The sequence below is a fragment of the Bacillus sp. 0909A genome, assembly GCF_036765115.1.
In the GTDB taxonomy this organism is placed as follows: Bacteria; Bacillota; Bacilli; order Bacillales; family Bacillaceae; genus Bacillus; species Bacillus mojavensis.
The window spans coordinates 1-57671 of record NZ_JBAIZU010000004.1; the positions used below are offsets into that span (position 1 = coordinate 1).

A 57671-nucleotide genomic window follows, 5' to 3' on the forward strand; every position below is an offset into this window, starting at 1 on the left:
ACAGATTAAGTTCGCCACATCCTGTGGCAACATCTGCGTGACCTGCATCGTGCAGGCCTTAGTTTGACTGACTACGCACATCGCTGTGCGATTTATTTGAAACTTGAATTAACAGGTACGTTTTGTCTTGTTTAGTTTTCAAAGATCATCAGCACTTCTTGTAGAAGTGACTTTATCAGTATAACATTTCGACTTTGTTTTGTCAAATGTTTTTTATTTTATTTCTCCGCCGCTGTGAGCTTATTTTTTCAGAAGCGCATCAGCGACGTTTAATAATATACCATGCTCACGAATCAGAGTCAACATCTTTTTTAAAAGAATATCCTCGATGAAAGACAGACTGTCCTTTGGTTTCCATTCGGCACACGCTGATAAGACCTTTTTCCGTCAGGTAATCAAGCATGACGCCAAGGTCTTGAGTGAAATGGATTAAGTCAGGATGCTGAAGAAGCTCGCTAAATTGCCATATGTCCTTTTCTTTCATGACTTCGAAAAGATGTGCTGAACCAATCTCAGCTTTAGAATGAATCAGAAAATCATTTGCTAAGAATAATAATTCAAGCCTTTTTTCCAAGCTTTCGTGACTTTCAATCAGCTCGGAATATAATTTGTACACTTGAGGCTCGATTTGACGCACTTGACTCCACACAGTGGTTTCAGGGTGGAATCCTCTGTCGATTACTTCAATACGTGCTAGATGATGCAGGGCATGAACTACCGCATTGTAGGCATCTAAAAATTGATTGGCTTCAAAGAAAGCTTTTCCTTCAACGTATCTTCTAATTAACTTGCCGTATTCAAGGCCGATCTTCAGTTTGCGTTCTGCAAACGGAAAAGTATTAAGCCTGTCGATAAGCTCAGCAATATACTCATTGCGGTCAAACATGACTCTTCCGTTTACAATCCAATCTATCATTCTTCTATTTGTGCCTAGCAAAATCCATTCTTGAACCTGAGCATCAGTTATCACATGTAAAGAGGCTGTTTTGTGATCAAATTCATAATGCTTTATAAAAACAGGTTTATCAGACTGCTTTACAATGACAAGCAAAGCGGCATCAAAGTTATCTGTCAGGGAAGATGTTTTGTTTCTTCTCTCAATCATAATAACAGCCAATGTATTCGGATGGCTTGCTCTTTCTTGATAAATTGGACGGAGAAGATTTTCCATCACTATTCCTCCAATGCAATTGTTCAATTTTTTCATTCTCTATTTGATTCAATTCTATGGTTAAATCGAAATTCCTTTTTTCTAAACACATTGAACTATTATAAACAATTTCAAAGCAAGTCTCCATATTTAAATTCCATTTCAAACGAAAACATGAAGAAAATCCCATCGGGTTTGTGCTATATTTAATTCAGAGGGGGATGGACATGGCGAAATACTCCAGCAAAATTAATAAGATCAGAACGTTTGCGTTAAGTTTGGTTTTCGTTGGGTTTATCATTATGTACATCGGGATTTTTTTTAAGGAGTCCGTTTTGCTTTCGAGTTTGTTTATGATACTTGGGCTTTTATCCATCGGGCTCAGTACGGTTGTTTATTTTTGGATCGGCATGCTCTCGACCAAAGCGGTTCGTGTCATTTGCCCTGGCTGTGAAAAAGAGACCAAGGTTTTAGGCAGAGTAGATATGTGTATGCATTGCAGGGAGCCGCTGACTTTAGATCAAAGCTTAGAAGGAAAAGAATTTGACGAGTCATATAATAAGAAGAAAATGACGAAATAAATAAGCTGACCGTTTTGCGGTCAGCTTATTTTAATGGTTTTCTTTTTTTGAACACTCTTGGCAGACGCCGTAAATTTCTAAACGGTGGTGGCTTACTTTAAAGCCGGTCACATGTGCAGCGAGCTGCTCCACTTCGTCAAGGCCGGGATAGTGGAAGTCCACAATTTTACCGCAGCTTTCACAAATGGCGTGATAGTGATCGGATGTAACAAAATCAAATCTGCTAGAAGCATCGCCATATGTGAGCTCTTTTACCAGGCCGGATTCCCGGAACACACGCAAGTTGTTATATACCGTCGCTACGCTCATATTAGGAAATTTTCCTTCCAGAGCTTTATATATATCGTCCGCTGTTGGATGAGCCATAGAGTTAACGAGATATTCCAGAATCGCATGACGTTGAGGAGTAATGCGAACTCCGGTTTCCTTCAACGTTTCTAAGGCTTCTTTTAGTTCATGTGCAGCCATCCGTCATGCACCTCTCTTCTAAAAAAGATTCTTACATTATAATGTTTATAATTAGTGTACCTCTTTTTACGATAATTTGTCAATTGATATTAGGGTAAAAGTTGCAGCATCTATTATGAAGCTGACTGACAATTTTACTTTTCCGACATATCTTTCAGCGTCTGGAGCGCTTCGGCTACATGGTCTTTCACTTTTACCTTTCTCCATTCTTTAATGAGCCGGCCATCTTTGTCAATTAAAAAAGTGGAGCGTTCAATTCCCATATATTCTTTTCCGAAGTTTTTCTTCAGTTTCCACACATCAAATGCCTCCGCCAGCTTGTGTTCGTCATCGACAAGCAGCAAAAACGGCAGATTGTGCTTCTCTTTAAATTTCCCGTGTTTTTCCTCGCTGTCCGGGCTAACGCCGATAATCACAGCATCCAGCTCAGCGAAGTTTTCATGGCTGTCACGAAAATCGCAGGCTTCAGTTGTGCATCCCGGTGTCATGTCTTTTGGATAAAAGTAAAGGACGATATACTGCCCTTCATAATCCGATAATTTTACTATCTCCCCATGATCACCTTTCAACTCAATATCAGGCACTTTTTGTCCGATTTCAATAGTCATTTCTTTACCTCCGAATGTTTTTGTATTAAGCGTATCCAATTCTTGTCCAGATTACAACCATGGCCCCTGATCTTGAGTCTGAATCCGTTGTTCTTGTCTCGAAGCATGCTACAATAGAGGGGACGCATGGAGATATAGGAGGTTATTATTTTTGTATACAAAATCAGTTGAACTTCACCGTGAAGCATTAGAGCATATTGTCGGCGGTGTAAACAGCCCTTCAAGATCATATAAAGCAGTTGGCGGGGGTTCTCCTGTTGCAATGGAGAAAGCAAACGGCGCTTATTTTTGGGACGTCGACGGAAACAAATACATTGATTATTTGGCGGCTTACGGCCCAATCATCACCGGACATGCCCACCCGCATATTACAGAGGCGATTAAAAAAGCCGCAGAAAACGGTGTATTATATGGAACACCGACAAAACATGAGGTTACTTTTGCAAAGATGCTGAAGGAAGCCATTCCTGCTATGGATAAAGTAAGATTCGTCAATTCAGGGACAGAAGCTGTGATGACGACCATCCGAGTGGCTCGTGCTTACACAGGCCGAACCAAAATCATTAAATTTGCAGGCTGTTATCACGGCCATTCAGATCTTGTGCTCGTAGCGGCAGGCTCCGGTCCGTCTACTCTGGGCACACCTGACTCAGCCGGTGTACCGAAAAGCATTGCAAACGAGGTCATTACAGTTCCATTTAATGATATTGACAGCTACAAAGCAGCCTTAGATAAATGGGGCAGTGAAATCGCAGCGGTTCTCGTTGAACCGATTGTCGGCAACTTCGGTATCGTTGAGCCAAAAGAAGGTTTCTTAGAACAAGTAAACGAACTGACACACAATGCGGGCGCCCTCGTTATTTATGATGAAGTCATTACTGCTTTCCGCTTTATGTATGGCGGTGCTCAGGATCTTTTACAGGTTAAACCGGATTTAACTGCACTCGGAAAAATTATTGGCGGCGGACTTCCAATTGGAGCCTATGGCGGGAAACAAGAAATTATGGAGCAAGTCGCACCGCTCGGCCCTGCATATCAGGCAGGAACAATGGCCGGAAACCCCGCTTCTATTTTATCTGGCATTGCTTGCCTGGAAGTGCTGAAAGAAGAAGGCGTGTATGAAAAGCTTGACCGTCTTGGCGCTATGCTTGAGGAAGGCATTTTGGCACACGCAGAAACCCATGGCATCACAATAACAGTCAATCGCTTAAAGGGTGCACTGACGGTTTACTTCTCTGATGAGAAAGTAGAGAATTACGATCAGGCAGAACGCAGTGACGGTGAAACATTCGCTACGTTTTTCAAGCTGATGCTGGAGCGCGGCATTAATCTCGCACCTTCTAAATATGAAGCGTGGTTTATTACAACAGCACATACAGAGCAGGACATTAAAGATACGCTTGCTGCTGTTGAGGATGCTTTTAAACATCTTAAAAAGTAATATTGCACATTCGTCGGACAGGAGCTTAAAGCTCCTGTTTTTGTGTACTTTTAAAAAGCGTGTAAGATTTTGGTCTTTTTCTTGAGAAATAGCTTGAATAATTGTATTGATCCCTGTATATTACTTAATTGTTTAGCAAATAAACTCACAGGGAATTTTAATGATTAGCCATTTGCTAGGTCAAACAATTTATTATAGAAAGGAATGCACGCACAAACCAATGAAACTTGGTGCCCGCATTTTCAAAACAGGGATCGCGATTACGCTGGCTCTTTATTTAGCTTCGTGGATCGGACTTCCCGCACCGATTTTTGCTGGGATTGCAGCAATATTTGCGATCCAGCCATCAATTTACCGCTCTTTTCTTATTATTATTGATCAGGTTCAGGCAAATATTATCGGAGCTGTCATTGCCACAGTATTCGGTCTTATTTTCGGACCCAGTCCGATTATGATCGGATTGACAGCAGTGATTGTTATTACCATAATGCTGAAGCTTAAAATTGAACATACGATTTCCATTGCTCTTGTTACAGTTATTGCGATTTTAGAATCTGCCGGTGACGACTTTTTAATGTTTGCGCTGATCAGAACAAGCACAGTCATTTTAGGGGTGCTTTCTTCCTTTATCGTCAACCTGGTGTTCCTGCCGCCTAAGTACGAGACAAAGCTGATTCATAATACGGTCGAAAACACTGAAGAAATTATGAAATGGATCAGGCTGATTATGCGCCAGTCAACAGAGCATTCGATTTTGAAAGAGGATATTGAAAAATTGAAAGAAAAAATGCTCAAGCTTGATCAGACATATCTTCTATATAAAGAAGAAAGAAGCTACTTTAAGAAAACGACTTACGTGAAATCAAGAAAACTTGTCCTGTTCAGACAGGCTATAATAACCGCAAACCGGGCGCTCGACACGCTGAAGAAGCTGCATCGCCTGGAAAACGAGATTTATCATATGCCTGAAGAGTTTCAGGAAACACTGACTGAAGAACTTGATTACCTGCTTTATTGGCACGAGCGGATTTTGATGAGGTTTGTCGGCAAAATTAAACCGCATGATGATACAGATGAAGAAGGCATCCAATACAAACAGCTGCTGACAAAGTCATTTCTTAAAAACCAGCGCAACTCAGATGATGAGCTTCTTGATTATAATATGCTTAATATTATGGCAAGCGCTGTGGAATACCGCGAGCAGCTTGAACATTTAGAAACACTTATTACAAGCTTTCAAACGTACCATCCGAAAGACTGCGAAATGGAAATAGAAGAGTAGCCCGGTTCATATGCCGGGTTTTTTTATACAAAAAAATCTTATATCCTTGATAAAAGGATATAAGATCGAAGTTTACTTCAAGTTTTGGATTGTGAATAAGTGCTTGTATTGACTGTCATAATCCATCAGTTCATCATGAGTTCCGGTTTCAATGATTGTTCCGTTTTCCATGACGACAATTTTATCCGCATGCGTAATTGTTGATAAGCGGTGAGCCACGACAAAAGTTGTTCTGTCCTTCGCCAGTTTAACCATCGCTTCTTGAATGTAGTGTTCACTTTCAAGATCCAAAGCTGAAGTGGCTTCATCCAAGATCAGCAGCGGCGGATTTTTCAGAAATACACGCGCAATGGAAATTCGCTGTTTTTGTCCCCCGGAGAGCTTAACGCCTCTTTCTCCTACACGGGTCTCATACCCTTCCGGAAAACTCATAATAAAATCATGTGCATTAGCTGCTTTTGCGGCTTCCATAATGTCTTCAAGCGTGGCGTTAGGTTTTCCGATCGCAATATTTTCTCTAATCGTTTCACTGAATAAAAAGGTATCCTGAAGCACCATGCCAACCTGATTGCGCAGGCTTCTTGCTTCATAATCCCGAATATCTGTCCCGTCAATCAATAGACTGCCGCTTGATACATCATAAAACCTTGGAATCAGGCTGACGAGCGTGGATTTCCCTCCGCCGCTCATTCCAACGAGAGCTACAGTTTCTCCTCTGATTACTTTTAATGACACGTCATGAAGGATGTTTTCTTTCTCCTTTTCATATTGAAACGATACATTTTGAAATTCGACTTCTCCGCGGATATGGTCAGCTTTGATGGCATTTGGTTTGTCAGTCAGTTCATACGGCTCGTCAATAAATTCAAACACCCTGTCCATTGAAGCGATTGACTGCGTCAAGGTTGTAGATGAATTAATCAGCCTTCTGACAGGGTTATACATTCTGTCGATATATCCGACAAATGCAACCATCGTTCCGACAGTCAGCGGTCCGTTGATGACAAAATAGCCGGCAAATGCAATCACGATGAGCGGTGCCAGATCTGTAATGGTGTTGACAACTGCAAAGGTCTTGGCATTCCAATTCGTATGACTGATTGCTTTATCTAAGAAATGGCTGTTTTTTTCGTTAAAGTTGGCCTGCTCATGGTCTTCTATCGCAAAGCTTCTGATCACCGGCATGCCTTGAATCCGTTCATGCAAATGCCCCTGCACCTGAGCAAGCGCCTGTGACCGCTCTCTTGTCAGCTTTCTTAAACGGCCGTAAAAATACTTCACCGATATACCGTATAACGGAAACAAAACGATGGAAATAAGCGTTAATTTCACGTCTAGCGTCAGCATGATAGAGATCACGATCAAAATCGTCAGCATATCAAGCCATATATTCATCAGACCTGTGATCACAAAGTCCTTTGTCTGTTCCACATCGTTGATCACTCGGGAAATGACTTCCCCTGTTCTAGTATTCGCATAAAAACGAAGACTCAGCTTCTGTATATGATCAAACAGCTTGGCTCTTATATCATAGAGTACCTTACTGGCTGTCCACTGGGCAAAATATTGCCGATAATATTCAACTGGCGGGCGCAAAATTAAAAATAAGGCGAACATGATCGCCATAATGGTGAACAATGACGTTGTTTTGTCACTGGCCGTGCCGCCTCCTTGAATAATGTCGTCAACTACGTACTTCAAAAGCAATGGGAGAGCAAGCGGAATGGAGAATTTTACGATCCCAATTAATACTGTAATAAAAATTTGCTTCTTATAAGGTTTGACGAATTGCATATAGCGTTTCATAACCCCCACGTTGATTCCCCCTCTCTATATCATGATGTGTGTGAGCCCATGTGAAAAACCTGTTGTACCCCGCAACAGGTTTTTACGTAACCATTATTTTGTATAGCGCAAATACCGTTCATACCACATATCGACAAACTCGGGCGCAAACGGTCCCTGCCGCTGATGAATCCAGTGAAGCAGCGTATTTAAGTAGTCTCTTAAAATACTGTCAATTTCTTTTGGATAATTCATGGCTTTCCGATGGTCATCATATTCATCTTCGTCGAGAATATTATAGGTCATGTCAGGAAATACCTTTACATCCAAGTCGTAATCAATATATTTAATTGCTTCGCCATCATAGGCAAACGGAGAACTGATGTTGCAGTAATAGTGAACCCCGTCTTCCCTCAGCATCCCGATGACATTAAACCATTGTCTTGCGTGAAAATAACAGATTGCGGGCTCTCTGGTTATCCATGTCCGGCCGTCTGATTCGGTTACCATCGTCCGGTCATTGGCTCCGATGACACACATTTCTGTACTTTTTAAGATAGTCGTTTCATTCCAAATTCTGTGGATCAGCCCGTTATGCTTATAGCTGTGAATTTGAATGGTTTCTCCTTCCTTGGGATAACCCATATTTCTCCCCTACTTTCTATAAAGCCCTACAGTTAGTATGTCCAAACTTGCTTACCGACAACGTCTTTTACCTATTATAACGTTACAAATTGAAAAATGAAAATAAAAGAGCCATTCCAGCTTGGGAATGGCACATTCCTGCTCTACACAAAGGAAGACGGCTTTTCTGAGCTGCGATATGAACGAATCACCTGCTCTGTCTGCTTTTGAAACATATCCTGTATATCAGCAAGATGTTTTCGTTTTACCGCAATTTCATCCTGAATACCGCGCAGGCTTGCATCCCTTTCCAAGTGCCGGAGTTCTGCTTCGATTTGTTTGCAGCGGTCGAGCTCTGATTGGAGATCGAGAAGCTTGTCCATCGTTTTCATCTGTTCTATTACCAGCTTTTCAAATTCCGTCATCGGTTCCTCCTTCAGCCCTGGTCAAAGTCTAAACGTTTCCACCATTAATCATTTCGATCCTGATCTGGCAAACCCTTTGACTCATTCTGTTGAGCTTTCACAAGTTTTGTCGTTTTTCAAACAGAAAAAAGCACTTCCACCCGAAGATGAAGTGCTTTTTTCTGTTTCAGTGATTAGCTGTTCTGTTGTTTGTTTTGTTCAGCAGATTGGTTTTGCTGTCTTACCTGCTGTGTGTTAGTTTCGCTTGCGAATTCAGTGCCGAATTGACCTTGTTGGCCAGCAGCTGATTGTTGGTTTTGTTTTCTGACTTGCTGAACGTTTGTTTCGCTAGCAAATTCAGTACCGAATTGACCTTGACCAGCAGCTGATTGTTGGTTTTGTTTTCTAACTTGTTGAGCGTTAGTTTTGCTGAAATTATTTGAGTTAGCCATTGTTATCACCTCCACGGTCATTAGAATGTGCAGGTAATCGATTGGCTATTCCTTTTTTCAAAAAAATTTTTTAAACGAGCAGTGAGCGCCCGCCGTCAACGATAATGGTCTGTCCGCGGATCATGTCAGCTTTTGAAGACACTAAAAATTCAACCGTATCGACCATGTCTTTAATCTCTACCATACGTCCCGCCGGGGTATTTTGACGCGCATCCTCCAAAAGATCTTCTCTGTTCGGGAAGTGTTTGAGCGCATCTGTGTCAATCGCTCCGCCTGATACTGCATTTACGATAATCTGTTTTGGTGAAAGCTCTACTGCGAGATAACGGGTTAAAGCCTCTAATGCAGCTTTTGACACACCAACTGTCGTATAGTTTTCAAGGTAGCGGATTGAACCTAATGAGCTGATGCTGACAATATGACCGCCGCCGTTCTTCTCCATCAGCTTTGCCGCTTCCTGAGCGCAGAACAGCAAGGCTTTTGCATTGATGTTCATCGTCCAGTCCCAATGTGTCTCCTCTAATTCCATAACCGGTCTCAGTACACCTGATGCCGCGTTATTAACAAAGACATCCAGCCTTCCAAAGGTTTCATCAATTTGCTGAAACATCTCTTTAATTTTTGCGGGCTGTCCCACGTTTGCTTTTACAATAAGCACTTTAACACCAAGTTTTTCGATTTCTTCCGCTGTTTCCAGAGCGGCTTTTTTGCTGCGTGCATAGTTAATGACAATATTATAGCCATTTTCGGCAAGTCTGATCGCCGCTGCTTTTCCGACGCCGCGGCTGCTTCCTGTTACGAGTGCGCATTTATTTTGTTCCATTTTTTCCTCAGCTCCTTGTAGCGTATAGTTCTCTTCATTCCACAAACAATAATGGCAAGAACTTTAAAGGGGGGTCTTCCGTTATGTATGTCGGACGAGATATGAGCGAATTGACCATGATTTCCAAAAAAGACTGGAAAAACAGTGAACTCGCCTATTTTCATCATGCCTTTCAGCAAATTATGCCTTATTTGAACGAAGAAGGCCAATCAAAATACCGTGAATTAACGCAAGAGATTGAAGCGCGCGGCGGAATGAAGCGCAATGAAGCAGACTACAGCCACGGCACGCGCGTCAGTTATGATTAAGGACTCTACCGAGCAGCCGAATTATATGACTCCGGCTGCTTCCACTGCCATCTTCCAAATTTTTTGATGTGACACTGGAAACGCGAATTCTTCGAGCTCTTCCTTCGTTACTAATTTCAGGTCTGCAGTATCCGACACTTGTTTTACTTTACCGAAAAACACAGAAATATTCCATACCAGGTGGGTGAAAACATGCTCCACTACACCTTGGAGGTCACTGATTTCAGCTTGTATGCCAAAATCACTTTCTAAAAATGCAGTGAGCTGCTCGCGCTCTGTTTTGATTCCTTTTTGTGTTTCAAGATTCGGGAATTCCCACAGATTGGCTAGCAGTCCCTTAGACGGGCGTTTATGAATATAGACTTGTCCGTCATCATCTGTCAGTACAATTGCAGCCATTGTTTTCATCCCGGGTTTTTTCTTTTTGCTTTTCACCGGGAGTTCTCGTTCAGTCCCTTCTGCAAATGCTGAGCAATGCCGCTGGACAGGACAAAGCAGGCAAGAAGGTGATTTCGGCGTACAGATGATGGCTCCAAGCTCCATTAAACCTTGATTGAATGCCGAGGGTTTATCTTTTGAAATAAACACACGGACCGCTTCTTCAAAAACGGTTCTTGTTTTTGGCTTAGCAATATCATCCCAGATGGACAGAATTCTCGACATAACACGCATTACATTTCCGTCAACCGCGGGAATCGGTTTGTTGTATGCAATGCTTAGCACCGCTCCTTTTGTGTAAGGGCCTACGCCTTTTAAGCCGCCAAACTCTTTTTCTTCTGACGGAACAACTCCTCCGTACTGCTGCTTCACTTCTTTTACAGCGCTTTGCAGGTTTCTGACCCGCGAGTAATAACCGAGACCTTCCCATGCTTTGAGCACTTTTTCTTCATCGGCATCAGCGAGTGCTTCTACTGTCGGGAATTGCTCCACAAACCGTAAAAAGTAAGGAATGACCGTCTCTACTCTCGTTTGCTGGAGCATCACTTCTGACACCCACACTTTATATGGATCTTGGTCCTCTCTCCACGGCAGAATGCGCTGTTCTCTTTCGAACCATGTAATTAAATCATTTTGAAATTGCTGTATATCTTTTTGTCTTACCTTATCTTCAAGTACATTCATATGTGTTTCTCCCCAGTCTCTCGCGCCCCACTTTTCTTTAGACTGTTTTTTGTTGTACACTAAGGGCACAGTACGATAATATGTTACATTAAATAGAAGTAAAGAAAAAGCGGAAACATATGAGAACGATTGAACAGTTTAAAAGATTGGGTATATAAAATGAGGGAATGTCTTACAAAGTGAATGTGCAGGATAAACCTGCAAGGAGGTCACCTATGGATACGGGCACACATGTTGTCATGGGCATCGCACTCGGCGGAATTGCGACACTGGATCCGGTTGTCGGAACAGATCCGGCAATGGCTCACGCAGTCATGATCGCTACGCTTGCGGGCTCACAGGCTCCTGATATCGATACTGTGTTAAAACTTAAAAATAATGCTGTTTATATAAGAAATCACAGAGGTTTTACCCATTCTATTCCCGCCGTTTTGTTTTGGTCTGTCATCATTCCGGCGATTTTGCATTTATTTTATCCTCAGGCTGATTTTCTGCATCTGTGGCTGTGGACATTGCTGGCAGTCGTGCTGCATGTTTTTGTGGACATTTTCAATGCGTACGGAACACAAGCCATCCGGCCGTTTTCGAAAAAATGGGTGGCACTCGGGCTGATTAACACATTTGATCCGTTTATTTTCATCAGCCATCTGGCTGCCATCGCGGTTTGGTATGTCGGCGGAAGCCCCGGTATCACATTTCTCACCTTATACGTCATACTGGCAGGCTATTATATCTTGCGCCTGATGATGCAGCTGCGAATCAAACGGCAGCTCCGTGAGCTAATTGATGAAGAGATCGAAAACATTATCATTTCACCGACGATGAAATTCCGGCAATGGCGAATTGCCGTTACGACCGCGCATGCTTTTTATGTAGGAAGGAGCATGGACGGGCATGTGGTGATACTTGATACGTTTAATCGGGTGCCGGTTCCTGAAACCGATGTTATGCAAGCTGCAAAGCAGGATGACAACATTGCGGCGTTTCTTTCATTCTCTCCGGTATACAGATGGGAAGTGGATACGTATAAAGACCATTATGAGGTCCGGTTTATTGACCTGCGTTATCGGAGTAAAGGGCACTATCCGTTTGTGGCAATCGTTCATATCAGCCATGATCTTGAAATACGCTCATCTTATACTGGCTGGATATTCAGCGAAGAAAAGCTTCAGAAAAAATTAAAGCTCGGCTCTATTTAGAGCCGGGCTTTTTTGCGTCTTGTATAAAAAACAGCTAGGAGCAGACTGATGAAAGAAATCACTGCCGATATTTTAAAATATGGCGGATAGTAGATCAGTTCAATTTGATTGTCTCCCTTTTGCGCCTTAAAACCAATAAAAGTGTAATCGGCTTTTTCAATTTTCTGCTGCTTACCGTTAATTTTCAGCTCCCAGCCTTTCTCATACGGAATCGGGAGCATGATGTACTGAGGTTTGGAATTGTGATATGTGAATGTCAGCTTGTTTTTATTCCATTTCAGGCTGTCTGTTTTCTCCGTTTTGTTTTGCGACGCAGCGTTTTTTAATGTTTGATAATTTTCTTCATAAAGCGCGATATGTGAAAGCTCGTACGTTCCTTTCGGAAGCCTGATTGAGATATGATCTGCTTTAGGCACTCTGATGGTCAAATCGTTTACTCCCGTTTTATAGATCGATTGATTTGATTTTCTTGTTGTGACATAATCATTTACCTTTAGCGTAAATCCTTTGTCTCTTGCTTTGCTTTTCAAATAAAAACTAACATAGTAATCGCCCGGACCGACTGGTGGCTTTTTCGGGGTGATGATCAATTCTCCTCCGTTTTCTCCAGTTACAGTCAGGAGTCCGTTTTGATATTGAGCTTGTTTTGCAGTGATGTCCGATTTGGAAATCAGATTCGTCAGATCAGGGGGCTGCTCTGTTTTTTCAGTTGGATCTGCTAATACAATTCCTTTGAGCATCGCTTGCTCTTTTGCAAGTGCCGGCAACTTTTTCAGGTCACTTTCTGCGTAAACCCTTTCGGCTGATTTGACGAAAGGAAGCATATATTGATTTTCATAAACGGTGTAGTGCTCTGATTCCTTATGTTTTGTGAAGCCGTATGGAACATTCGCTTCGTTTATTTTTTCCGTCATATAGTATCTGCCGTAAAGCAGGCTGTACAAATTCGCTCTGTCCCCCAATGAAGCGTAGCGGCTGACGCTTTCTCTTCCCATATCGATGCGAAGATCATTCCAATAAAAGGAGAGCAGATGGCTGTTTAAAATGCTCGAGTAGGCGCTGAATCCATTAAACCCGTAAATAATCGGAGTGTTATTGCGCACGCCATTCATCCAGTCGATTCTCACGAGCGGGTCATTGTCTTCCTTTTGCACACGTCTGATGAGCTTAGATTGTTCGTCTCCTTTGTATTCCTCGCTTGTAATATAGGATTTTGAAACACTGTCCAGCCCGCCTCCTTCTGAGAGCGCATATTTCTGATAGGTGTTAGCGACAAGCAGCGAAGACAAAATCACCACACCGTATACAGCAAGCTTTGCCCGTTTTTTCACAAAAACTGCGGCAAACAAAGCAGCGATTGTCAGGAACAAAAGCAATAAGATGCTTTCATTCGCTGGCTTCCATATATCAAGCTCATATCTTTGGACATGATACCAGTAAAGAAGCAGAACAACCGCTGCTGCTGGAAGCAGTTCTTTCCGCCTCAGCTCCTGCAGCTGTGATAAACCTGCCGCTGCTGCCCCGGCGATTGTAAAGGCCAAAATATATTCAAACCGGTTTTGCGGTGCGGAAAAGCCGTTAAAGACGCTTGCCGCATACGGACTGAAATGAAAGAGAATAAACAGAAGGCTCATTCCGGCAAAAAGGCGAAACACGCGGTGTTTATAAAAAGAAATGACAAACAAAAACAGTAAAAAGATGGCTGGCACCACGATAATCCTGCTCGAAAATAAAATATTATCATCGAAATTCAGCCACTCTATTTTTTCATTATACGGTGGACGCAGGTTATTTAAGTATCCGTAAACCACCGGCACAAATACCGCCGCACTGATACCAAAAGAAATGAGTCCCGAGACGATAAACATTCTGCATTGGACCCATTTTTTCACTTCATGTTCTTCCAGCTTGATCAGCCATCTGAACAAGATATAAATTCCAATGAAAATCAGATTTATGTATGCAAAGTAAAAATTGTTGATTAAGCTCAAGGAGCAAGAAATGATAAACCATTCCGGACGCCGCTCCCTGATGATTTTTTCTGCTCCGAGCACGAGAAGCGGGAGCCAAATCATAGCATCGGTGAAAAACTCCCAATACGCTTCATGGCGAAAGTAAATAATCGATACTCCGTATAGTACAGCACCCGTAAATGCCGCTGCTCTGCGTTTGAGTAAATAGCTGAAAACAGAGGCTGCTGTAAAAATTATCAGACTCAGCTTAAAAATGCTGATAAAAACGGCTGCCTGCGCCCAAAAAAGCGTGTCCGCCTCACCGATGAGATGAACGGATTGCAGCAGCCATACTGCGGCGGAAGTCGCAAGAAAAAGAAAAGAAGCAGAAAAATAATAGCCAAGCTGACTGAATGTGCCTCCGCCGAGTCCAAATGAATAATGATAGAAAAAGTTTCCTTGCGTGTATTGTTCATATAATAATTTCTTAAATACGATCATTTGCGCCAGTCCGTCACCGGGACCGGTCATATATCTGCCATCCGCCCATTCTTTCACAAAAAAAGCGTGTGCTAGAACCGCTATGAACAGACTGGCCGCATAAATGAAGACATGTTTTCTTTTTTTCATAAGGATTCTCCAGTCTTGCCGTTAACTTGTAAGCATGCAAAAAAGCACTGCCAATGGCAATTCATTCATTTCAGTGCAGTTTAGTCAGGCGCCGCATATTTTTCAATTCGTTCGTTTCAGGCAAATCTTTGCTTGGGATATTTGCTTCTTTGATCAAATAATGCGGACGTTTTTTTGTTTCGTAATAGATTCTGCCAATGTACTCTCCTATGATGCCAAGGCTCAACAGCTGAACCCCGCCAAGAAATAAGACCGCAGATATAATTGTGAAATATCCGGGTACAGAAATACCGTTTGTAAGAATTTTGACGAACGTGGCTATGATATAAATAAGAGAGAGCAGCAATACAAAAATGCCGGTGTAAAAGCATATTCTCAGCGGTTTATGGTTAAAGGAGACAACGCCATCCATTCCGTAATTAAAAAGGCTGCTGAATGACCATTTGGATGTGCCGTTTTTTCTTTCGACATTTTCGTAAAAAACAATTTTCTGTTCGAAACCGATCCAGCAAAACAGGCCTTTTGAAAAGCGGTTGCCTTCGCTCAATTTCAAAAGTGCATCTACAGCTTGGCGGCTTAACAGCCGAAAGTCTCCGACACCGTCACGCAAATCAACTTCCACCGCTTTATTAATGAACTTGTAGTAAAGGGACGAAAGAAGCGAACGCACGGGGTTATCCCCTTTCCTGTTCCTCTGGGCAATGACTTGATCATAGCCTTCCTCGTAGCCTTTGATAAAGTCCTTCAGCAAATAGGTCGGATGCTGCAAATCGGCGTCCATCACGACAACTGCCTCGCCTTGAACATGTTCAAATCCGGCCAAGATCGCGGCTTCTTTTCCAAAGTTTCGCGAAAATGATATGTATTTCACTCGGCTGCATTTGGATGCCAGGTCTTTGATCTGCTGAAGCGTGTCATCAATACTTCCGTCGTTAATGAAGAATATTTCATAATCATAATGAATGTTTTTGAATTCCTTTTTTAAAGATTCATGAATAAGTTTGACATTATAACCTTCATTGTAAGACGGGATAATAATCGAGATTAATCCTTGCTTCATTAAGGCACCTTCTTTTTATTATTCTTTTTAAGTATTGCCTTAGGGGAATTGTACACAAATCTTCAGTAAGGCTATTCCTTTTTTTAAAGTCGTTTAAACCTGTTTTTTGTTACATTTTTGGTATAACATTTGAGTATATGTAATGTTATTTTGTCAGGTTTAAAATAGAGTATGAAAAAAAAGCATAGAAAAAGTCTGCCATTTCGACAGACGGTGCAAAGAAAATCTGACTTATTGTTTTTCAAGATATTCTAAAATAAGCTGATTCACGATGGCCGGCTTTTCGTGGCTGATCCAATGGGACGCTTCATCCACAAATATTAAATGCCCGTTTGGACAGCGGCTTGCTGTTTCTTTTGCAAGCTTTCTGCTTAAAAAGCGGTCTTCCATTCCCCAGATCATCCGGTAAGGGGCTGTATGGTATTCGCGGGGGTTTTCTGCAAGGCTTCCTTTTCTGAGGGCCCTGTACCAGTTCAGCATTGACGTCAGGGCGCCAGGCTGCTTCCACGCTTCTTTGTACTTTTTGATATCCTCAGAAGAAAAAAGCTCCGGCCGATCAGATAGCCCGATGGCTTTATCTAATTTCTCATAATGATTTTCTTTTAACGCGGCCTCCGGTTTGTCCGGCAGCTGGAAGAAGGCAATGTACGAGCTTTTCAGCCATTGCGGAGGGTAGACTGGCGTTACGGTTTTCATGATGTGCGGATGCGGTATGTTAATGGCGATCAGCTTTTCAACATATTCCGGACGTGTTGATGCCAAGTGCCAGGCTACTGCTCCTCCCCAGTCATGCCCGATCACGATTGCTTTTTGATCAGTGAATTGCGAAATAAGCCCAATGATATCATCTCTTAATGTATCAATTCGATAGGCCTCAATTCCTTCGGGTTTATCACTGAGATTGTAACCGCGCTGATCAGGAGCAATCACCCGATACCCCGCATCGGCAAGCGGTTTGATTTGATTTTTCCAGCCATACCAAAATTCAGGGAACCCATGGAGCAGAACAATAAGCGGGCCGTCCTCCGGCCCTGCGGAAGCAACGTGGAGCGTGATCCCATTTGTTTTGATAAACTGACTGTTAACTCCTTCCACTCAACTCTCCTCCTTGACTTTTCGTCATATGTTTCAGCCGTTTCTCCGTCAGCATAAAAGTGATGATACAAGCAGCAATAAGCATGATCAGCTGAAGGATGATAAAGCTTGATCTCAGCAACACCCCGGCTCCCAAAACAATCAAACCTGACAGAATCATGAGTGCCGCACTGTAACGGTTGGCTTCATTCCATAATCTTTGATCTGACATTGAGCGTCTCGTTCTGAATCCATATACACTGTTAATGGATTTTGGAGGGAACAATTTGATGAAAAGACCTGCAATGATCATGAGCCCTCCGCCGACTAAACAAGCCATATGATCATCTCCTTTCTCATTGTTACGTTCAGAAAGAAGAAATGTTTCAATATCAAGGCAAAAAGACAAGCAAGAACCTGTCTTTTTAGCGTATTTGTAAATCCTTTGTCTGAATATAGCCTTTTACCCCTCCATAATCAACGAATGCCCAGTTGAAATCAAATCCTCCGTTTTCACTGAATCCCCAGCCGAGCAAAGTGACTTCTGTCCCGGAGGAAAGCTGTTTGGCTTTTCCATTTTCCGGTGTTGGTGAATAGAAGGCTGTCTGTTTTGCTGTTTTTGCTTGACTTGCGGTTTTCATTAAGAAGTGTGTTGAAATATATGCTTTTTTCCCTTTGAATTCGATTTGAGCCCAATTAGCATTTGCAAATCCCTTTACAGTGACTTTCTGTTCAGATGATACCGTGCCGAGAATCGCGCTTTTTTGATTTGGTTCAGTTCGCACATTCAGTTTTCCTGCTTTAATAACATAAGAATCTGATGATGGCATGGTGACATTCATGGTCTGAGGGGTTGCGGCTTTTGCTTCGGGAGCGGTGCTACATGCTGTGAAACTCAGTCCTGCGGCGGCTGTTAAAGCGAGCAATACTTGTTTCTTTTTCATTTATAGCTCCTCCTCATATGTTGACAAGATATAAGAGGTATTCCCTGAATGCCCGGTGAATGAAACACTATTTGTATATTTTTTCTAACAATTAAGGAAATGTTAAGGTTTGTAAGGTGAACATTACATACTAAATACTTGTATGATACATTATGTAAGGTATACGTTACATAAAGAGAGGATCAAATTAGATGAAGCACGGGGTTCGTAATTGTGTAAAAGAATACAGAAAAGATAAAGGATGGACACAGGATCAGCTGGCAGAAAAAATTCAAGTAACAAGACAGACGGTCATTGCAATTGAAAAACAAAGATATGAACCCTCGATAGGCACTGCAATTAAATTATCATTAGTATTAGAGTGCTCATTAGATCAATTATTCTGGATAGAAGGAAATAAATAATATGAACATGACGTCGTACCGGATTATTATTGCAAACTTTGCTTCCCGTTTTTTATTGTATGTCCTTTATTGGTATTCACCTTCAACTTTAACACTTCTGTTAGCAGTCATCGGAACAGCCCGAGTTCTTTATTCTGCCGCGCATATTCATAGAAATAAACTCTGGGGGAAACGTACACTTTCAGAATGACCAACGCACCCGCTCAAATGCTCATTTCGCGGGCTATATATCACATTGGGTAATGATTGTTCTATTGTTAATAGGTGCTGTTCTTATTCATCAATCCATGCTGCCTCTATCCTATCTGCAGCTGATTGCATATACTGCTTTTCTTGGTTTTATGATTAGAATGGTGATGAGTGATGTACTCAATACAAATGTATAAAAAACAGCCTGCCGTACTTTATGCCGGCAGGCTGTGTTAATGTAAAAGACCTCTGCTTTGGTTTAAGTAATCATTTACGTCTTCACGGCCGCTTTGGAAAAGGTGGAGCTGGCCGCCATAGTTCTCAATCCACTGTGTGACGATTTTTTCAGTCATTTTTTCGCCCTGGTAGGCGTGTCCGGCTTTTGCATAGGTTGCCTCAAAGTCGCTCCATAACAATTCCACCCATGTTTTAGCCTGAATGTAGCTGATCATATCGTTTTTTTCCAGAAGCAGATTTGTCAGTTTTTCAATATACGTATTCATTTGGTGGTCTCCTTTCCTTCAGGAAAAAAATTACGCTTTAAAACTAAATGTTCTCCATATACTAACCTTACGTCTTCATCTGGCAAGACGCAACTTTTTGATCTCGAACCTAGGGGGATATGACATGGTCCGCAATAAAGAAAAAGGATTTCCTTACGAAAACGAAAACAAGTTCCAGGGTGAACCGAGAGCGAAGGACGACTATGCTTCAAAGCGTCCTGACGGGTCAATCAATCAGCATCCTCAGGAAAAAATGAGAGCCTCCGGCAAACGATAAAAGAAGAACAGCTGCACATGTGCAGCTGTTTTTTTACCCTTTATTGACTTGATATTCATAGACGCTTTTCTTTTCAGACAGATGCGCAAAGGTTGACAGCACCAGTCCGCACGCGGTCATCAGCGCTCCTCCCGCAAACAGCCAGGAATAGGAGCCGGTCCCGCTTAAAATGATACCGCCGATCCACGCGCCGAGCGCATTGGCCAGATTAAATGCAGACACGCTCACAGCTGCGGCGATCGTTGTGCCATTCTCAGATGAAGAAAGAACCTTTGTTTGCAAAAGAGGCGGCGTGCCAAATGCGCAAGCGCCAAATAAGAAAGTCCCGACAATGGCTGCGGCCGGATAAACGGCGATGTACGGAAATACGGCAAGTACGCCGATCAAGCCGATCATGACGCCAATCATGGTCCGGGTCAGCAGAGGAAGCGGCACTTTTCCCGCAAAGAAATTTCCTGCAACCCCGCCCAATCCATAAGCGAAGAGGGCGCCTGTAATGCCGACTGTGCTGAAACCCGCTGAGTTTCTTAAAATCGGTTCGATAAACGTGTAAGCGATAAATACGCCTGAATAGCCTAAAATGGTAATCGCAAAGGAATACAGCACCTGTTTGTGTTTAAATACTCCCCACTCATTCATGAGCATCGGGATGACTTTTGGTTTTCTGTTCGGCACTGTAGCCATCAGGCCTAAAAATCCGATCACTCCAAGCACCGTAATGATGGAAAACACGACTCTCCAGTTTAGGACATCACCCAAGTAGGAACCGAATGGAACACCCAGCATTAAAGCCACTGTTAAACCACCGTTCATAGACGCAGCGGCTGCGGCACGTTTTTCCGGCGGCACCATTTCACTAGCAAATACCATCGCAATTGCAAAGAATGCGCCGTGAATGGAAGCAGATAAAATTCTTGAGACGGCCAATACCGCAAAATTCGGTGCCAGCGCACTTAACAGGTTGGAAAGGATGAAAATCCCCATCAATCCAAGAAGCACCGGCTTTCTCGGGAGCTTGACAGAAACAATCGTGACAAGCGGGCCTGTCACACAGACGCTTGCCGCATAAGCAGTAACAAGGAGTCCCGCAGAGGAAACATGTATATGAAAGTCATTGGCAATCGACGTCAAAATACCCATCACCGCATATTCTGTGTATCCAATTGAAAACGTGCAGATCATAAGGACAAAAATAATGAACTTTACAGATGGATTTTTCATACTCAACGTCATCGCCTCCTTTAATTTTTAAAAAACAACGAGTTCCATCTTAAAAGAAATCCAGGATGAATTCAATCATTTTTTCTCTGAAAATCGCCTTGAATGTGCTCAAATAAAAAAGAGGCTGATATTCAGCCTCTCGGTCATCCCTGCTTCTTTTGCTGCAATGCTGAGATTGGAAGCGCTTCTTCTTGATCGGGAGCCGATGCTCTGTATCCCCAAGCGAAAACGCCATTTAAATAGTTAATGTGAAACTCGTCCTCAGAGCCGTCCACAATATACGTTTCTCCCGGTGAGAAGTCCTCCGGGTTCAGCAAGTATGCTTTTGCCATTGCAATTTTCCGTTCGAGCACTGCCAGTTCATTTATGATTCCAAGCTGTTCCGCTTTTCTTGCTTTTTCAGAAAGTCCTGCGATTTCTGTATTGAGCTCGTGTGTTGTCATTTGACTGTATCGTTTCTCCATTTTTCAGCTACTCCTCTTCCCGCAGAAATTGCTCGATTAAATCGAGTGAGAATCCTTTTCTAAATAAAAATTGTTTGACCTTCATGGCACTTTCATAGGAGCCGTCATAACGGTATTTTCTAAACGCTTTTTCCGCATGAAGACGCAGCGCTTCTTTTTCAGTGTCTTCATCATTTTCGTATTCAATCTGCTCCAGCGCCGCAGAGATGACATCAAATGAAAAGCCTTTGCGCTGCAGCTGCATCTGGGCTCGCTGTTTGATCTCTTTTGAAGAGAGTTTCTTGTCTTTCTTCAGAAGCTTTTCGATATGCTTAACTGCTTTTTCCGTCTGTTCCTCAAACGAGAAAGAACCTAGCGTATCTTTAATCGTATCGTCATCGATTCCTTTCGCCTTCAGCTCTCTGAACAAAACGTCAGGCCCTTTTCCGTTTGTTTTTTTGTGAGTGCTTACATAGGCCGCCGCAAACTCTTGGTCATTTAAATAGCTGTAATCGTTCAGCCTATGAATCACTTCCGCAATGACGGGCGCCGAGGTTTCTTTTTTCTTTAAGTAGTCTTCTACCTCTTTTGTTGACCTCATTCGATAGGATAAAAACTCAATCGCACGGTTGAAGCCTTTTTTCACTTCATCGCCGTATTGAATATCAATGATCTCGAGGTCATCAAGCTCTTTTCCCTTTTTAAGCTCAAATTTCACGAGCACATCGGCGTCAACGCTGAAAGCATATTTTTCATCCAGAAAAATATTAAAACGTTCAGTATTCTTCTTTTGCGCTGATATCTTTGTAATAAATGGCATCTTAATCTCCCTTCTCCGGTCTCAAACGCGTTTTCTATGATCAAAATGAGGTAAAGTATAGTTATCAGAACGATGAGGAGAGATGTGTATGAATATTGCAATGACGGGCGGAACGGGTTTTCTCGGTACGCATCTGACTGGCGTCCTCACCCGCCAGGGACATCATGTTTATATCTTATCAAGAAACCCGGGGAAAACTGAACAAAAAAATATCACTTATGTCCAATGGCTGACTGAAGATGCTGCGCCTGAACAAGAACTTCCTCATATTGATGTCTGGGTAAACCTTGCGGGAAAATCGATTTTTGGCCGCTGGAATGAAAAAACGAAACAGCGAATTCTCTCCAGCCGGATCGATGCAACCCAGGAAGTACGGCGGCTTATTCATAGACAGGCGGAAAAACCGAAGGCGCTTATTCAAGCCAGTGCAGTGGGCATTTACGGCACTGACCTTGAAAAGACCTTTACAGAAGACTCTCCCACGTCAGACGAGGATTTTCTCAGCCATACTGCACATCTATGGGAACGGGAAGGGCAAACTATTGAGGCGATGGGCATCCGAACGGTTTACGCAAGATTTGGCGTGATGCTTGGAGAAAAAGGCGCTCTTCCGTTAATGGTTCTGCCATATAAGCTGCTGGCTGGCGGAACGATCGGGACGGGCAATCAGTGGCTGTCCTGGATTCACGTGGAGGACGCCGCCCAGCTGATTGTATATGCAATTGAAAACGACAGTATCTCAGGTCCTGTTAATGTGACCTCCCCTAATCCGGTTGAAATGAAGCAGTTCGGTAATACGATTGCACGGGTGGTACATCGTCCCCATTGGCTCCCCGTTCCAGAATTCTTTTTATCAAAAGCATTGGGTGAGATGAGCCTGCTTATTGTGAAAGGACAGCGCGCTCTGCCTAAAAAAGCAATTACGTCCGGATTCCGTTTTACATATTCAGATCTTGAATTCGCCCTTTCGCAGCTGCTGAAGGACCGAAGGCTGTATAAAAACGGAAGGAAGCGTCAACCTTAAGAATAACATGGTTGAAGGAGGTCCTTTTATGGAAAAGAAAAGGGAGAAGCACCAGCAAGGAGCCAACCTGAAGAAAATGCAGGAAGTTCTTTATTCGAGTGAATTTAAAAAAGCGGAAAAAGCTGCTAAGCGGAAGTAGGGATACATAGCGCCGGAAAGCAGATACTATGTTTGTTTGATATCACTTTTTAGGGGGAATTTGATATGGGCAGAAATCATATCCACAAAAACCGTGATAAAAACAAACAAAAACTTCCTCAGGTTCCCGATGCGTTAAAACGAGAAACTGACGGCGTTTACGAGGAATATTCAAGCGAACTCGCTGATGCGGATGACCGCGAAGCGCAGGAGCGCGCGAAAGCGGCCGATAACAGAGCGAAAAGCAAAAAACGTTAATGAAAAACCCCTTGTCTCTGCTTGAGACAGGGGGTTTTTTACAGCTCGGTGAACCGTTCCTTTATCGGTGTGCGTTTTTTCACTTCCGGCATTTCATCAGGATAGCCTGTTTGTATGATCGCGGCGAAGCGCTCGTTATCCTGTAAACCGAAGGCTTGATGCACGTCTTTATCATAGAGGATCTTTCCGCTTTTCCAAACCATGCCGATTCCTTTTTCCCAGGCAAGAAGCTGGAGATTTTGAATCAATGAGCTAGTTGCCGCAAAATCATCATCTCTTGCTCTTTCGTTCTCATCTTCCTGAAATACAACAAGCAGAAATCCAGGCACACGGCTGAGTGTCTTTTTGAAATTTTGGAGTTTTTCTTCCGTCATGTCCGGCTTTGATTTTTTAGAAAATGAAGCAAAGGTTTTAATCAAGCTTGCTTTTCCTGTTTCACTGGAAACGTAAATAAATCTCCAAGGCTCCGTTACTCTGTGATTCGGCGCATATTTTGCCGTTTCTAGCATGTCAAGGATGACAGCCGGAGGGACGGGATCTTGTTTAAATTTACGGATTGATCTTCTGCTGCGTATGATATCCCGCAGTGCTGAATCTTGATTTATCTGTTCGGCTTGAGGCATACCGCTTCACCCTTTCTATCCAATTGAAAATGATTATCAACCATAATCATAACGGAAAGTGCAGCTTTTTGTAAACAGCCAGCCATATTAGATTTTAAGAATCCGAGTTTCTGAGTAAACGGCAGTCCCTGTCATGTTCACTTTGATATGATCGTTATCTCCGTTTATTTCAATTTCCACTCTTCCGTCTTTCCCTATCTCCTGTCCTTGCTCAATGATGAATGTACGCTGCCCGGACCGGACGTATTGCTGCATGTAAGCTCCCATCACGCCGGATGCTGTGCCAGTCACGGGATCTTCTATCGTTCCTGAATACGGCGACGAAAAGTGGCGTCCGTGCAGGTCGCTGTCAGAGTGAATCGTTTCAAAGGTAAACGGGTGCACTGAGGCTTTTGGCAGATCAACTAGAACTTCCGGAAATTGTTTGTTATTCGGCACCATTTTTTTAGAGGCTTCTAATGATTTGAGCGGAACAATTGCAGTCCATATGCCTGTACTGCCAAAAACAATTGGAAGGTCATCATGAAAGTCCTCCGCCTTAATTCCCAATGCGTCCGCGAGCTTTCCCCGGTCGCCCGTAAATGGCCTGAATTTCGGAGCAGCCTGTTCAAGTGTAATATGAATGCGCCCCTCTTTTTCAGAAATGTTTGCTGGCAGGATACCGGCTTTTGTCTGGATGGTGTACGTTTTACCGCTCTCCAGCCTTCTTTTTTCACATAACGCGTATAGGGAAGCGACCGTCGCATGTCCGCATAAATCCATTTCGTGTCCAGGAGTGAAGTAACGGAGTTCAAGATCAGCCGCCTCGCTGTTCCGAATAAAGGAGGTTTCTGAATATCCTGCGAGCTCAGCTATTTTCTGCATTTCTTCTTCTGTGTAAGCATCCCCGTGCAATACCACTCCCGCGGGGTTGCCTTTGCCGGGATTTTCCGTAAATGCTTCATATTTTAATACCTCTGCTTTCATTCGCCTGCCTTCCTTTCTGCATCAATGTCTCTGTCAGTATAACAAAATATTAGTGGCAATTTTCAGTCATTAGTAAAAAACCCATTTTCTTTCAGAGAAAATGGGTTTTACGATCAGGAATTTCTTGTTTTATAGAGCAAATAAATAAAATAGGGAGCGCCGATCGCCGCTGTAAAGACGCCTGCCGGAACTTCGACCGGGGCAAATAAGGTTCTGCCGATGATGTCTGCTCCTAATACGAGCAAAGCCCCGATCAGTGCAGATGCCGGGAGCAGCGCACCGTAAGACGAGCCGACGAGGCGCCTTGCGATGTGCGGCGCCATCAGACCGACAAAACCAATCGTTCCGGCAACCGAAACCGCACAGCCCGTAAGAGCCGTACTCAGCAGCAGCAGGAAGAACCGGTTTCTTTGCACGGAGCTTCCCGCGCCTGCCGCAATATCTTCACCGAGCATCTGTATATTCATATTTTTTAAACAGATAAAACAAATGAATAAGAGAATGGCTGACAGCAACACGGCTATTTTTACATGCTGCCAGTTCGATCCGTAGACTGAACCTGTTATGTATACATTGGCTTGGGACGCCCTGTAGATCGGGCCTTTGATCATGAGCAATGTGGTCATCGCTTGTGCAGACATTGAAAATCCGATTCCGATCAGCACCAGCCGAAACGTGGAGGCGCCATTTTTGTATGCGAGTAAATAAACGATAAGTCCAACAACTGATGCCCCGATAAATGCGGCTGCCGGAAGCCATGACAGACTGATCGTCAGTGAATCGCTCCGGTCTGAGAAGAACATCATGACAAGCAGCACCACAGCCACAGCCGCTCCGCCCGTTATTCCGATAATATCCGGGGATGCGAGAGGGTTTCTGACCAACCCCTGCAAAATTGCGCCTGCCGCAGCCAAGCAAACGCCGGCGCATACAGCTGTCAAAATTCTTGGCATGCGGAACGACATCACCATCATTTCATCGAGCTTTGTACCTGCACCGAAAAATGTTTTGGCCACATCCCAAGGAGGAATGAACCGCTGCCCGAGTCCGGCACTTATGAGGAACACAGCCGCTGTTAAACCGAGTAAAACAAAAAAGACAATCCATGCTTTTTTTTCAGCCGCGGTAAAGCCAAAACGAAGTTTCATAGATTCGCCCCCCTTCTTGCGATGTAAACAAACACAGGCATGCCGATCATCGCCGTCATGACCCCGACCGGAACCTCCTGAGGCATAATGATATATCGTGCCCCGATGTCCGCGGAAACAAGTAAAATCGCACCCAACACAGCGGAAAACGGCAGAACCCAGCGATAGTCATTGCCGATGATAAAGCGGGCAAAGTGCGGGATGATGATGCCGATAAAGGAAATCGGCCCGGCAATGGCGACAGCCGAACCGGCAAGCAGGACAATGCATAGTGCCATAACAAATTTCAGCAGCCCCGTTTTTTGACCAAGTCCTTTGGCAACATCTTCTCCCATGACAAGAAGATTAATTTTTCGGCCGAGGAAACAGCTGATCATAAGCGCTGCCGCGGCATACGGAAGCATCGTCAGCAGCAAATCAAGACTCCTGCCCTGCACAGAGCCCGTCAGCCAAAATAGCACCTGAGCCAGCTCGAGTTCATTGACGGAAAGCATGCCTTGTGTCAGCGAAGAAAACATTGCCGCCATGGCTGCTCCAGCCAGCGTCAATTTGATCGGCGTGAGCCCTTCTCTTCCAAGCGAACCTGCGGCATAGACAATCGCGGCGGTAAAGGAAGCACCGAGGAACGAGCTCCATACAAGCGCTTGGGGTGATTGAATATGCAGAAAAAATGATCCGGCAACAATAAAAAAGCCGGCCCCTGCGTTGATTCCGAAAATCCCTGGTGATGCTAGCGGATTTTTTGTCAGCGCCTGCATCAGAGCGCCGGCAGCCGCAAGGGAAGCACCGACAACCGTGGCAACCAGTGCTCGCGGGAGCCTGACGTCTTTAATGATGACTTGCTCATTTGATCCGTTAAAAGATGTAAATGCTTGATAGACCTGTCCCCATGACGTACCGGTATAGCCGTAAATGACACTTGCGCAGACAGCCGCCAGCAAAACGAAAAGCAGACATAATAACAAAATCCATTTCGAATAAGCCTCTTTGAAGATCATCATCCAATTCTCCTAGTGATTTACTATGTACCATTCTTCACCATGACTGCAGTAAAGTAATTGTTTTTGAGAATCATCCTCAATTAATGATTGACACTCTCACCACTGCTTATTATGATCTAAATGATAATGAATTTCAATATTGGGAGGAAAAAGATGAAAAAGCATATCAGCATGCTATTTGTATTCCTTATGGCCGTTATGGTGCTTTCTGCCTGTAATAGTTCAGAAAGTTCCGGTAACAGCCATGGGGCAAACAGCAAAACAAGAACGGTTAAACATGCAATGGGGACATCAGACAATATTCCAGCCAATCCAAAACGGATTGTCGTCTTAACTAATGAAGGGACAGAGGCGCTTTTAGCGCTTGGCATTAAACCTGTCGGGGCCGTGAAGTCATGGAAGGGCGACCCGTGGTATGACTACCTGAAAGACGACATGAAAGGTGTGAAAAACGTCGGGCTCGAAACCGAACCGAATGTGGAAGCCATAGCTGAATTAAAGCCTGATTTGATTATTGGAAATAAAGTGCGCCAAGAAAAGATTTATGATCAGTTAAATGCGATTGCGCCGACGGTTTTTGCTGAATCTTTAGCCGGGAACTGGAAGGATAACCTGACTCTTTATGCCGACGCGGTGAACAAGGCCGACAAAGGCAAAGAAGTCATTGCCGATTTTGATAAGCGCGTTGCCGATATGAAAGATAAGCTTGGCGATCAGACAAACAAAACCGTGTCTGTTGTACGCTTTCTGTCCGGCGAGTCGAGAATCTATTATAAAGATTCATTCTCCGGCATTATTTTAGACCAGCTTGGTTTTAAACGTCCTGAAAAGCAAGTGGAGCTATTCAAGAAACAAAAGGACCAGTTCACGTTCTCAACAGACAGCAAAGAATCCATTCCTGATATGGATGGCGATGTGCTTTTTTATTTCACTTATAAAGCCGATAATGCAAAAGATAATGAAAAATGGGCGAATCAGTGGACGAGCAGTTCACTATGGAAAAACCTTAAGGCTGTGAAGTCAGGGAACGCCCATGAGGTCGATGACGTCGTGTGGACAACTGCAGGCGGAATCAAAGCCGCAAACTATCTGCTTGACGATATTGAAACGTATTTCTTAACGTCTAAATAAAAAAAGAACTCCGTCTGTTTAGACGGAGTCTTTTTTGCTTTTGCCGATCAGACGCGTGACGAGGAACATGGTGACAGAAAGAGATCTGTTTTTCCGATACGCCAAGTATTTTCCGCGCCATTCGGGTTTGTATTTTTCTTTAAATGCCCTGAGCCCGCTGAAGCTGTACATATACCGAACATTATTAAAAATGACAGCCGCGAAGCGTTCTGACCAGAAGGATGTAAAGGCTGTGCCGACATTGGCCAAAGGTGCCATACCCATGTTAAATGACGTACATCCCTCCTCCTTCGCCCATAAAAACATGCGGATGAACAATGCATCCATAATACCGTTCGGGGCGTCGCTGCGATAGCGCATCAGATCGACCGAGATTTCGCCTTCCTGATACATCGGCATGATATTTGCGAAAGCCACAATGTCCCCTTCAGCATTTTTCATATAAGCGATCGGTGCTCTCTGTAAATACGACGGATCAAAGAACCCGAGTGAAAAGCCCTTCTCCTTTTTCGAGCCTAGCCATTCATCTGAGATTTGTTTGAGCTCTTCTAAAAATGCTTCCGAAAATGGGGGATGGTCAACATGGAAGGTATATTCCTCCCGTTCAAACCGGTTATTGATCGCCCGCAGACCGGCTTTTTTCTTCCCTGATATGGTAAACGTGTTTAAGTCCACATAGGCTTCCTCGCCAAGTTTAAAAAAGTTATACCCAAAATCGTGGTACAGCGCCATGTCCTCTCGTTCGATTTGATAGAACAGAACACTGAAGCCCTTTTGATGTGCTTCGTTCAGAAATTCTTCGAGCACAAGCGGGAACGATTCCTTTTGGCCGGACGGATCGCCAAGCACGACCAGACGTCTTGCGATTTTTCCAAACAGAAGCAATGCATTGCCGTCGCTTGAGAAATAAAACCGCTTATCCCCCAGAAAGCCGAGATGGCTGAGCGCGTTGCCGCCTTTGTCATTCAAAAACTCAGCAAGACGTTCTGGATCAGCTTTTTCCCCAATTGGTTTGGTTTTCTTATGATACACCACTGTAAAGATAAAGAAGAACAGCGGAACGGCGATGACTGCCATAATGGTCGCATGTGTAATATGAGAAGTGCTGTGGACGAAATATTCGTGGCGCAGCACCTTCTTCATCCGATCCCAGATGAAGCTTGCGATAAGGTTATAGTTAAATAGCGCCACAGTAAACAGAGCCGCAGCGAAAATCATTTGCCCGAGCGTATAGGAAGCCTGTTCTCTGACAAATTGTTTTTTCAACAGCACAAGCAAGACGATGATAATCGGCAATATGAATATAGCACTGATATTAAGCCCTTTTAAAAAGCTGAAAACAAACCCGCCGACGAGCGCTGTAATCGCCATAGTATAGGACCGTTTTGTCCGTTTATAAAGCTCGATCGGCAATATCAGCAAAATGAGCGCTGAGCTTAAGGACAGCCCATTGAACAACAAAAGGACCGGATGCGGAATGTGCGGAATGACTGTCAGCCGATCAATCGGCAGTGACACCGACGCAAGGACAATGAGACCGGCTACAAACACAATGAGCGAAAGCGATCCCTGCAAAATCCTCACTAACATGGCCCGCTGTACGACAAGCAGAACGTTTGTCGTTTCGATTGCAGGTGCAATTCGCGGGTTCGTTTCAAGCCGTTTCATCGTACTTTCGGTCAGGTCGCCGGCAGCAAAGAACAGTCCCAAAACGAACGGGATAAATGAATAGACGAGCCGGTACAGCACAATCGACGTCACAATGGCTTCCTGATGGTAGCCCAGCTGCTCCATTCCGAGCAAAAACAAAAGGTCAAACGAGCCGAAGCCGCCTGGAACAAGACTGATCATGCCTCCGATTGCCGCAATCACAAATACCCCGAACACATACCTGATGTCAGCATGAATTCCCATGGCGAGCAGAGACAGATAGATCACGATTCCAGCCATAAGCCATTCTGCTACGGAAGCGCCCATATAAGCGAAAATCGGATTTTTCACTGTGTCTCCGCCCTCTTCATCCTCTGCTTTGCGGCCTTTTCGTATAGCCGCCGCCAAAGAGATCGGCACAATCAGCGCGAAGCCGATAACAACCGCCCACAGCCATGGTTTTTCATTGATGACTTCATCCACGGGCAGCCACCTTGCGATAACGAAAATGCTGAAAACTGAAAGGCCGAGCAGCATCGAAGATGTAAGCCAGGCAATTCCTTTCACCAGCGCTTTATGGTCTTTTGTATGCTCCTTATAAAACATCATTCTTAACCCGACTCCGGCTAACCCTCCGAAGCCAAGGACATTATTAAATGAATTAGCAATCCAGGATACCCTGAACACCTTTCCGTTTGTGATCGAAAGGCGCAGCGAATATTTAAGAACGTAATCATATAGTGACATGGCCGCAACAGCAAGCAGGCCGACGAGCACAAGAATGAATAAGTCGGTCCGCTCCAGCCCGTTGATCACCATAAGCGTTCGTTTGAATGACAGGTTTGTCAATTCTTTTTTCGACTGATAAAACACAAATAGTAAAACAGCAACAGGAAAAACGATTTTTAAAATTGATAAAGCATTCTTTTTAATCAGCAATGGTCTCTCCAATCATATACAGTTCGATATTTCTTTCCCCAATAATCTCCAACTCATTATACACTACCGCTATTTTTCGGACAAAGTCCCATCTGCGGTTTATGCTGACTTTCTTTCAGCAGTTAAAATCGAGTAATATGGTAAGAGGAGCGAATGATGAGGAAGTGATCAAATGGAATATAACTTACATGATACAACAGTATTAAACGAAAATATTCTTTCATCTGAGGAACGTGAAATTTGGGTGCTTTATATGAAAGTCTTAACATCTGCCGGGCTCGGTGATGTGTCTGAGTGGATGAAGCTGGATATGAGCATGCCGCAAATGAAAGTGCTGATGCTTTTAAACAATCACGGAACGCTGAAGGTCAGTGATATTGCAGAGAAAATGGGGGCTTCCCTGTCAAATACAACCGGGCTGCTAGACCGCCTTGAGAAATCCGGCTTTGTTAAACGATCACACTCTGAAGAGGACCGCCGTTCAGTGGTTGTCCATTTAACGGAGGATGCGAAAAATATTTTTCGCGGGCTTTATCAAAAGGGCCATATGAAATTAAAGCGTTCCTTGGAAATGCTGTCTCCTGATGAAAAGCAAGCTGTTTCCAAAGGGCTTTCTATTCTTTCCAGAGCGCTGGAGCAGGCAAAAAAAGAATAATGTCAGGCGAAGTCTGTCCTCCCGCAAAACTGCGGAGGCAGACTTTTTTTATTTGACATTTAGTTCATTTTAAATGAATAATATATTCCAAGTGAAGTAAAAGGAGTTGATGAGTATGCCAAAGGCATTGGCAGATCAAAAAAGCCAAAAGTGGGCGATCAGCCTGTTTACCATCGGGGTATTTATGGCTGCGTTGGATAATGGGATCATCTCCGCTGCGCTGACCACGATAAACGAATCGTTTGCCGTTTCCCCGTCTTGGGGTTCGTGGGGCATTACGCTTTATACGCTCGGACTCAGCGTCAGTGTGCCGATCGTCGGAAAGCTTTCCGATCGCTACGGCAGAAAAAAGCTGTTTCTTATTGAAGTCGGCCTTTTCGGGCTTGGTTCTTTGCTTGTCGCCTTGAGCCAAAGCTTTCCGCTTTTTCTTATCTCACGGCTGATTCAGGCGCTTGGAGGCGGCGGGATTTTCATCATTGGAAGTTCTCACGTCCTTGCTACGCTTCCAAAGGAAAAGCAAGGGAAGGCCCTTGGCTTGCTAGGGGCGATGAACGGGATGGCTGCTGTGCTAGGACCCAATGTCGGAAGCTTTCTGCTTGATTGGACTGGATCGTGGCATTGGCTGTTTTTGATTAACCTGCCGATTGCGGTGCTGCTGGTTGTTTTCGGTGCATTTTTCATTGTGGAAACCAAAGCGCCGGAGGCCAAACGTCTCGACACGGCCGGAATTTTTCTTCTATCCTTGTCAATTTTGGCTGTAATGTACGGCATGACAAACCTTGACGGAACAAATCTCTTAAAAAGCCTGGGAGATCCTGAGGTTTATGGATTTATTCTAATCGGTATTTTCTGTTTTGCGGCGCTCGTCTGGTTTGAGAAGCGGATGGAAATGCGCGGGGGCGATCCCATTCTGGCGTATTCTTTACTTCGGAATCACCTGTTTCAGCGAACACTTATCATCGGTTTATTATCCGGGGGCCTGTTGGCGGCGGTTATTTTTATTCCGTCATATGTTGAGCAATATTTAGGCGTCCCTGCCGCAAAAGCGGGCTATTGGATGACACCTCTCGCCTTAGCTTCCGGAATCGGCGCTTGGCTTGGCGGAGCGCTCACCGACAAAAAAGGAGCGGTGAAAACTGTTGTGCTTTCAGGAATCATTTCATGTGTGGGATTTGCTTTATTTCCGCTTTGGGTGACGGAGAAATGGGAGTTTGTGATCGCAAGTGTGGTAGCTGGGATTGGTTTTGGCTTTCTGTTAGGCGCGCCGCTGAACGTCCTTGTATCAGAGGCAGCGAAAACGAATAAGGGCACAGCGCTCGGCACGCTATCATTGGTAAGGCAAATTGGCCTGACATTGGCGCCTACTCTTTATGCAGGTTTTATCACAGCAGGGTTTGACCAAATTGGCGATGAAATCAGCAGCCGCTTATCGGACAGCGGACAGCCAGGGAAGGATATGCAGATGATCCCCGAGATCGACAGTTCAGATGTTTCTTCTTTACAAGAACAGATCGAACGCATACCTGTGCCTGAAGTCAAAACTGCGATAAGCGATGCCATTCATGCTAGTGTTGCCAGCGGCTATGATCATTTATATGCGGCGGCTGCTTTGATTTCACTGCTGGTGGTTGCAGCAATCAGTCTCCCGGCTTTCCGCCGGCAAAAGCGTTAAGACCACCCCATCCGTTTGGAAAGCTCCGTAATATGAGCGATATGGTGATGTGAGTGCCAGACATATAGCCCGAGCGCGTTCTCTAGGGTAATGATCTCTTTTGTATCGGGATGGTAAAATCCGCGCTGCAATTGCTGATCTGTCAGCGTGCGAAGAAGAGCTGTCCATCTTCCGTGAAGCTCCTGCAAAAGCGCGAGTGAACCGCTCGGCTCCGCTGTTTTGGAGTCTTCAAGCTCCGACCATGCTTTTTCATCATACGGACGGATAGCCGGTGTCTCTTCTGTCAAACTTAATTTAAAACGGATATAGCCATTCATATGACTGTCAGCCAGATGATGAACAACTTGCCGGACGGTCCATCCGCCGTCTCGGTACGGTGTATCAAGCTGGCTGTCCGTCATCCCCTCAACGGCTTGCTTCAGCTTAGCCGGCACTTCCTCCAGCACTTGAATCCATTCTTCTTTCTGCTCATTTGATATGAATTTTCTAGGTTTGTACTCTCCTATCGGATAGCTTAGATTGGCTGTTGACATGCCCATTTCCCTCCTGAATTTTTATTCAATCTTTATTTTACAAGAAAACCATTGTTTATTGTGTTATTTTCCCATACAATAAAAACGACACTAGTGTCATTTTTATGAACAGGAGGAGAAAACTATGGGTCAATCATTGTTTTGGAGAAATAAAGGGCTGATGACGCTGTTAGCCTCGCAAACGATTTCTTCCCTTGGCGACTGGCTGCACATTTTGGCCGTCTTAACATTAGCCGCCTTTCAGCTGGATGCTTCTTCACTGGATATGTCTTTTTTAATGATGTCATTTGCACTGCCTGTCATTGTTCTTGGCCCTGTATCGGGTGTGCTTGCAGATCGATTTGACAGAAAAATGATCATGTTTCTGTCTGAAATCGGCCGTACCCTCACCGTTATCAGCTGTGTTTATGTCAGTGAGCTTTGGCAGCTTTACGTATTGCTCAGCCTTCAGAGCTGTTTTTCTTCATTGTTTTCACCTTCTAAAAACGGCAAGCTTAAGGAATTGACATCAGAAGCTTTCCTTCAGCAGGCTGTTTCTATCAGCAGCATCATCGATAACACCGCCAAAATATTCGGACCCGCGCTCGGCGGCATAATGGTCGCCGCTGTCTCTATTCATTCCGTTTTTTTCATCAACGCGGGCGCTTTTCTTCTGTCTGCTGTCATTTTGTTTTCGCTTCCGAGAGATGCGTTTCAGCAAACATCCAATACACCTCAAGACAAAACATCAGCACTTGCTTCTATAAAAGAAGGTTTTCAATTTATGAAACAGACACCTCTTCTATTGACGGGCTTGTTCACGGCTTGCTTTGTTCTCTTCATTTTGCAGATTGGTGATTCACAGGCTATTATTCTCATCCGCTCTTTTCCCGGTGCGCCGCCCGAGCTTGCAGGATGGTGCATGGCCGTAAGCGGGGCCGGTATGCTGCTGACGGCGGCCATTGTAGGGAAAAGGCGAATTTCCTCTTATCTGCTTTATTTCACACTAGGGGCATGTCTGCTTGGAATAGCAACTGGATGTGTGCCATTTCTGGGTGGCTTCGGTATTGTCGGCACAGCACTTTTTATTTTCGCTTTTTTCATCATGGGAGCGGCTTTCGGCCTCGTCCATGTCCCGTTTCAAATTCTTGTTCAGACGTCCGTGCCTGTTGATTATAGCGGCAGAGTGTTTGGCGCTATTCAGAGCACGACGACTCTTGCCTCCATTCTCGGCATGGCGGGCGGGGGCGTGCTGGCCGAATTGATCGGCGTATCTCTTGCTTTTCTGATCTGCGGCTGCTTGCTGATTGCGTCCGGGTTGACTACACTTATAGGTAAGAAAATGTCAGAAAGCAGGCGATATCTTGTCACCGAAAGTAACAAAGGAGCACAAAGATAAACGGCAAGCGGAGATTTTAGAAGCTGCCAAAACCGTTTTTAAACGAAAAGGATTTGAATTAACGACAATGAAAGACGTTGTGGAGGAGTCGGGCTTCAGCAGGGGCGGCGTCTATCTTTATTTTTCCAGTACAGAAGAGATGTTTCGCCGCATCATTGAGGCAGGCCTCGATGAAGGACTTCGAAAGCTTGATAAATCAGCTGAAAACCGAAGTGTCTGGAAGACTATTACCAGCTACCTCGATGGACTGACTGAAGGCCTGCGTGAAGCGGAGGCTACATTGGCGCCGGTGCAATTTGAATATTTGGTGACAGCTTGGCGCAATGAAGAACGGCGCGAATATTTGGAGAAACGTTATGATCTTTTTGTGACAAGGTTTTCGAAGCTTTTGCAAAAAGGAATAGATCAGGGGGAATTTCGGCCGTTGCAGCCTCTGGCGACGATTACTAAGTTTTTTCTCAATGTGAATGATGGCATCATCCAAAACGCGCTTTATTTCGATGAGGACAAAGCTGATGTATCAGGAATGGTTGAAGCCGCTAAACTGTATTTAAAAACAGTATTGCAAGTGAATGAAGGATAAAAATCGCGGCAGGAACGTTTCCCCTGCCGCGATGTTTCAGCCTGCGTGGTCTCGCACTTCCATTTTTACTTTTCGCTTCTTCGGCTGATAGATTTTCCCTACAAACAAATATCCATATTTAAACTTGTTCAGCGTCCAGGATGTCAGGATCGGTCCAGCTGTGCAGACGGCAAACATCAAGAGAACGGCCGGCACAGCGGGAATGTCCGGCATATTCAACAGCAAAACATAGCCAATGATCATAAAATAGGCGTGCAGCAGATAAATCGAAAAGGAGTAGTTACTGATAAACATAATGATTTTCGGCACATGCTTTATGTTAGAAAACAGGTGAAAGCACAGAAAGATCATACTTGTTGAATAAAGCATGATGTCAGGCCGCTTTGAGCTGATCATGCCGACCTCTCCGAAATAAGAAACAGCCACAACCAGCGCGGCGGATCCGATCGCAGCACCGTATATCACCAAGCGGTATTGATTCAGCAGCGCTAAAAACTGCTTGTACTCTTTTCCGCAGTAATAAGCGAGACAAAAGTAGAAAAGCCAGCCTGCAAACGGAACCCAGAAAAACGGAAATGAACCGCCTTGTTCAGAAGCGGGAGCCGGACTGACTGCTGAGAAATAGCCCAAATAAGCGGCTGTCACCACAAACGAGACAGACAGCACCCATTTGGGCGATGCTTTTTTCAAATACTCATGAAAGAGCATGTGCAGGATGTAAAATTGGAAGATGACAAGAATGAAATATCCGATAAAGTTTCCTAAAAATACGTTTTCCAGATATTTCTGCACAAACGCCAGAAATGTCAGCTTTCCCCCCATTGCACTGGTCATCAGCAAGGCATCTATGGCTGCGATAAATAAAAACGGAATAAAAATCACTTTTCCTCTCTTCTTCAAAAACCCCTCCGGCACCCCGTCAGGATAAGAACGTGCCAGCAAAAACTCAGAGATGAAAATGAAAGCAGGCGTGCTGAACATCAGGAGTGTGCGCAAAGAATCAACCGTGTGAGAAATATCGGCAAGTGCTTCCGCCTGAAGCATCAGAACCATTGAAATGATATGGAGCAGAACGACACTTAAGCACGAAAGGCAGCGGATCACAAAAATTTCTTTTATTTGCATAACAGCGCTCCTTCATTTCAAATTTTTAGAAATCGATGGTTGTACCATAACACACCTGCTTCAATTGAAAAAAGTGCCTGATTTCTTATCTTTCAGTATGCATGAAAGACTAAGACCCATAAAAATCCATAGCTTTTGGTATACCACCCTCATCCATTTGTCCCGTACAGCCGGGCTGCTATGCATGACGCGCGGGAACAGTGTCCTGTTCACCTTTTGATAATAATCCAATTCGATTTCAGGATTCCCGAGTGAAATCGACAGAAAAGCTGACGTTACGAAAGGGACAATGGCGGTGGAGCTCCCGCATTGTGAAAAGCTTCAGTAAAGAAGTGTTTGAGCAGGAATAAGGAAGCTGAATAACCGCTTACTCTATTTACGCTGTATTGGAACTTACAAAAAGGTTCACTCAGTTTCCGTTCTGAATTCCTCAATCTGTCAGAAAACAAAAAACCTGCTGTCATGAACAGCAGGTTTAATCTAGCGCATATCCTGAAGCATCAGTTCGTATTTAGTCCCCCGCCATTTAATCCTTCTTTGATATAGGCGTTGACTTGGCTATTAGAAAGCAAGCCAATATGGCCGATGCCATAAAGCTGGATGTTTCTAGCTCCTTGTAATCGAGACAAGCTATTGATGACAATTTCATCATTTAGACTGTAGATTGATGTATAGAGAATCTTTTGATTAGGATCTGTACCAGGCAGCGCAACAGATGACACTAAACCATTAGCCCCTCCAAGCGTGACAACATTTTGAATCTTATTGCCCCCGCCTAAGTATTTTATATAGTATAGAGTATTGGCTCCTCCCTTGCTATGAGCCACAATATCTACTTTTTTTGCTCCTGTTTCTTTTAAAACACGATCAATATATGCAGCAAGCTGCGGTCCGTTATTTAGGTTATTCCCTGTCTTATCATAAAAATCAATCGCATATAGTTTATTGCTTTGCCAGCCTTGAGAGATTAAGTAATTTTTAATAGCAAAAAAATTGTATGATGCGCCGCTAATCCCATGAACAAGAACAACTGGGTTATGTGCTGTTTCCGCCTTTGCACTTGAAGGCGGAGCGGCTAGAATAGACAAAATCATTGATAGACAAATAGATGATGCAATAAGTAATCTTTTCATTTTCCGTTTCTCCTTAATTATGTTTTTACCAGAATGATTATACAATTAAATTTAAACTTGGTAAATATAAACTTATCAGAATCTTCAATTTCTCTATTATTTTGAAATAAGCATAAACCTGTCGATGGGCAGTTGTCTACAGTACACTTGATCCATACACTCGATAGCAACTTGAAAGGACAATAAACGTAGGAGACATGCGGTTGTGTTCCCAGCCTCCCTTTCCTATAATATAGGGAACAGATGAAAGCTAGACATGAGATGGCAATGACTAGTTGATATAGGACAAGTTTCAAGAAGGAATTCAATTTTGTTTTCCTGGTATAAGAGAAAAGAACGATACGATTTTGCGGCAGGGCTTTTAAAAAACTTCTGGTTTGCAAAAACAGCCATAGACACGGAGGACAGCATGAGAGTATTAAAATACGCCATATTAGGGCTTTTACGAAAAGGCGAATTGAGCGGGTATGATATTACAAGTTATTTCAAAGCGGAGCTCGGCCAGTTTTGGAGCGCCAAGCACAGTCAGATTTATCCTGAGCTCAAAAAGCTGACAGATGAAGGCTTTATCACATTCCGGACAACGATTCAGGGCACAAAACTTGAGAAAAAAATGTATACCCTGACTGACAGCGGAAAACAGGAGCTGCACGCGTGGCTGACCCGCCACCATCCTATTCCGGAAACAGTGAAGGATGAATTTATGCTGAAGGCTTATTTCATTTCTTCTCTATCGCGGCAGGAGGCTTCTGATTTGTTTACAGACCAGCTGCTGAAGCGCAAGGAGAAGCTCGCTGACCTGCAAAGGAGCTATGAAAAGCTAATGGCATCAGCAGAGCGGATGTCGTTTTCTTCACCGGATTTCGGTCACTACCTTGTGCTGACGAAAGCGCTGGAGCGGGAAAAAACTTACGTTTCTTGGCTGGAGCATATTTCAGATATGATACAAGAGGATACCCAGGAGCGGCCTTAAATGATCGAAAGTGACTGACCGTCCGTCAAACAACATCTAGAACAAAGACTGAACCTGACAGAAAACAAGATATAATGATAAAAAGCATCTGCCCGCAGGCGGATGCTTTTACGTTCGGAGCGCTTTCAGCCCCGCTGTGAAGGTGACAGCTGCAAAAGCAAATAAGATGCCGCAAATGCCGAGTATATCCGTGATGGTTGCCCCGTTAGCGATGATTTCAGTCAGTCCGCTCATCGCCCACTTTTGCGGGAGAAAGTCAGCAATGGACTGCATCAGCTTCGGCTCAATTTCTATCGGCCAATACATTCCGCTTACCATACATGTCGCTATAACGAACAAGTTACCAAAAGCAAGCTGCTGTTCTGGTGTTCTGACATGGGCAGCAATCATCAGCCCGATACCCACAACTGCAAACAGAAAAAAGGATACTAACACGATCAGCGCAGCCGGATTGCCCCAGCTGATTCCGAACAGCCAATGGGATGCGAGAAGCAGCAATCCAAATTGAATCCAGCCAATCACAAAGAACGACAGCACATACCCCGCTCCAATTTCCGCGCGGCTGACAGACGCGGTGAGCAGTCTCTGCCAGACACCGCTTTTTCGCGCTTCTAATATCGTGCCCGCTGCCCCCATCATTGTCAGCATTACAAACAGAATGGAAAAGCCTGCAGCTCGTGAAGCTTTGTCACTTACGCCCTTGCCTTCTTTTTTATCATTGAGAGATTTCCGTTTTACAGCTGAAGCGCTATCTCCATGATCTTTGGCGATTACCGTTTTATAAGCCGACTTCCAGCTCTCCCCCGCCGCCTCGGCCGCCGTTTTTGCCGCGGTTACCTGAATGTTGAGCTTTGCCAGCTTGCTATCGGCATACTGTTTAGCAACGAGCGCTCCTGTTAGCTCTGGACCGTGGCTGAAGACCAGCTCCGGCTTCTCGCCTTTTTCCAGCTTCTCTTGGAAAGTGCGGGAAAGGGTGATGACTCCGGCAATTTTCTTTTGTTTTAGTTTTTCTGAAGCTTTGCTTTTAGACATCGTTTGAAAGGTATACATATCATCAAGTTGCTTGAGCCCCCGGATATAATGCTGTGAAAGAAGCGTATCATCCTGATCGACGATCGCAAGCCGCACCTTATCATCATGTCCGCCGAGCAGACCGCCGAATACAAAGGTCAGCAGCAGCGGGGCAGCGAACATCATCAAATAGTTCTGCGGCTTCTTAAACATGAGAGAAAGCTCAACGCCGCAAATGGCTATGATTTTTTTCACCGTGTTTTACCTCCTTATCTTGTGTGAAGCCTTCTGATGCCAACAGCCAGTGAACACAGGCCGATTGCCGCAAAAAGAAGGACCGGCGTTTGAAGTTCAGCCCAGCCTCCCCCCTCCATTAAGGAAAGAAAGCCTTCGAGCGCCCATCGATTTGGCACCGCCTTTGAAACAGACTGCAGGAAATCCGGAAATTGATAAAACGGAAGCATAGAACCGCCGAGAACGGCAAGCACCTGAATCCCAAAACCGCCTAAAACATCCGCTGACTTCATATCGCTGAGGCATGAAGCAAGAAGCATTGAAATGCCGGATACAGCTGCTGCGTAAGACAGCCCCAGCACACTCACGAACAAGAGATTGTCTCCCCAGTCCACATCAAAAACATTGATGGTTACAATAAGAAAAATGAAAAATTGTATAATGGCAAACAAATAGGTTCCGAGCCACTTTCCGAAGAGAATGGCGTATTTTTGTGCAGGCGTCATCAGCAGTCTGGCAAGGGTTTCCGTTTCCTTTTCCAGCAAAAATGATTTCGCGCCGACCGTCATATGAAACAGCATAAACATGCATAGCATTGCCGCCGAATAGTATTGAAAACTGGTAACTTCTTTTGTGCCGACTGATTTCTCTGTAACAGCAAGCCTGGCACCCGCTTCTTTTTCAAGCGTCTTTGCAAGGTTTTCTGCAATGAGTGAAGGATTGAGCTTTCCTTGTTTTGCGGCTTCCGTCTTGGTGACATATTCCATTGAGGCGGATGACGCTTCTCGTACTGCCTTGTATTGATCTATAAAAGACAGTGCAGCCGTTTCTATGATAGAGCCTTTTAATTCCTGATCAGTGCCAGCATAGACAGCGGCCGGTTTCTTGCCGGATCCCCAATGTGCCGGGACGGCAATTCCGACATCAATTTTCTTTTCCGTCAGCAGCTTTTTCATTTCCTTTTTACTGCCGGCTTCTGTGACCTTAATCATCTTCATTTTTTCAAGTACATCTGTTTTAAACATCTTCGACGCGCCTGACTGATCAGACTGGACATAGCCGACTTTGATTTCATCAATCTCGCTGCCTCCGCCAAGGATTGATCCAAGAGCGGCCCCTAATATGGCTGTTAAGATCAGCGGCATCAGGATAAGCATCATAAACCCTTTTTTGTCCGTGATTCTGATTTTGACATCTTTCCATGCGATCCATATTGCTTTTTTCATCGCCGTCCCTCCTAATCCCGCAATGTGCGGCCGGTCAGATTCAGAAACAGCCGTTCCAGATTTGGCTCCTGAACCTGGAGAGACAGGAGATTCGTTTGATGGGCAGCGGCTTCCGTGAGCAGGCTGGTGACTACTTTCTCATGGTGCGCCGCAGCAACCTCAATTTTGAGCTCAGATTCACTCACTGTCACATCATTCACATGGGCAAGAGAGCGGACAGCAGAAAGGAACCCTTCATCTGTCCTGCTTACAGTCATCTGGATAATCGTGTCTCCTCCAAGGCGGCTGCACAAATCGGTTTTAGTGCCGATCGCAATCATTTCTCCCTGATCAATAATGCCGATCCGGTCGCATAAATACTCGACCTCTTCCATGTAGTGACTCGTATAGATCACAGTCATGCCTGTTTCGTTGAGCTGTTTGACTGTTTCTAAAATATGATTTCTCGATTGGGGGTCGATGCCGACGGTCGGTTCATCCATGATTAGCAGCTCAGGCTTATGCATAAGGGCGGCGCCGATGTTGATTCTCCGTTTCATTCCGCCTGAGAATGTTTCGATTTTCTCTTTAGCACGCTCAGTAAGTCCGACATACTCAAGGACTTCTGCTGATCTTTTTTTGGCCTCTCCATGCGTGAGTCCATACATTTTCCCCCAGAATACGAGATTTTCTTGAGCTGTCAGTGTCGGGTACAGGGCGATTTCCTGCGGGACAATGCCGATTTTTTGTTTGGCTTTGTTCGTGTCTTTGCCGATAACATACCCGCCGATTGTAATCTCCCCTCCGTCAAGCGGCACAAGTCCGGAAATCATAGAAATGGTTGTGGACTTCCCCGCTCCGTTCGGTCCGAGCAGTCCGAACGACTCACCCTTTTTCAACGAAAAAGAGATTCCTTTGACAATTGTTTTTTTTCCGTATGCCTTTTTGATATTTTCTGCTTGAAGCACGCCGTTTCACTCCTTTTTTTATCCCATTGCCATTGTAGAAGAGATGAGAGTGTAAAACATGTGGCGCCGGATAGAACATCAGGCATAAAAAAAAGGCCTGTGACAGGCCTTTTCAAGGTAACGCATATGCCAAACGTCATCTATCAAAAGACAGATACGCCATGTCTGACGGAATAAATGGCGGCTTGGGTTCTGTCTCTGACTGACAGTTTGCTGATAATGTTTGACACGTGATTTTTCACTGTGCCTTCTGTAATATACAGTTTTTCAGCAATTTCTTTATTGTTCAGCCCGTACCCGAGCTGAGCCAGCACTTCCATTTCGCGCTCGGTTAAGTCGTGCAGCTCCTTCGGTTTTTCTTTCTCTTCCGTTCCTTTCAGCTGTTTTTCCCGTTTCCATTCATTCAGCATTTGGGCTGTGAGTTCCGGCGGGAGCACCATTCCGCCTGATTGAACAGTCATGACCGCTTTCACAATTGTATCGGCTGACATGTCCTTTAACAGGTACCCGCTTGCCCCTTCTTCAAGCGCTTCGGCAATCAGCTCTGAATCTTTAAAGGTCGTCAGCATCAGCACCTTTACGCCCGTTAGCGAGCTGGTGATTAATTTTGTTCCTTCCACCCCGTTGGAAACCGGCATGCGGATGTCCATTAATACGATATCCGGTTTCAGGTCTTTCGCCTTTTCAAAGGCTTCCTGTCCGTTTCGCGCTGTGGCGATGACATCGAGTTCTTCTCGGAGCTGAAGCAGGGATGCCAGCCCTTCCCTGACGATATCCTGATCGTCGGTAATGATGATCTTAATCATGATAAACTCTCCTTTTGCTGCGCGGGCCCGAAGCTCCATTTTTTATTAGCCAGTGAAAATTCGGCGATTACAGTAAATCCTTGATCCGTTTCACTTTCAAAGCGGATCGATCCGCCGTGCTCCGCTGCCCGCTTTTTCATATTCAAAAGGCCAAAGCCGAGTGCCGCCTCGGGATTTCCTTTTCCGTCATCCCTCATAACAAGGCTGATGCTGTCCGTTGTGCAGGCAAGCTGGATTGAACAGGCTGTGGCGCCGCCGTGCCGTTTGGCATTTGTCAGCGCCTCCTGCACTGTTCTGATTACAGTCGGGTGCAGAGACAGCGGGACCAGCGCAGGGTCGCCGCTGACCGTCAGTTCGGATGTGACGCCCGCATTTTTGTAAAAGTCTTCTGTCAGCTGTTTCAGCGATTCAATGAATGAGGGATCGCTCTCCGTTTGCAGGGTGCGTACTGATAAGCGGATATCATCAAGCGCTTCACGGGCAAGCGTTTCACATACCCCGACTGTCTCTTCCGCTTTTCGGCTGTCTCTTTTTTGCCATTCACGCAGAAGCTGCAGCTGGACAAGAAGCGCCGTCATTTTGTGCCCTACTGTATCATGGATGTCCCGTGCCATTCTGTTCCGCTCGTAAATGGCGGTGAGTTCTTCGACCTGCTTCGCATATAAATGCAGTTCCTGGTGTGCTGCTGACAGCGCCCGATGCGAATCCGTCAGTTCCTGAAACTGCTGTTTTGCCGTTTCCTGCGTATCCAATAGCTTGCGGATTAATTTGCCGACGACTCCACAGAAGACAACGAATGTCATGCTAATACAATGATCCATTACATATTCATCGCCGAACATACGATATGTACGAATGAGCACAATCAGCCACATGATAAAACAAAAACAGAGCACAGACCATACTGTTTTTCGGTCAAACCCTTTCAAAAAAAAGGTAACAGCAACCGGGCTGAGCAATGTGATATATAAACCTGTACCCGGGAACATGAAACCGAACGAGAAGCCAACTGCAATATCAATCAAACAAAAAATAATGGCATATTTCTCTACTCTTAATAAGAGATGATTTGCTAAGAACACACCCGCACCGCCAGCGATGAACAAATACTCAAACCAACGGTCATCTTTTACAAGAAAAAAGTAAACCGAACAACTTACCATTAAGGTGAAAATCCTAGTAAATATAAGAGCCTTCACGCCCATCACCCCCGATACCAAATTCCCTTCTTATCATACCTGCCTCAGGTCACTTTTTACAGGAGTTTCTGGAAAATAAAAACCGCATATGAACTTTATGTCATATGCGGTGTCTTCCACTTATTTATTCGAATTCATTGCTCCCGAATAATAGGTCTGAAATAAAGCAGCATTTTGCTCTATTTAAAGCGCTTGAGCCCGTTACAAAATGGTTAGTTCCATGTCTAACGCCCCCTTACAAGTTGGTTCTCCCATCATAACAAGGCGGACAAAAATAAAAAATTCCCTTGCCGTTTTTTCGGCAAAGGGATTACAGTCAAATCACAAATGCAATATGGGCGCCGGAAACAGGATCTTTCACCCGGAAGCTGTTTTTCTTTTCTTCGATCGAATATCCGGCATGTTTGACTCGGTCTGCTACTCGATCCAGTTCCTCTTGATGAGGCAGGACAACCGTGTAATAGTCTAGTCCGCTGGCATTTGTCGGTTTAGGCGGCGCGTTTCTTCCCGCCCAGATGTTTAAGCCAATATGGTGGTGGTAGCCTCCGGCTGAAACGAAGAGAGCGGACATGCCCGCATAGTTTCCGACAATGTCAAAGCCAAGCACATCTGTGTAAAATGCTTTTGCTTCTTTCAGATCGCTGACATGCAGATGAATGTGCCCGATGACCGTACCGTTTGGAAGTGTTGTTTTCCGCTCTTCTCCGGCCTCTTCCAAAAGGCTCTCGATGTCGACAGCAGTTGTTGTCATGACATAGTTTCCTTCACGATCCCGCTGCCAAGTGCTTCGGGGGCGGTCAGCGTACATTTCAATTCCGTTTCCGTCAGGATCAGAGAGATAGAGCGCCTCGCTGACAGCATGGTCACCCTGACCGATGGCAATCCCTTTTTCAATCAAGCGGGCAAGTGCGATACCAAGTTCCTTTCTGTTGGGCAGCAGAATTGCAAAGTGATACAGGCCCGTTACCGTGCGTTCAGGCAAGACGACAGCGCTTGGATTTTCTTCAAGAATAAGAAGGGTGCGTATTCCGTCAGCCGTTAATTCAGCTCTGCGGTCCGTCTTTTTCAAGACTTGAAAGCCGATCACATTGCAGTAAAACTGAAGGGAACGCTCCAGACTGCGGATTGTGAGTTTGACATAGCCAATGGTTGTACCCTCATGAATGCTGGTCATGCTGTATACCTCTTTCTTATGCTGATACATTTTCGTTCTTTTTTGTTTTAAACACAAATGAGTCCAGCGCCAAGAAACGGCTTCCAGAAAGCGCCAGGTGGATTGATGTCAGAAGCAGAAGGTAATCAAATTCTGAGTTCCCCATGAATGGCGCTTTCAGCTTCACTGTAATAATGGCTCCAATCAGCGTAAGAGCAAACAGAACTCCTACAATACGTGTAGCCAATCCGAAAAAGACGAGCACTCCTCCAACGAGTTCAATCGCTGCGATGACATACGCCATAAAGCTTGGAAGCCCTATGCTGCCAAAAAATTGGATCGTGCCCTCCATTGCCTGAAACTTTGATAAACCGTGAACAAAAAAGATAATACCTGTGATGATTCTTAAAAGTAATGTGCCAATTTCAAATGATTTATTCATTTTTATCCTCCTTGATAAATGTTATCACTTACTTAATGTAAGCTAGTATATATACATAACTTGTTTACGTCAAGTAATTTTGTTACATTTTACGAAATTGAAATGAAAGTACTATAAATCTGTAACAAAAAAGACCTTTGTGCAGGACAAAGGTCTTTTTCATTATTGCTTAAATTGGCTTTCGTATAAGTCACTGTAAAATCCTTTTTGGCGTATCAGCTCATCATGGCTGCCTTTTTCAATCATTTCGCCGTCTTTTAACACAACAATCTGATCCGCTCTTTGAATGGTATTCAGCCTGTGGGCAATGATGACGCTCGTTCTCCCCTCCATTAAGCGGGCAAGCGCTTCTTGGATTTTCACTTCTGTTACGGTATCAATGTTGCTTGTCGCTTCATCCAAAATGAGCAGAACCGGATCGGCCAGCACGGCTCTTGCTATGGAGATCAATTGCTTCTGACCTTGACTGATGCCCGAGCCGTTTTGTGTCAGCACTGTATCATATCCTTTTGGCATCCGCGCAATAAAGCTGTGCGCATTCGCTGTTTTTGCTGCGGCCTCGACTTCCTGATCGGAGGCATCGAGCCTGCCGTAGCGGATATTTTCTCTGATCGTGCCTTGGAATAAGAACGAATCCTGAAGCACAAACCCCATGTTTTTTCTCAGGCTGGCCCTTGTCAGCTTTTTAATATCAATCCCGTCAATTAAAATGCTTCCCTCATCGGGCTCATAAAAACGGGCAAGGAGATTGGTTATAGTGGTTTTCCCCGCTCCCGTCGGGCCGACAAAGGCGATTGACTGCCCGGCCGGCACTGTAAATTGAAGGTGCTTCAGCGTCTGATTGTTTTCCTCGTAGCCGAAGGAAACATTTCGGAATTCGATGCTGCCTGTTTGTATCGGCTGATGCAGGGCATTCTTTTCATCCTCACGCTCCTCTTTTTCATCCAGTACGTCAAACACCCGTTCAGCGCCGGCAATAGCGGACAGCATCGTATTAAACTGATTGGCCAGATCATTTAAAGGGCGAGTGAACTGTCTTGAGTACTCGGCAAAGACAACGATGGTGCCGATGGATATCCAGCCTTTCAGCGCAAACAGTCCGCCGATTGCAGCAATAATTGTAAAGCTTAAATTGTTTAAAGAGTTCATCACTTTCGGGATAAAGCCGGAAATTGTCTGTGCCCAGAAGCCTGAAGTCTTGAGTGCGGCGTTTTTTTCCAGAAATTCAGCTGTAATCTGATCTTCCCGTGAATACGCTTTGATGACCTTTGCGCCTGAAATGCTTTCTTCAATATATCCGTTCAGCTCGCCGAGGTTTTTTTGCTGTTCTTTAAAGAGTTTCCCCGTACGGTTAGTGATCCATTTCAAACTCACCGCCATTACTGGAATGATCGTCAGCGTAATCACTGTCAGCAGCGGACTCATATACAGCATGACGGCAATCGTTCCGACGAAGGTAATGACGCTCGACAGAATTTGAATCACCGACGTATTTAAAGTAGAGCTGACATTTTCGATGTCATTGGTCACCCGGCTCATTAGCTCTCCATGCCGCTGTTTATCAAAAAACGGGATCGGCAGCTCATGCAGATGGGTGAACAGCTCGCTTCGCATTCTAAAGACTGTGCCTTGCGAAATCGTGATCATCCAATAGTTTTGAAACCAGAGTGACAAAGATTGAATGAGATATATGCCAAGCAGAATGAGCAGAACGGGAATAAGCCCGCTGACCGTCTGGCCGACGATGAAATGATCAATGGCCTTTCCGATCACAAAGGGGCCGAGGAGGCCGAATATCGCGCTGATTACGACCATCAGCATAACGAGTATGAGCAGCCCTTTTCGTTCTGCCAGGTATGACCAGATTCGTCTCAGGGTGCCTTTTGTATCCTTTGCCTTCGCTCTTTTTTTGGCGCGTTCTTTTTTATCGATTGGGATTTTGGGGTATTGGAAAGGCTTGCGGATGTCTTTCAGCACGACTCGCTCCCCTCCCTTCCGAATTGCGACTCGTAAATGCGCTTGTATAAATGTGATTCAGAAAGCAGCTCGCTGTGTGTGCCTTTTTCTATCAGCTCGCCATCCTCCAACAGCAAGATTTCATCAGCTTTCATGGCCGTTGTTATTTTTTGTGTAATGATTAAGGTTGTGCACTCATATGTGCTGATGGCCTCAAGCAGATTCGCTTCCGTTTGCAGGTCAAGCGCGCTTGTGCTGTCATCCAAAAGAAGGATGGATGGTTTTCTGATCAGCGCCCGTGCAATAGAAATCCGCTGCTTTTGGCCGCCGGACAAATTGACGCCTCTTTGTCCCAGGACGGTATCATATCCCTTTGGAAGCTTCATGATCGTTTCATGGATTTGCGCATGTTTGGCTGCTTCCATTATTTCATCAAGTGAAGCATGTTCTTTGCCCCAAGCTATATTTTCTTTGATTGTGCCTGAGAACAAGAGCACTTCCTGGGGTACAAATCCGATTTGCTTGCGAAGACCCTCCGCTGGAAAGTCATCAATTGGTTTTTCATCTATGTAGATGCTGCCCGAATCCGGCAGATAAAGCCGCGGAATGAGCTGAAAAAGCGTCGATTTCCCTGATCCCGTCGCCCCGAGAATCGCAATCGTTTCTTTCGGCTTTGCGGAAAATGAGACATGCCGCAGCGCTTCTCTGTCCATATCCGGATATCGGAAGGACACATCCTGAAAATCAATTCGGCCTGACAAGCGATCTGAGAGTAATCCTCCCTCCTGCTCGTCACCTTCTGTTTCAAGCACTTCGCCGATTCTGTCGCCTGAAGCTTTTGCCCTGGTAAAAATCATAATCAAAAACGGGAACATAGAAAGCGCACCCGTAATTCGTGTCGCATAGTTAATAACCGCGACAACATCGCCGACCTGAGAACCTCCGCTTGTAATGCTGTGAGCTCCCGCCCATAAAATAAAAAGAATGCAGAGGTTCATCAGCAGCATCAGCACAGGCATCGTAAATTCCACCAGTTGAAATGCGGAGACCGTTTTTTGCATCAGCATCGTGTTTGCTTTGATAAATCTCTTGACCTCATGGCTTCCTCGCAGCAGCGCTTTAATCAGCTTGATCGCAGTTAAATTTTCCTGCATGATCGTATTCACTTGATCCAGCCGTTTCTGCACAGACCTAAACAGCGCCCCGCCTTTTTTCAGTACCCAAAGCAAAAACAAAATCAGGATCGGAATCGTCACAAGAAGAAAAAAGCCGAGCTTCACGTTAACAGCGAGTGACAGCACAATGCCGCCCACAATCATTAACGGCGCACGCAGCATAAACCTCAGGCTCATAAAAATCAGGTTCTGCACCTGTGTTACATCGTTTGTGAGCCTTGTCATATAGGATGAGGACGAAAACTGTCCAAATGTTGAATAAGAGAAGGACTGAATCTTTTGAAAAAGCCCTTTTCTCGTATCGTAGGAAAAGCTTTGGCTGACATGGGCAGCGTAAAAGGAATTCAGCATACCCGCCGCAAATGATAAAATGGTCAGTCCGATCATGACCGCACCCCATATCCAAACGTGCTGCATGTCTTGCTTCAAAATCCCATCATCGATGATTTTTGCAATCAATAGAGGCTGTACCAGTTCAACCGCGAGTTCCGTCAGCATGAGAATCAGCGCAATTCCCACCAGAAGTGAGTATGGTTTTAAATATGATAAAGCCTTTGACATGTAAAAGCCTCCAAATCCTTTTAGCAATATGTACTTTTTATTTTAATTGTTTGCGGAGCTTGATGAAAGAATTTTACTTTTAGGATGTGTTATGAAAGTAAAGAAAAAACTCTGAATCTAATATCGATTTAGAGACTGTGTTTTAAAAGGAGTTCGTCTGAAAAGACAATGCAGCAAATAAGTGGAAAGTGAATTGAAAGGAAAACCCCTATTGTGGCTTAAGTACGAATGTTTTTAAGAGCAGAGCAATCGGGCTTTATACGCTCCGAAAAGAGGCTTCTCAGTGCCCATCGAGCCGAATGCAATAAGTGGCTGAACCTGCATTCATTAAAGGCATATCAGTAATTTTACTCTACAGAAGTTAAGATGCGGGATTGACTTAGGTCAATGAAAAGACACTAGAAAGATAAATTGAACTAAAGGAAAAATATAAAATAGAAATGTTAAAACGAAGACCTTTTTTGCGAGGAGTACTTCTCTGATAAAAAATGAGGTGATACATTTCTGAAATCTTATGTAAAACCCTAAATAGAGCGCAAAAAGCACCTCTATTTAGGATATGCACATTTTATATTACCTAATAAAAACTAAAGCCACTCCATATTCCTTGCTCTTGTCAAACTCTTTTATTACTCTCATGACCTGCCAATTTTGTTTAGGAGATTCAGTTTTTGTTGCAATTCCGTTATGCGCTTGAATAAAGTCACCAGCTTTTACTGTGCTGTCACATCTTACATAGACCTGTCCTACAAGCCCCACAACATTCCATTCATCCCTGTCTTCCCTAGAAGCATAGTTCTTATCCGGCTTATAATCAGGGTTTTCCCTAGGTGCCATGACGAGCTGGCCATTAGCACCTTTCTGTTTCTCATAAATATATCCGCCAAAATCATTCTTCAAGTATCTTCCTGACCAATGAAAGCTTGACTCACCAAGAATCACACCTGCTGTTTCAGAAATTACTCCAAGCATAATGTCACCTTTATTCGCAGGTCTAATCTTATCCCCTTCCAGAGTAACCAAGGTTCCTGTCGGAATTTTTTCACCGCTTAAACTCTCAAAATACTCTGCGTAATCGGTAAACGTTTGGGAACTCTTTATGCTTCCTGAAGCCTTAATCGTTCCATCTTTTGCATGAAGTTCAATCTTTCTGTTTGCTGAGGATGGTGTGCTCCCGCTTGCCCATCCCAGAGCAACTGAGTCTGAATTCGGATTGATCGTATTATATGAGGCGATCACTGAAGATTGGGCAGCGCCAGTTGCTCTTCCCCGAACTGATCCGGCTACAAAATTATTATTTCCAGTAGCATGAGATTCACGAGAACCAATAACCCCGCTTCCTTTATGTTTAAACAAAAAGTAAGGTGTCACGACTCCGCCAATTTCAAAGTCGGTTTCGTAGCCTGAAAAATCACAATTAGAAACATTGAGATCCGGATCAGTAGAATAAATACCAACAGTACCACTGTTATTTTTAGGCGATCTTTGCCCCCATACATTACTAACGACAGACTCGTACATACCGCTCCCGAAAACAACACCCTTTTCGGCTGAATCAATCAAAGTCACACCATCAATCATTACTTTGCCGACAGAATTGTCGCCACCTACAATATAAATATCATTATCAGCAGTCTTAAATCCTCGAATCGTTATATTCTTCAAATTGATTAGGCGCCCTTTATAATACACACTTACTACTGAATTTCCCTTATAGTTAATTGATAAATCATCGCATATAGCATGAAAATTCACCACGTTGACACCATCGTAGCCTGAAATTTGCAGAGCATTTGGTCCTGCCCCTTTATAAAGGTCATTTGGCTTAGGGTTATATGCGATACAGTTAGCCAGCTGAACATCATGAGCTGATGCTGATTGAGGATCACTTGCTGTGTGGTGTCCTATATGCCGAATGCAAAAACTAATCGCATTCTCATAGGCACGGCAGTTCACGAGCTGAACTCTTTTCGCAGCCGGAGCATAGTCATGAGCTTTAATTTCAAATCCTCGAACTCCTCCAATTGCAATGCAGCTATCAACCATCACATCCTGAGAGCCATCATCAATTTCAAAGCAGTTTGTATTTGAAGATCCATCATTTAACCCCATTGGATGATAGGATAGACAATGACTGAAAGTCGTATGCTTTCCAAAGTGGCATGTGAAATTGTCATCACCCGAGCCTGTTGCTTCGCAGTATGAAAAGGTTACAAAGTTGCAGCCACCAGGCTGATAAAAAGCAGGATCATCATTTTCTCCGTGTCTGTTATAATTTGGGCTTGTAGCATCGAATCCGTGAAGGCCCGCATTTTTTGCAAAAACATGCTCCACAAATGAGTAATCCACATTTGCAAAAAGCAAGCAGCTTGAAGTGGGGCCTTTAGGGATCTTCCACCCAGTAGGGCGCGTATCTTTATTCCAGTCCAGTGTTACATGTCCAATATAGATATTTTCATTACCATTTGTATGATCACTATTGGTAAGTACAGAGTGACCCACTGGTGTGTCGTCTAATAACTTGATGATGGTTCTTTTCTTACCTGCTCCAACCAGCATTGTATTCGAAGGAACAAGCAATCCAGATACCCTAAATACGCCTGCAGGAACTTTTATCAGATAACCGCCCTCGGCCATCGCATCCTGAAATGCTTGCGTATCATCCGTAACTCCGTCTCCTTTGGCTCCATAATCCATTACGTTTCGTTCTTCATGATGCTCAAATCTGTTTTCATACATTTTGAGTCTTTCATTTAAGTTTTCAAATGTTGTTGTTCCATCATAAAGCGCAGTCCCAATTTTACGATCGATTGTTTCAAAATTCTCAGCAAGCTTTGAATCAATCTCAATGCTTTCAGTTTTTTCAGGTTTGTAAAGACCTAAAAATGTTGTATAGTTCTCCATTTTTCTACCCCCTAATTTTCGATAAACATCCCTTACACCTATAGGTGGCAAACGTATGACAAACAAAAATGCGCTGTCTTAAAACAGCGCACTGATAAACCTTGACTATTCAACTTAGTAATTTTTCCACACGCTCCCGCATCTGCGGCACACTCAATCCGATAATCACCTGAAACGCTTTCCCGTTTCTGACGACGCCGTGTGCGCCAAGCGCGCGGAAGACGCTGTCGGGTTCGACCTTTTTTTCATCCTTGACACTGACTCTGAGGCGGGTGGCGCAGTTTGTGACCTCGGTGATGTTGTCTTTTCCGCCTAACGCTTCGATGTACAATGCAGCGGTTTCATCTGCCGTTTCCGCAGCGGAGGCTGTTTCGTCCTTTTTGTTTTTTCTTTCTCTGTATTCCTGTTTTGAATACAGCTTTGTTTCCTGCTGATCGTCAATTTCCCGTCCCGGTGTGGCAATATTGAATTTAAGGATCAGAAATCGGAAGACGAAAAAATAAATAGCAGTAAATGAGAGTCCAATCAGAACTTGATACACATACGTCATACCGTGGCTGCCAAAGAGCGGAATCCAGTTCAGGGTAACCGCCTCGATTAACCCGCCCCCCATGTTTCCGACAACACCGGCCATATACATGACCGTCGACATTGTCGCGGCGAGTACGGCATGAACCGCAAATAGGAAAGGAGAGATGAATAAGAAAGTAAACTCAATCGGCTCTGTAATGCCGGCAACGATCGCCGTGAGTGTGACAGGAATCAGCAGGCCGGCGACGAGTTTTTTCTTTTCCTTTTTGGCTGTGACATAAAACGCGAGCGCAATCCCCGGAATGCCGAAGATTTTCGAATTGCCGTGAAGCGCGAATCCGCCTTGCGGGAACAGCTCCTTCAGCGGTTTGGCGCTTTGTGAATACTCACCGAGGTGCTGCGCCCAATACGTGACGATCCCGCCTTCCGCCACAGCCGGGCCGTAGATGAACGGCGTGTAAATAAAATGATGAAGACCGGTCGGAATCAAAATCCGTTCCAGAAACGTGTAAACCCATACACCTGCTGCCCCCGAGGCAACAAGAAAGCTTTGAAGCGAGCCGATTCCCGTTTGGACCATCGGCCAGATAAAAGACACGGCCAGGGCGACCGGAATCATAATAAAGAAGGAAATCATGACGATGTACGTGGAGCCTTGAAAGATGCCGAGAAAATCAGGCAGTTTTTTATCAAAATAGCGGTTATGCAAAAATACAACAATGGAAGAAATAAAGATTGCCCCAATAATGTTGGTATCAAGCGTTTTAATGCCGGCAATCATCGTTAATCCGCTCGTTCCGCCGACCTCTTGGTTCATGTCGACGCCGAATGCTCCTCCCCATACTGTCAGGATCGAGCTGACAAAGTAGTTGAACGTCAAGTAAACCGTAAGCGCTTCCAAACAAGCGCGCGCCTGAGCTTTTTTCGCCAAAGCGACTGGAATGCCGATGGCGAATAAGAGCGGCATTTGATTAAATACGGTCCAGCCGCCCTGCTCAATAATATACCAGCACTGATACCAAAACCCGTCAGGATCAGCGAGCGGCCCCATTAGGGTTTCGTTTTTGAAAAGCGTGCTGACACCTACGATAATGCCGGCGAACGCGAATAATAGAACAGGCACAAACATCGCGCTTCCAAAGCGCTGGACTTTTTGCATCATACCAAAACCCCCTGCTACTCAATGTCGTTTTTTTCAGCTTCTTTGTAATCAACATATGCGCGGAACAATGCTTCGCCAACGAGAAAAAACGGCGCAAAAGCGACAATTTCTTTTTTATCGCTCAATGTCACGGCCTTGCTTGTCGCATAAAGATTATGCGGTGTCAGTTGGGCGAGGACATTGTTTTTCAGATTCGTTATGGAAATAAAAGGAACACCCTTTGTGGAAAGCATTCTTGCCTGCGGGATCAGCTCAGGTGTTTCTCCGGACAGCGAAATGATGATAAACAGGTCATTCACCTTAAAATCATCCTGCATCTGGTCAAATTCATTTCTGCCCTCAATTAAAATCAGATACTTATTGAGAGGGATAAACATTCTTTGCAGATCATGGGCGCATATCTTTTGCGCCGTTCCGGACCCGTACACGAAAATGCGGTCCGCTTCATCAATCAGCTGGCACATGTCCGTCATGTCCTTTGTCCTTAAAAATTTCAGGTTTGCTTCAATGTCATCTAGCAGCTTTTGAAAACTCATACTCTCGCCTTCTTCCGGCTGATCTTCCCACTTCAAAAAAACGCGAAATTCACTGTAGCCGCTGAAACCAAGCTTTTGGGCAAGACGCAAAATCGAGGAACGCGATACACTGCACGCTTTCGCAAGGGCATCGATTCCAAGACGGTAGCACGTGTTCTTGTGGTTCAATATATATTTCAAAATATGAAAATCATTGTCATTTAATTTGCTGTAATGCTGATTAATTAGTTCTTCGAGCTGCAAATCAGATCCCCCCCATTTTCTTTCTATTATATACAATATAGATTTCGAAAATGGGGGATTTTTCATTTAGGAGATGCGGCTAGGGCTTTGATCAAGCTCCGGCCAGAAATCTTTATTGGCTTCCATTAAATCTTCGAGAATGAGCCTTGCCACACGGGCGTTCGGCACTGTTTTTGAGAGAATGAGCGCCTGCCATAGTTTTTGGAAGGATTTTTCCGTCCACGCCTCAACTGTCAATTTCTCAACTGATACCTGCTGCTCCATCAGTCCTTTTTGGAACTGCGGAATGTTTCCGACTGTGATCGGTTCAGGCCCGTTTGAGCCGACGATACACGGCACCTCTACCATCGCTGTCGGGTCAAAGTTTGCGATTGCGCCGTTATTTTCAACGATTAAAAGCATTCTTTCGCCTGTATTGTAGGCAATGGCGCGGGCCAGATCGACGATATATGACGCGTGATCGTCTATTTTGATGTCGCTGTTTTTAGAGGACTGCTCGCGTGCAATCATATCGCATTGGCTGAAAATAAAGGCTTCGCGTCCTTCCATGACTTCGTTTGCCCGCGTATGGTTCGGATTTGATTTTTTCACCATGTCATCCGGGAACAGATAATACTGTAAATACGTATTCGGCAATGTGTCAGGATCGGCTGCCTGCACGTCACGCGCTTTTGCAAACGTGTCATTCCAGCTCGCCTCCACCGCTTCGGACTCTGCGTTCGGAATATACCCGTACTGAGACACATGTTCCTTCAGCTTCGGCATTAAATCATTGCCCTCTTGATCCTGAATGGATGTCCACCAGCCGAAATGATTTAACCCGTAATACCGGACCTTCATTTCTTTTCTTGAGGACAGGCCGAGAATTTGCGCCATACGGTCTTCGATACCGACCGGCATATCACAGATGTTGAGGATTTTTGAGTTCGGTCTGAGGCGTCTCGTTGCTTCCGCCACAATCGCCGCCGGGTTGGAGTAATTCAGCATCCACGCATCTGGCGAGTATGTTTCCATGTAATCTAATATTTCAAGCACGCCGCCAATTGAACGCATACCGTATGCGATACCGCCCGGCCCGCACGTCTCCTGGCCCACAACCCCGTACTTCAGCGGAATTTGCTCATCAAGCGCACGCATCGCGTATTTCCCTACCCTGATGTGTGCCATGACAAAATCAACGTCTGTAAAAGCTTCTTCCGGGTCAGTCGTCGCTGTAAATTCAATTTCCGGTGCTTTTTCTCTGATAAAAACGTCACAGGCTCCCGCAATCCGCTCCTGTCTTTCCTTATCATTGTCATACAGCTTCAGCTTTCTGATCGGAAACTCCTCCAAATGGTCCAAGAGCATCAGAACAATCCCGGGAGTAAATGTGCTCCCTCCGCCCGCTATTACGATTGAGAATGATTTTTTCTTCATATGACGACCTCCTTGATAACGTTTACATTTTATTTATACCATGTGACAGCTTGTCTCGTAATGCTTTTGGCGCACTTAGGTCATTTGATCAGTTTTAGTTTTTTTTCCCATAGGGCGGGAAATTTCTCAATTGCCTATCATGTAAGAAATTTGATTTTTTTACCTTTTTTGCACTCTCAAAGTCTCATCATCTGTGAAATTTGAGTGAATATACGCTCTTCCAGTTCTTATGAAAAGGTTCTTTTGTACGATTCGGATACATGCCGAATTATTTATAATCATTTATATAAAACATCCATTTGTGCTTTAATTTAGGAAAGGCAGGGGACAAAAGTTGGACTCACATAAAGTCATCGAGCTTGCAAATCAGTACAGTGCAGCCGCTGAAGAGGTCAGAAGCTCAAAAATGCTCCTTGACTCCCGGTTATCTGCATTGGGCGATGCGTGGCAGGGAAAAGCAAGAAACACATTTGACCAGGATTTCGAGGAAACAAAAGCTGCCTACGACCAGTTCGAACAGGAGCTGCTTGAAACAAGCCAGGAACTTAAGGCAGCTGCCGTAAAAATAGAAGAACGAAAAGCTGAGATTGCCAGAATGGAAGAATTAGAAAGAAAAGCAAGAGAGGAAAGACATAAACTCGAGAGGTGAATAGCGTGTCAGGAAACATTGCAGTTGATCCGGATAAGCTTGAACAGCTGGCAAATGATGTGGTCACAGAATTAACTGATATGGAAAACAAATATAAGGATTTGCATGTGGAGCTTGGACAACTGATTTTACAATGCGATCCCCGCTACAGCAGCTGTTTTTCGGGGGTCGGGGATGCTTGGAGCTCAGGAAAAGCGCTCGTCACCAAACTGAGTGACAATGAGATATTCATCAGAAAAACGAGCGACAAATTTGTTGAGCAAGACAATATTTTACGAAAGCTTTATAACGCTTATGACAAATACGGAACAATGACAAGCTTAACCGCACTTATGCTGACCCAGGGAAAATACTACGGATTAGGGCTTACAAAGTTTGTGAAACAGCCAAGCGGTTTACATACTGCACGCCATTCAAACATTCTATTGGACATTTCCAGAGCAGTAGACAGCTCCCGTTATCAAAAAGCAGCCAGAGTGCTTTTGAACCCAAAATATCTGTTTAAAAAGACAAACCGACCGTTTTCTGATCTGGTACATAAAAAGTTTACAAAGTACTTTCCGCAGGACACAGTGGATTTTTCAAACAGCGTAAGAAGCTATACAAGAGGATTTGTTAATGGAGCCGGCGTACGCTCAACGCTGAAGGATGTCGGAAAAACAGGCTTGAAATTCGCAAAAGGAAATGCCATTACAGCGACACTCATAACCGGAGCGACAGAAACGTTTGGAGCAGGCTTAAAGATCGCAGAAAACTACTCGAAATACGAAGACAAACCCGAAGTGCTCAAAAGGGAAAATGCAAAAGCTGTTGGCAATGCAGTGAA

General features: G+C 44.5%; 57 protein-coding genes (1 of these 57 running past the window's edge). 18 read left to right on the top strand and 39 right to left on the bottom strand.

The window, feature by feature from the left end; all coding sequences use genetic code 11:
• Positions 1-286: 286 nt before the first annotated feature.
• On the bottom strand, positions 287-1171 hold the full coding sequence (locus V6D42_RS14900; protein WP_333513738.1) for a nucleotidyltransferase-like protein: 885 nt from the start codon (positions 1169-1171) through the stop codon (positions 287-289).
• 206 nt (positions 1172-1377) lie between these two features.
• Between V6D42_RS14900 and V6D42_RS14905 the strand changes: the two genes are divergently transcribed.
• A complete protein-coding gene (locus tag V6D42_RS14905) occupies positions 1378-1731 on the top strand; it encodes a YgzB family protein (protein ID WP_326223836.1) in 354 nt (117 codons plus the stop codon).
• Between the two features lie 30 nt (positions 1732-1761).
• Here the strand turns inward: V6D42_RS14905 and perR are convergent, their stop codons facing one another.
• Entirely contained in the window at positions 1762-2199 is a 438-nt protein-coding gene (gene perR / locus V6D42_RS14910; RefSeq protein WP_010333472.1) for a peroxide-responsive transcriptional repressor PerR, read from the bottom strand.
• A 134-nt stretch (positions 2200-2333) separates the two neighbouring features.
• On the bottom strand, positions 2334-2807 hold the full coding sequence (bcp, locus tag V6D42_RS14915) for a thioredoxin-dependent thiol peroxidase (RefSeq protein ID WP_333513739.1): 474 nt from the start codon (positions 2805-2807) through the stop codon (positions 2334-2336).
• Positions 2808-2958: 151 nt separating this feature from the next.
• Between bcp and V6D42_RS14920 the strand changes: the two genes are divergently transcribed.
• Together V6D42_RS14920 and V6D42_RS14925 are read left to right on the top strand one after the other, a co-directional pair.
• Complete coding sequence (locus V6D42_RS14920; protein ID WP_029441293.1) at positions 2959-4248, top strand: glutamate-1-semialdehyde 2,1-aminomutase; 1290 nt, start codon at positions 2959-2961, stop codon at positions 4246-4248.
• A gap of 220 nt (positions 4249-4468) precedes the next feature.
• On the top strand, positions 4469-5530 hold the full coding sequence (locus V6D42_RS14925; RefSeq protein ID WP_101863566.1) for an aromatic acid exporter family protein: 1062 nt from the start codon (positions 4469-4471) through the stop codon (positions 5528-5530).
• Positions 5531-5602: 72 nt separating this feature from the next.
• On the opposite strand, the gene V6D42_RS14930 is transcribed toward V6D42_RS14925, so the two are convergent.
• The 5 genes from V6D42_RS14930 to fabL all read right to left on the bottom strand — a co-directional run bounded on the left by V6D42_RS14930 (position 5603) and on the right by fabL (position 9618).
• A complete protein-coding gene (locus V6D42_RS14930) occupies positions 5603-7345 on the bottom strand; it encodes an ABC transporter ATP-binding protein (RefSeq protein ID WP_333513740.1) in 1743 nt (580 codons plus the stop codon).
• An 84-nt stretch (positions 7346-7429) separates the two neighbouring features.
• The gene (ntdP, locus tag V6D42_RS14935; protein ID WP_003223272.1) at positions 7430-7960 is read right to left on the bottom strand and encodes a nucleoside tri-diphosphate phosphatase; all 531 of its coding nucleotides are present in this window, start codon (positions 7958-7960) and stop codon (positions 7430-7432) included.
• Positions 7961-8103: 143 nt separating this feature from the next.
• Positions 8104-8364 carry a YgaB family protein gene (locus V6D42_RS14940; protein WP_333513742.1) on the bottom strand — a complete coding sequence of 87 codons (261 nt, stop codon included), beginning with the start codon at positions 8362-8364 and terminating at the stop codon, positions 8104-8106.
• A gap of 173 nt (positions 8365-8537) precedes the next feature.
• Positions 8538-8795 (bottom strand): gamma type acid-soluble spore protein SspE, encoded by a 258-nt coding sequence (gene sspE / locus V6D42_RS14945; RefSeq protein WP_010333465.1) that lies wholly within the window; start codon positions 8793-8795, stop codon positions 8538-8540.
• A gap of 70 nt (positions 8796-8865) precedes the next feature.
• Positions 8866-9618 (bottom strand): enoyl-[acyl-carrier-protein] reductase FabL, encoded by a 753-nt coding sequence (gene fabL / locus V6D42_RS14950; protein ID WP_010333464.1) that lies wholly within the window; start codon positions 9616-9618, stop codon positions 8866-8868.
• An 83-nt stretch (positions 9619-9701) separates the two neighbouring features.
• On the opposite strand from fabL, the gene V6D42_RS14955 reads away from it, so the two are divergent.
• The gene (locus V6D42_RS14955; protein WP_010333463.1) at positions 9702-9926 is read left to right on the top strand and encodes a hypothetical protein; all 225 of its coding nucleotides are present in this window, start codon (positions 9702-9704) and stop codon (positions 9924-9926) included.
• A 21-nt stretch (positions 9927-9947) separates the two neighbouring features.
• Here the strand turns inward: V6D42_RS14955 and mutY are convergent, their stop codons facing one another.
• Positions 9948-11048: an A/G-specific adenine glycosylase gene (gene mutY / locus V6D42_RS14960; RefSeq protein WP_333513743.1), complete on the bottom strand. Its 1101-nt coding sequence runs from the start codon at positions 11046-11048 to the stop codon at positions 9948-9950.
• Positions 11049-11263: 215 nt separating this feature from the next.
• Here mutY and V6D42_RS14965 point away from each other — a divergent pair, with 215 nt between their 5' ends.
• Entirely contained in the window at positions 11264-12247 is a 984-nt protein-coding gene (locus V6D42_RS14965; protein ID WP_333513744.1) for a metal-dependent hydrolase, read from the top strand.
• Here the strand turns inward: V6D42_RS14965 and V6D42_RS14970 are convergent.
• The 5 genes from V6D42_RS14970 to V6D42_RS14990 all read right to left on the bottom strand — a co-directional run bounded on the left by V6D42_RS14970 (position 12244) and on the right by V6D42_RS14990 (position 17907).
• Positions 12244-14829, bottom strand: a complete 2586-nt coding sequence (locus V6D42_RS14970; protein ID WP_333513745.1) for a YfhO family protein — start codon at positions 14827-14829, stop codon at positions 12244-12246. The two genes, V6D42_RS14965 and V6D42_RS14970, sit on opposite strands and share 4 nt — an antisense overlap.
• Positions 14830-14899: 70 nt before the next feature.
• Positions 14900-15889 carry a glycosyltransferase family 2 protein gene (locus V6D42_RS14975; protein WP_010333459.1) on the bottom strand — a complete coding sequence of 330 codons (990 nt, stop codon included), beginning with the start codon at positions 15887-15889 and terminating at the stop codon, positions 14900-14902.
• Positions 15890-16120: 231 nt separating this feature from the next.
• Complete coding sequence (locus V6D42_RS14980; protein WP_333513746.1) at positions 16121-16984, bottom strand: alpha/beta fold hydrolase; 864 nt, start codon at positions 16982-16984, stop codon at positions 16121-16123.
• Positions 16971-17303: an SdpI family protein gene (locus V6D42_RS14985; protein WP_026014680.1), complete on the bottom strand. Its 333-nt coding sequence runs from the start codon at positions 17301-17303 to the stop codon at positions 16971-16973. Before V6D42_RS14985 ends, V6D42_RS14980 begins: the two co-directional genes overlap by 14 nt.
• A gap of 85 nt (positions 17304-17388) precedes the next feature.
• Entirely contained in the window at positions 17389-17907 is a 519-nt protein-coding gene (locus V6D42_RS14990; RefSeq protein WP_333513747.1) for an SH3 domain-containing protein, read from the bottom strand.
• 191 nt (positions 17908-18098) lie between these two features.
• On the opposite strand from V6D42_RS14990, the gene V6D42_RS14995 reads away from it, so the two are divergent.
• Complete coding sequence (locus V6D42_RS14995; protein WP_333513748.1) at positions 18099-18311, top strand: helix-turn-helix transcriptional regulator; 213 nt, start codon at positions 18099-18101, stop codon at positions 18309-18311.
• A gap of 422 nt (positions 18312-18733) precedes the next feature.
• Here the strand turns inward: V6D42_RS14995 and V6D42_RS15000 are convergent, their stop codons facing one another.
• Positions 18734-19003 (bottom strand): YfhJ family protein, encoded by a 270-nt coding sequence (locus V6D42_RS15000; protein ID WP_024120650.1) that lies wholly within the window; start codon positions 19001-19003, stop codon positions 18734-18736.
• A gap of 124 nt (positions 19004-19127) precedes the next feature.
• On the opposite strand from V6D42_RS15000, the gene V6D42_RS15005 reads away from it, so the two are divergent.
• On the top strand, positions 19128-19280 hold the full coding sequence (locus V6D42_RS15005; protein WP_010333452.1) for a small, acid-soluble spore protein K: 153 nt from the start codon (positions 19128-19130) through the stop codon (positions 19278-19280).
• Between the two features lie 33 nt (positions 19281-19313).
• Here V6D42_RS15005 and V6D42_RS15010 read toward each other — a convergent pair whose 3' ends face one another.
• The 3 genes from V6D42_RS15010 to recX all read right to left on the bottom strand — a co-directional run bounded on the left by V6D42_RS15010 (position 19314) and on the right by recX (position 21764).
• Positions 19314-20507, bottom strand: coding sequence for an MFS transporter (locus tag V6D42_RS15010; RefSeq protein WP_268447382.1), 1194 nt, complete (start codon positions 20505-20507; stop codon positions 19314-19316).
• A 137-nt stretch (positions 20508-20644) separates the two neighbouring features.
• Positions 20645-20965 (bottom strand): YfhH family protein, encoded by a 321-nt coding sequence (locus tag V6D42_RS15015; protein ID WP_333513749.1) that lies wholly within the window; start codon positions 20963-20965, stop codon positions 20645-20647.
• A gap of 7 nt (positions 20966-20972) precedes the next feature.
• Positions 20973-21764 carry a recombination regulator RecX gene (recX, locus tag V6D42_RS15020; RefSeq protein WP_229148992.1) on the bottom strand — a complete coding sequence of 264 codons (792 nt, stop codon included), beginning with the start codon at positions 21762-21764 and terminating at the stop codon, positions 20973-20975.
• Positions 21765-21852: 88 nt separating this feature from the next.
• Between recX and V6D42_RS15025 the strand changes: the two genes are divergently transcribed.
• The 3 genes from V6D42_RS15025 to V6D42_RS15035 all read left to right on the top strand — a co-directional run bounded on the left by V6D42_RS15025 (position 21853) and on the right by V6D42_RS15035 (position 23184).
• Positions 21853-22788, top strand: a complete 936-nt coding sequence (locus V6D42_RS15025; protein WP_333513750.1) for a TIGR01777 family oxidoreductase — start codon at positions 21853-21855, stop codon at positions 22786-22788.
• 28 nt (positions 22789-22816) lie between these two features.
• A complete protein-coding gene (locus V6D42_RS15030) occupies positions 22817-22927 on the top strand; it encodes a YfhE family protein (RefSeq protein ID WP_010333447.1) in 111 nt (36 codons plus the stop codon).
• A gap of 65 nt (positions 22928-22992) precedes the next feature.
• A complete protein-coding gene (locus tag V6D42_RS15035; RefSeq protein ID WP_333513751.1) occupies positions 22993-23184 on the top strand; it encodes a YfhD family protein in 192 nt (63 codons plus the stop codon).
• Positions 23185-23222: 38 nt separating this feature from the next.
• Here the strand turns inward: V6D42_RS15035 and V6D42_RS15040 are convergent, their stop codons facing one another.
• From V6D42_RS15040 to V6D42_RS15055, 4 genes are all read right to left on the bottom strand, one after another.
• Positions 23223-23807 (bottom strand): nitroreductase family protein, encoded by a 585-nt coding sequence (locus tag V6D42_RS15040; protein WP_024120644.1) that lies wholly within the window; start codon positions 23805-23807, stop codon positions 23223-23225.
• Positions 23808-23894: 87 nt separating this feature from the next.
• Positions 23895-24773, bottom strand: coding sequence for a PhzF family phenazine biosynthesis isomerase (locus V6D42_RS15045; protein ID WP_333513752.1), 879 nt, complete (start codon positions 24771-24773; stop codon positions 23895-23897).
• A gap of 113 nt (positions 24774-24886) precedes the next feature.
• Entirely contained in the window at positions 24887-25921 is a 1035-nt protein-coding gene (locus V6D42_RS15050; protein WP_333513753.1) for a FecCD family ABC transporter permease, read from the bottom strand.
• Entirely contained in the window at positions 25918-26919 is a 1002-nt protein-coding gene (locus V6D42_RS15055; protein WP_333513754.1) for a FecCD family ABC transporter permease, read from the bottom strand. The genes V6D42_RS15050 and V6D42_RS15055 overlap by 4 nt, the downstream gene beginning before the upstream one ends.
• A 156-nt stretch (positions 26920-27075) precedes the next feature.
• Here V6D42_RS15055 and V6D42_RS15060 point away from each other — a divergent pair, with 156 nt between their 5' ends.
• Positions 27076-28053 carry an ABC transporter substrate-binding protein gene (locus tag V6D42_RS15060; RefSeq protein WP_333513755.1) on the top strand — a complete coding sequence of 326 codons (978 nt, stop codon included), beginning with the start codon at positions 27076-27078 and terminating at the stop codon, positions 28051-28053.
• 18 nt (positions 28054-28071) lie between these two features.
• On the opposite strand, the gene mprF is transcribed toward V6D42_RS15060, so the two are convergent.
• Positions 28072-30642, bottom strand: a complete 2571-nt coding sequence (mprF, locus tag V6D42_RS15065; protein ID WP_333513756.1) for a bifunctional lysylphosphatidylglycerol flippase/synthetase MprF — start codon at positions 30640-30642, stop codon at positions 28072-28074.
• Between the two features lie 172 nt (positions 30643-30814).
• Between mprF and V6D42_RS15070 the strand changes: the two genes are divergently transcribed.
• Both V6D42_RS15070 and V6D42_RS15075 read left to right on the top strand, forming a co-directional pair.
• Positions 30815-31297 (top strand): MarR family transcriptional regulator, encoded by a 483-nt coding sequence (locus tag V6D42_RS15070; protein WP_059291612.1) that lies wholly within the window; start codon positions 30815-30817, stop codon positions 31295-31297.
• Positions 31298-31412: 115 nt separating this feature from the next.
• Positions 31413-32969: an MFS transporter gene (locus V6D42_RS15075; protein WP_333513757.1), complete on the top strand. Its 1557-nt coding sequence runs from the start codon at positions 31413-31415 to the stop codon at positions 32967-32969.
• On the opposite strand, the gene bstA is transcribed toward V6D42_RS15075, so the two are convergent.
• Positions 32966-33502: a bacillithiol transferase BstA gene (bstA, locus tag V6D42_RS15080; RefSeq protein ID WP_333513758.1), complete on the bottom strand. Its 537-nt coding sequence runs from the start codon at positions 33500-33502 to the stop codon at positions 32966-32968. The two genes, V6D42_RS15075 and bstA, sit on opposite strands and share 4 nt — an antisense overlap.
• 124 nt (positions 33503-33626) lie before the next feature.
• Here bstA and V6D42_RS15085 point away from each other — a divergent pair, with 124 nt between their 5' ends.
• Together V6D42_RS15085 and V6D42_RS15090 are read left to right on the top strand one after the other, a co-directional pair.
• The gene (locus tag V6D42_RS15085) at positions 33627-34880 is read left to right on the top strand and encodes an MFS transporter (protein WP_333513759.1); all 1254 of its coding nucleotides are present in this window, start codon (positions 33627-33629) and stop codon (positions 34878-34880) included.
• Positions 34846-35463: a TetR family transcriptional regulator gene (locus V6D42_RS15090; protein ID WP_333513760.1), complete on the top strand. Its 618-nt coding sequence runs from the start codon at positions 34846-34848 to the stop codon at positions 35461-35463. Before V6D42_RS15085 ends, V6D42_RS15090 begins: the two co-directional genes overlap by 35 nt.
• 36 nt (positions 35464-35499) lie before the next feature.
• Here the strand turns inward: V6D42_RS15090 and V6D42_RS15095 are convergent, their stop codons facing one another.
• Together V6D42_RS15095 and V6D42_RS15100 are read right to left on the bottom strand one after the other, a co-directional pair.
• Positions 35500-36588 carry an acyltransferase family protein gene (locus tag V6D42_RS15095; RefSeq protein ID WP_333513761.1) on the bottom strand — a complete coding sequence of 363 codons (1089 nt, stop codon included), beginning with the start codon at positions 36586-36588 and terminating at the stop codon, positions 35500-35502.
• 500 nt (positions 36589-37088) lie between these two features.
• Positions 37089-37721, bottom strand: coding sequence for an esterase/lipase family protein (locus V6D42_RS15100; protein ID WP_333513762.1), 633 nt, complete (start codon positions 37719-37721; stop codon positions 37089-37091).
• A 409-nt stretch (positions 37722-38130) separates the two neighbouring features.
• Between V6D42_RS15100 and V6D42_RS15105 the strand changes: the two genes are divergently transcribed.
• Positions 38131-38694 (top strand): PadR family transcriptional regulator, encoded by a 564-nt coding sequence (locus tag V6D42_RS15105; protein WP_333513934.1) that lies wholly within the window; start codon positions 38131-38133, stop codon positions 38692-38694.
• A gap of 108 nt (positions 38695-38802) precedes the next feature.
• Here the strand turns inward: V6D42_RS15105 and V6D42_RS15110 are convergent, their stop codons facing one another.
• From V6D42_RS15110 to glvA, 13 genes are all read right to left on the bottom strand, one after another.
• Complete coding sequence (locus V6D42_RS15110; RefSeq protein ID WP_333513763.1) at positions 38803-39960, bottom strand: ABC transporter permease; 1158 nt, start codon at positions 39958-39960, stop codon at positions 38803-38805.
• Between the two features lie 14 nt (positions 39961-39974).
• A complete protein-coding gene (locus V6D42_RS15115; protein WP_333513764.1) occupies positions 39975-41165 on the bottom strand; it encodes an ABC transporter permease in 1191 nt (396 codons plus the stop codon).
• An 11-nt stretch (positions 41166-41176) separates the two neighbouring features.
• Positions 41177-42112, bottom strand: a complete 936-nt coding sequence (locus V6D42_RS15120; RefSeq protein ID WP_333513765.1) for an ABC transporter ATP-binding protein — start codon at positions 42110-42112, stop codon at positions 41177-41179.
• A 143-nt stretch (positions 42113-42255) separates the two neighbouring features.
• Positions 42256-42918 carry a response regulator transcription factor gene (locus V6D42_RS15125; RefSeq protein WP_333513766.1) on the bottom strand — a complete coding sequence of 221 codons (663 nt, stop codon included), beginning with the start codon at positions 42916-42918 and terminating at the stop codon, positions 42256-42258.
• Entirely contained in the window at positions 42915-44117 is a 1203-nt protein-coding gene (locus V6D42_RS15130; protein ID WP_333513767.1) for a sensor histidine kinase, read from the bottom strand. Before V6D42_RS15130 ends, V6D42_RS15125 begins: the two co-directional genes overlap by 4 nt.
• Positions 44118-44433: 316 nt before the next feature.
• Complete coding sequence (locus V6D42_RS15135; RefSeq protein WP_333513768.1) at positions 44434-45291, bottom strand: VOC family protein; 858 nt, start codon at positions 45289-45291, stop codon at positions 44434-44436.
• A 16-nt stretch (positions 45292-45307) separates the two neighbouring features.
• Positions 45308-45712, bottom strand: a complete 405-nt coding sequence (catD, locus tag V6D42_RS15140; protein ID WP_333513769.1) for a DoxX family oxidoreductase CatD — start codon at positions 45710-45712, stop codon at positions 45308-45310.
• 162 nt (positions 45713-45874) lie between these two features.
• Positions 45875-47689 carry an ABC transporter ATP-binding protein gene (locus tag V6D42_RS15145; protein ID WP_333513770.1) on the bottom strand — a complete coding sequence of 605 codons (1815 nt, stop codon included), beginning with the start codon at positions 47687-47689 and terminating at the stop codon, positions 45875-45877.
• A complete protein-coding gene (locus tag V6D42_RS15150; RefSeq protein WP_333513771.1) occupies positions 47683-49404 on the bottom strand; it encodes an ABC transporter ATP-binding protein in 1722 nt (573 codons plus the stop codon). The genes V6D42_RS15145 and V6D42_RS15150 overlap by 7 nt, the downstream gene beginning before the upstream one ends.
• A 573-nt stretch (positions 49405-49977) precedes the next feature.
• Positions 49978-52308 carry a peptidase G2 autoproteolytic cleavage domain-containing protein gene (locus V6D42_RS15155; protein ID WP_333513772.1) on the bottom strand — a complete coding sequence of 777 codons (2331 nt, stop codon included), beginning with the start codon at positions 52306-52308 and terminating at the stop codon, positions 49978-49980.
• Positions 52309-52417: 109 nt separating this feature from the next.
• Positions 52418-54001, bottom strand: coding sequence for a PTS maltose transporter subunit IIBC (gene malP / locus V6D42_RS15160; protein ID WP_229148953.1), 1584 nt, complete (start codon positions 53999-54001; stop codon positions 52418-52420).
• A 14-nt stretch (positions 54002-54015) separates the two neighbouring features.
• Positions 54016-54780, bottom strand: a complete 765-nt coding sequence (locus tag V6D42_RS15165) for a MurR/RpiR family transcriptional regulator (RefSeq protein WP_333513773.1) — start codon at positions 54778-54780, stop codon at positions 54016-54018.
• Between the two features lie 66 nt (positions 54781-54846).
• A complete protein-coding gene (gene glvA / locus V6D42_RS15170; protein ID WP_168747224.1) occupies positions 54847-56196 on the bottom strand; it encodes a maltose-6'-phosphate glucosidase in 1350 nt (449 codons plus the stop codon).
• Positions 56197-56530: 334 nt separating this feature from the next.
• Between glvA and V6D42_RS15175 the strand changes: the two genes are divergently transcribed.
• Positions 56531-56845, top strand: a complete 315-nt coding sequence (locus tag V6D42_RS15175; protein WP_333513774.1) for a WXG100 family type VII secretion target — start codon at positions 56531-56533, stop codon at positions 56843-56845.
• A gap of 5 nt (positions 56846-56850) precedes the next feature.
• A protein-coding gene (locus tag V6D42_RS15180) for a hypothetical protein (protein ID WP_333513775.1) crosses the window boundary here: on the top strand, positions 56851-57671 show its 5' portion. Its footprint extends 382 nt past the window's final position; only the first 821 of its 1203 coding nucleotides appear in the window; its start codon is at positions 56851-56853; its stop codon lies beyond the right edge, outside the window.

Excerpts from the sequence above, each read along its gene's own strand:
- V6D42_RS15070 (WP_059291612.1), top strand. The coding sequence starts at position 30,815 with ATGGAATATAACTTACATGATACAACAGTATTAAACGAAAATATTCTT.
- V6D42_RS15015 (WP_333513749.1), bottom strand. The coding sequence starts at position 20,965 with ATGGAGAAACGATACAGTCAAATGACAACACACGAGCTCAATACAGAA.
- V6D42_RS14970 (WP_333513745.1), bottom strand. The coding sequence starts at position 14,829 with ATGAAAAAAAGAAAACATGTCTTCATTTATGCGGCCAGTCTGTTCATA.
- V6D42_RS15095 (WP_333513761.1), bottom strand. The coding sequence starts at position 36,588 with ATGCAAATAAAAGAAATTTTTGTGATCCGCTGCCTTTCGTGCTTAAGT.
- V6D42_RS14995 (WP_333513748.1), top strand. The coding sequence starts at position 18,099 with ATGAAGCACGGGGTTCGTAATTGTGTAAAAGAATACAGAAAAGATAAA.
- mutY (WP_333513743.1), bottom strand. The coding sequence starts at position 11,048 with ATGAATGTACTTGAAGATAAGGTAAGACAAAAAGATATACAGCAATTT.
- V6D42_RS15045 (WP_333513752.1), bottom strand. The coding sequence starts at position 24,773 with ATGAAAGCAGAGGTATTAAAATATGAAGCATTTACGGAAAATCCCGGC.
- V6D42_RS15050 (WP_333513753.1), bottom strand. The coding sequence starts at position 25,921 with ATGAAACTTCGTTTTGGCTTTACCGCGGCTGAAAAAAAAGCATGGATT.
- V6D42_RS15150 (WP_333513771.1), bottom strand. The coding sequence starts at position 49,404 with ATGTCAAAGGCTTTATCATATTTAAAACCATACTCACTTCTGGTGGGA.
- V6D42_RS14940 (WP_333513742.1), bottom strand. The coding sequence starts at position 8,364 with ATGACGGAATTTGAAAAGCTGGTAATAGAACAGATGAAAACGATGGAC.
- ntdP (WP_003223272.1), bottom strand. The coding sequence starts at position 7,960 with ATGGGTTATCCCAAGGAAGGAGAAACCATTCAAATTCACAGCTATAAG.
- V6D42_RS15105 (WP_333513934.1), top strand. The coding sequence starts at position 38,131 with ATGAGAGTATTAAAATACGCCATATTAGGGCTTTTACGAAAAGGCGAA.
- V6D42_RS15055 (WP_333513754.1), bottom strand. The coding sequence starts at position 26,919 with ATGATCTTCAAAGAGGCTTATTCGAAATGGATTTTGTTATTATGTCTG.
- sspE (WP_010333465.1), bottom strand. The coding sequence starts at position 8,795 with ATGGCTAACTCAAATAATTTCAGCAAAACTAACGCTCAACAAGTTAGA.
- recX (WP_229148992.1), bottom strand. The coding sequence starts at position 21,764 with ATGCCATTTATTACAAAGATATCAGCGCAAAAGAAGAATACTGAACGT.
- V6D42_RS15005 (WP_010333452.1), top strand. The coding sequence starts at position 19,128 with ATGGTCCGCAATAAAGAAAAAGGATTTCCTTACGAAAACGAAAACAAG.
- V6D42_RS14925 (WP_101863566.1), top strand. The coding sequence starts at position 4,469 with ATGAAACTTGGTGCCCGCATTTTCAAAACAGGGATCGCGATTACGCTG.
- bstA (WP_333513758.1), bottom strand. The coding sequence starts at position 33,502 with ATGTCAACAGCCAATCTAAGCTATCCGATAGGAGAGTACAAACCTAGA.
- bcp (WP_333513739.1), bottom strand. The coding sequence starts at position 2,807 with ATGACTATTGAAATCGGACAAAAAGTGCCTGATATTGAGTTGAAAGGT.
- catD (WP_333513769.1), bottom strand. The coding sequence starts at position 45,712 with ATGAATAAATCATTTGAAATTGGCACATTACTTTTAAGAATCATCACA.
- V6D42_RS15035 (WP_333513751.1), top strand. The coding sequence starts at position 22,993 with ATGGGCAGAAATCATATCCACAAAAACCGTGATAAAAACAAACAAAAA.
- V6D42_RS14905 (WP_326223836.1), top strand. The coding sequence starts at position 1,378 with ATGGCGAAATACTCCAGCAAAATTAATAAGATCAGAACGTTTGCGTTA.
- V6D42_RS15025 (WP_333513750.1), top strand. The coding sequence starts at position 21,853 with ATGAATATTGCAATGACGGGCGGAACGGGTTTTCTCGGTACGCATCTG.
- fabL (WP_010333464.1), bottom strand. The coding sequence starts at position 9,618 with ATGGAACAAAATAAATGCGCACTCGTAACAGGAAGCAGCCGCGGCGTC.
- malP (WP_229148953.1), bottom strand. The coding sequence starts at position 54,001 with ATGATGCAAAAAGTCCAGCGCTTTGGAAGCGCGATGTTTGTGCCTGTT.
- V6D42_RS15085 (WP_333513759.1), top strand. The coding sequence starts at position 33,627 with ATGGGTCAATCATTGTTTTGGAGAAATAAAGGGCTGATGACGCTGTTA.
- V6D42_RS14975 (WP_010333459.1), bottom strand. The coding sequence starts at position 15,889 with ATGAAGCAAGGATTAATCTCGATTATTATCCCGTCTTACAATGAAGGT.
- V6D42_RS14900 (WP_333513738.1), bottom strand. The coding sequence starts at position 1,171 with ATGGAAAATCTTCTCCGTCCAATTTATCAAGAAAGAGCAAGCCATCCG.
- perR (WP_010333472.1), bottom strand. The coding sequence starts at position 2,199 with ATGGCTGCACATGAACTAAAAGAAGCCTTAGAAACGTTGAAGGAAACC.
- V6D42_RS14965 (WP_333513744.1), top strand. The coding sequence starts at position 11,264 with ATGGATACGGGCACACATGTTGTCATGGGCATCGCACTCGGCGGAATT.
- V6D42_RS14955 (WP_010333463.1), top strand. The coding sequence starts at position 9,702 with ATGTATGTCGGACGAGATATGAGCGAATTGACCATGATTTCCAAAAAA.
- V6D42_RS15135 (WP_333513768.1), bottom strand. The coding sequence starts at position 45,291 with ATGACCAGCATTCATGAGGGTACAACCATTGGCTATGTCAAACTCACA.
- V6D42_RS14990 (WP_333513747.1), bottom strand. The coding sequence starts at position 17,907 with ATGAAAAAGAAACAAGTATTGCTCGCTTTAACAGCCGCCGCAGGACTG.
- V6D42_RS15000 (WP_024120650.1), bottom strand. The coding sequence starts at position 19,003 with ATGAATACGTATATTGAAAAACTGACAAATCTGCTTCTGGAAAAAAAC.
- V6D42_RS15155 (WP_333513772.1), bottom strand. The coding sequence starts at position 52,308 with ATGGAGAACTATACAACATTTTTAGGTCTTTACAAACCTGAAAAAACT.
- V6D42_RS15075 (WP_333513757.1), top strand. The coding sequence starts at position 31,413 with ATGCCAAAGGCATTGGCAGATCAAAAAAGCCAAAAGTGGGCGATCAGC.
- V6D42_RS15100 (WP_333513762.1), bottom strand. The coding sequence starts at position 37,721 with ATGAAAAGATTACTTATTGCATCATCTATTTGTCTATCAATGATTTTG.
- V6D42_RS15040 (WP_024120644.1), bottom strand. The coding sequence starts at position 23,807 with ATGCCTCAAGCCGAACAGATAAATCAAGATTCAGCACTGCGGGATATC.
- glvA (WP_168747224.1), bottom strand. The coding sequence starts at position 56,196 with ATGAAGAAAAAATCATTCTCAATCGTAATAGCGGGCGGAGGGAGCACA.
- V6D42_RS15030 (WP_010333447.1), top strand. The coding sequence starts at position 22,817 with ATGGAAAAGAAAAGGGAGAAGCACCAGCAAGGAGCCAACCTGAAGAAA.
- V6D42_RS15125 (WP_333513766.1), bottom strand. The coding sequence starts at position 42,918 with ATGATTAAGATCATCATTACCGACGATCAGGATATCGTCAGGGAAGGG.
- V6D42_RS15115 (WP_333513764.1), bottom strand. The coding sequence starts at position 41,165 with ATGAAAAAAGCAATATGGATCGCATGGAAAGATGTCAAAATCAGAATC.
- V6D42_RS14985 (WP_026014680.1), bottom strand. The coding sequence starts at position 17,303 with ATGGCTTGTTTAGTCGGCGGAGGGCTCATGATCATTGCAGGTCTTTTC.
- V6D42_RS15060 (WP_333513755.1), top strand. The coding sequence starts at position 27,076 with ATGAAAAAGCATATCAGCATGCTATTTGTATTCCTTATGGCCGTTATG.